Origin of the sequence: Streptomyces sp. KR80, from assembly GCF_052245555.1 — a bacterium.
In the GTDB taxonomy this organism is placed as follows: domain Bacteria; phylum Actinomycetota; class Actinomycetes; order Streptomycetales; family Streptomycetaceae; genus Streptomyces.
The window spans coordinates 402,485-455,847 of sequence record NZ_JBQQCD010000004.1 but is presented as its reverse complement, the minus strand read 5'-3'; the positions used below and the strand labels follow the sequence as shown (position 1 = coordinate 455,847).

The 53,363-nt window shown below is 68.2% G+C and carries 51 protein-coding genes and 2 pseudogenes (1 of these 53 cut by a window edge); 22 read left to right on the top strand and 31 right to left on the bottom strand.

The features are described 5' to 3' along the window. Positions 1–91 precede the first annotated feature (91 nt). The 3 genes from ACTWQI_RS09590 to ACTWQI_RS09580 form a co-directional block, all read right to left on the bottom strand. Positions 92–1,015 carry a WXG100 family type VII secretion target gene (locus ACTWQI_RS09590; RefSeq protein WP_443269326.1) on the bottom strand — a complete coding sequence of 308 codons (924 nt, stop codon included), beginning with the start codon at positions 1,013–1,015 and terminating at the stop codon, positions 92–94. After that, positions 1,012–1,326: a hypothetical protein gene (locus ACTWQI_RS09585; RefSeq protein WP_443269325.1), complete on the bottom strand. Its 315-nt coding sequence runs from the start codon at positions 1,324–1,326 to the stop codon at positions 1,012–1,014. The genes ACTWQI_RS09590 and ACTWQI_RS09585 overlap by 4 nt, the downstream gene beginning before the upstream one ends. Before the next feature lie 460 nt (positions 1,327–1,786). Next, complete coding sequence (locus ACTWQI_RS09580) at positions 1,787–2,143, bottom strand: hypothetical protein (RefSeq protein ID WP_443269324.1); 357 nt, start codon at positions 2,141–2,143, stop codon at positions 1,787–1,789. A gap of 426 nt (positions 2,144–2,569) precedes the next feature. Here ACTWQI_RS09580 and ACTWQI_RS09575 point away from each other — a divergent pair, with 426 nt between their 5' ends. Both ACTWQI_RS09575 and ACTWQI_RS09570 read left to right on the top strand, forming a co-directional pair. Further along, the gene (locus ACTWQI_RS09575) at positions 2,570–2,758 is read left to right on the top strand and encodes a hypothetical protein (protein WP_443269323.1); all 189 of its coding nucleotides are present in this window, start codon (positions 2,570–2,572) and stop codon (positions 2,756–2,758) included. Between the two features lie 7 nt (positions 2,759–2,765). Further along, the gene (locus ACTWQI_RS09570; RefSeq protein ID WP_443269322.1) at positions 2,766–2,942 is read left to right on the top strand and encodes a hypothetical protein; all 177 of its coding nucleotides are present in this window, start codon (positions 2,766–2,768) and stop codon (positions 2,940–2,942) included. 143 nt (positions 2,943–3,085) lie between these two features. On the opposite strand, the gene ACTWQI_RS09565 is transcribed toward ACTWQI_RS09570, so the two are convergent. The 3 genes from ACTWQI_RS09565 to ACTWQI_RS09555 form a co-directional block, all read right to left on the bottom strand. Then, positions 3,086–3,520: a nitroreductase/quinone reductase family protein gene (locus ACTWQI_RS09565; RefSeq protein ID WP_443269321.1), complete on the bottom strand. Its 435-nt coding sequence runs from the start codon at positions 3,518–3,520 to the stop codon at positions 3,086–3,088. Between the two features lie 102 nt (positions 3,521–3,622). Continuing rightward, positions 3,623–3,982 carry a hypothetical protein gene (locus ACTWQI_RS09560; protein ID WP_443269320.1) on the bottom strand — a complete coding sequence of 120 codons (360 nt, stop codon included), beginning with the start codon at positions 3,980–3,982 and terminating at the stop codon, positions 3,623–3,625. 71 nt (positions 3,983–4,053) lie between these two features. After that, on the bottom strand, positions 4,054–4,527 hold the full coding sequence (locus tag ACTWQI_RS09555; RefSeq protein WP_443269319.1) for a hypothetical protein: 474 nt from the start codon (positions 4,525–4,527) through the stop codon (positions 4,054–4,056). Between the two features lie 6 nt (positions 4,528–4,533). Here ACTWQI_RS09555 and ACTWQI_RS09550 point away from each other — a divergent pair, with 6 nt between their 5' ends. Next, positions 4,534–5,598: a WXG100-like domain-containing protein gene (locus tag ACTWQI_RS09550; protein ID WP_443269318.1), complete on the top strand. Its 1,065-nt coding sequence runs from the start codon at positions 4,534–4,536 to the stop codon at positions 5,596–5,598. A gap of 41 nt (positions 5,599–5,639) precedes the next feature. Beyond that, the gene (locus tag ACTWQI_RS09545; RefSeq protein WP_443269317.1) at positions 5,640–6,044 is read left to right on the top strand and encodes a hypothetical protein; all 405 of its coding nucleotides are present in this window, start codon (positions 5,640–5,642) and stop codon (positions 6,042–6,044) included. Positions 6,045–6,119: 75 nt separating this feature from the next. Here ACTWQI_RS09545 and ACTWQI_RS09540 read toward each other — a convergent pair whose 3' ends face one another. The 5 genes from ACTWQI_RS09540 to ACTWQI_RS09520 all read right to left on the bottom strand — a co-directional run bounded on the left by ACTWQI_RS09540 (position 6,120) and on the right by ACTWQI_RS09520 (position 9,021). Continuing rightward, the gene (locus ACTWQI_RS09540; protein WP_443269316.1) at positions 6,120–6,485 is read right to left on the bottom strand and encodes a hypothetical protein; all 366 of its coding nucleotides are present in this window, start codon (positions 6,483–6,485) and stop codon (positions 6,120–6,122) included. Positions 6,486–6,634: 149 nt separating this feature from the next. Next, positions 6,635–6,928: a hypothetical protein gene (locus ACTWQI_RS09535; protein ID WP_443269315.1), complete on the bottom strand. Its 294-nt coding sequence runs from the start codon at positions 6,926–6,928 to the stop codon at positions 6,635–6,637. Further along, complete coding sequence (locus tag ACTWQI_RS09530) at positions 6,925–8,043, bottom strand: hypothetical protein (protein ID WP_443269314.1); 1,119 nt, start codon at positions 8,041–8,043, stop codon at positions 6,925–6,927. The genes ACTWQI_RS09535 and ACTWQI_RS09530 overlap by 4 nt, the downstream gene beginning before the upstream one ends. Positions 8,044–8,189: 146 nt before the next feature. Then, on the bottom strand, positions 8,190–8,609 hold the full coding sequence (locus tag ACTWQI_RS09525) for a hypothetical protein (RefSeq protein WP_443269313.1): 420 nt from the start codon (positions 8,607–8,609) through the stop codon (positions 8,190–8,192). Positions 8,610–8,676: 67 nt separating this feature from the next. Continuing rightward, positions 8,677–9,021 (bottom strand): hypothetical protein, encoded by a 345-nt coding sequence (locus ACTWQI_RS09520; RefSeq protein ID WP_443269312.1) that lies wholly within the window; start codon positions 9,019–9,021, stop codon positions 8,677–8,679. 146 nt (positions 9,022–9,167) lie between these two features. Between ACTWQI_RS09520 and ACTWQI_RS09515 the strand changes: the two genes are divergently transcribed. Further along, positions 9,168–9,737, top strand: coding sequence for a hypothetical protein (locus tag ACTWQI_RS09515; protein ID WP_443269311.1), 570 nt, complete (start codon positions 9,168–9,170; stop codon positions 9,735–9,737). A gap of 90 nt (positions 9,738–9,827) precedes the next feature. Then, a complete protein-coding gene (locus ACTWQI_RS09510) occupies positions 9,828–10,541 on the top strand; it encodes a GNAT family N-acetyltransferase (protein WP_443269310.1) in 714 nt (237 codons plus the stop codon). Positions 10,542–10,797: 256 nt separating this feature from the next. Here the strand turns inward: ACTWQI_RS09510 and ACTWQI_RS09505 are convergent, their stop codons facing one another. Together ACTWQI_RS09505 and ACTWQI_RS09500 are read right to left on the bottom strand one after the other, a co-directional pair. After that, positions 10,798–12,345 (bottom strand): hypothetical protein, encoded by a 1,548-nt coding sequence (locus tag ACTWQI_RS09505; RefSeq protein WP_443269309.1) that lies wholly within the window; start codon positions 12,343–12,345, stop codon positions 10,798–10,800. Between the two features lie 74 nt (positions 12,346–12,419). Then, on the bottom strand, positions 12,420–12,848 hold the full coding sequence (locus tag ACTWQI_RS09500) for a hypothetical protein (RefSeq protein ID WP_443269308.1): 429 nt from the start codon (positions 12,846–12,848) through the stop codon (positions 12,420–12,422). A 484-nt stretch (positions 12,849–13,332) separates the two neighbouring features. Here ACTWQI_RS09500 and ACTWQI_RS09495 point away from each other — a divergent pair, with 484 nt between their 5' ends. The 7 genes and pseudogenes from ACTWQI_RS09495 to ACTWQI_RS09465 all read left to right on the top strand — a co-directional run bounded on the left by ACTWQI_RS09495 (position 13,333) and on the right by ACTWQI_RS09465 (position 18,937). After that, complete coding sequence (locus ACTWQI_RS09495; protein WP_443269307.1) at positions 13,333–13,671, top strand: hypothetical protein; 339 nt, start codon at positions 13,333–13,335, stop codon at positions 13,669–13,671. A 76-nt stretch (positions 13,672–13,747) separates the two neighbouring features. Further along, positions 13,748–15,076, top strand: a complete 1,329-nt coding sequence (locus tag ACTWQI_RS09490; protein ID WP_443269306.1) for a hypothetical protein — start codon at positions 13,748–13,750, stop codon at positions 15,074–15,076. 58 nt (positions 15,077–15,134) lie between these two features. Next, on the top strand, positions 15,135–15,632 hold the full coding sequence (locus ACTWQI_RS09485; RefSeq protein WP_443269305.1) for a hypothetical protein: 498 nt from the start codon (positions 15,135–15,137) through the stop codon (positions 15,630–15,632). A gap of 60 nt (positions 15,633–15,692) precedes the next feature. After that, a complete protein-coding gene (locus tag ACTWQI_RS09480; protein WP_443269304.1) occupies positions 15,693–16,205 on the top strand; it encodes a hypothetical protein in 513 nt (170 codons plus the stop codon). A gap of 220 nt (positions 16,206–16,425) precedes the next feature. Continuing rightward, positions 16,426–16,662 carry a hypothetical protein gene (locus ACTWQI_RS09475; RefSeq protein WP_443269303.1) on the top strand — a complete coding sequence of 79 codons (237 nt, stop codon included), beginning with the start codon at positions 16,426–16,428 and terminating at the stop codon, positions 16,660–16,662. A gap of 401 nt (positions 16,663–17,063) precedes the next feature. Next, positions 17,064–17,861, top strand: coding sequence for a hypothetical protein (locus ACTWQI_RS09470; RefSeq protein WP_443269302.1), 798 nt, complete (start codon positions 17,064–17,066; stop codon positions 17,859–17,861). A 254-nt stretch (positions 17,862–18,115) separates the two neighbouring features. Next, positions 18,116–18,937: pseudogene (locus tag ACTWQI_RS09465) on the top strand (IS5 family transposase). A 136-nt stretch (positions 18,938–19,073) separates the two neighbouring features. Here ACTWQI_RS09465 and ACTWQI_RS09460 read toward each other — a convergent pair. The 4 genes and pseudogenes from ACTWQI_RS09460 to ACTWQI_RS09445 form a co-directional block, all read right to left on the bottom strand. Beyond that, the gene (locus ACTWQI_RS09460; protein WP_443269301.1) at positions 19,074–21,425 is read right to left on the bottom strand and encodes a KAP family P-loop NTPase fold protein; all 2,352 of its coding nucleotides are present in this window, start codon (positions 21,423–21,425) and stop codon (positions 19,074–19,076) included. A 195-nt stretch (positions 21,426–21,620) separates the two neighbouring features. Next, positions 21,621–22,066 (bottom strand): annotated as a pseudogene (locus ACTWQI_RS09455) (transposase); the annotation flags it as partial. Positions 22,067–22,389: 323 nt separating this feature from the next. Then, entirely contained in the window at positions 22,390–22,590 is a 201-nt protein-coding gene (locus ACTWQI_RS09450; protein ID WP_443269300.1) for a DUF397 domain-containing protein, read from the bottom strand. After that, on the bottom strand, positions 22,590–23,420 hold the full coding sequence (locus ACTWQI_RS09445; protein ID WP_443269299.1) for a helix-turn-helix domain-containing protein: 831 nt from the start codon (positions 23,418–23,420) through the stop codon (positions 22,590–22,592). Before ACTWQI_RS09445 ends, ACTWQI_RS09450 begins: the two co-directional genes overlap by 1 nt. A 125-nt stretch (positions 23,421–23,545) precedes the next feature. Between ACTWQI_RS09445 and ACTWQI_RS09440 the strand changes: the two genes are divergently transcribed. Both ACTWQI_RS09440 and ACTWQI_RS09435 read left to right on the top strand, forming a co-directional pair. Continuing rightward, positions 23,546–24,016, top strand: coding sequence for a hypothetical protein (locus tag ACTWQI_RS09440; protein ID WP_443269298.1), 471 nt, complete (start codon positions 23,546–23,548; stop codon positions 24,014–24,016). A 178-nt stretch (positions 24,017–24,194) separates the two neighbouring features. Further along, entirely contained in the window at positions 24,195–25,163 is a 969-nt protein-coding gene (locus ACTWQI_RS09435) for a hypothetical protein (RefSeq protein ID WP_443269297.1), read from the top strand. Here ACTWQI_RS09435 and ACTWQI_RS09430 read toward each other — a convergent pair. Beyond that, the gene (locus tag ACTWQI_RS09430; protein ID WP_443269296.1) at positions 25,160–25,612 is read right to left on the bottom strand and encodes a hypothetical protein; all 453 of its coding nucleotides are present in this window, start codon (positions 25,610–25,612) and stop codon (positions 25,160–25,162) included. The two genes, ACTWQI_RS09435 and ACTWQI_RS09430, sit on opposite strands and share 4 nt — an antisense overlap. A gap of 331 nt (positions 25,613–25,943) precedes the next feature. Here ACTWQI_RS09430 and ACTWQI_RS09425 point away from each other — a divergent pair, with 331 nt between their 5' ends. The 3 genes from ACTWQI_RS09425 (at position 25,944) to ACTWQI_RS09415 (ending at position 28,579) form a co-directional block, all read left to right on the top strand. Then, positions 25,944–26,546: a hypothetical protein gene (locus ACTWQI_RS09425; protein WP_443269295.1), complete on the top strand. Its 603-nt coding sequence runs from the start codon at positions 25,944–25,946 to the stop codon at positions 26,544–26,546. A gap of 16 nt (positions 26,547–26,562) precedes the next feature. Further along, positions 26,563–27,807 (top strand): hypothetical protein, encoded by a 1,245-nt coding sequence (locus tag ACTWQI_RS09420; RefSeq protein ID WP_443269294.1) that lies wholly within the window; start codon positions 26,563–26,565, stop codon positions 27,805–27,807. A 394-nt stretch (positions 27,808–28,201) separates the two neighbouring features. Continuing rightward, on the top strand, positions 28,202–28,579 hold the full coding sequence (locus ACTWQI_RS09415) for a hypothetical protein (protein ID WP_443269293.1): 378 nt from the start codon (positions 28,202–28,204) through the stop codon (positions 28,577–28,579). A 1,726-nt stretch (positions 28,580–30,305) separates the two neighbouring features. On the opposite strand, the gene ACTWQI_RS09410 is transcribed toward ACTWQI_RS09415, so the two are convergent. The 10 genes from ACTWQI_RS09410 to ACTWQI_RS09365 form a co-directional block, all read right to left on the bottom strand. Next, entirely contained in the window at positions 30,306–31,625 is a 1,320-nt protein-coding gene (locus tag ACTWQI_RS09410; RefSeq protein ID WP_443269292.1) for a hypothetical protein, read from the bottom strand. 82 nt (positions 31,626–31,707) lie between these two features. Then, positions 31,708–32,823, bottom strand: a complete 1,116-nt coding sequence (locus ACTWQI_RS09405) for a WXG100 family type VII secretion target (protein WP_443269291.1) — start codon at positions 32,821–32,823, stop codon at positions 31,708–31,710. Then, on the bottom strand, positions 32,820–33,155 hold the full coding sequence (locus ACTWQI_RS09400; protein WP_443269290.1) for a hypothetical protein: 336 nt from the start codon (positions 33,153–33,155) through the stop codon (positions 32,820–32,822). The genes ACTWQI_RS09405 and ACTWQI_RS09400 overlap by 4 nt, the downstream gene beginning before the upstream one ends. Before the next feature lie 207 nt (positions 33,156–33,362). Continuing rightward, positions 33,363–34,637, bottom strand: coding sequence for a type VII secretion-associated serine protease mycosin (mycP, locus tag ACTWQI_RS09395; protein WP_443269289.1), 1,275 nt, complete (start codon positions 34,635–34,637; stop codon positions 33,363–33,365). An 89-nt stretch (positions 34,638–34,726) separates the two neighbouring features. Then, complete coding sequence (locus ACTWQI_RS09390) at positions 34,727–36,151, bottom strand: hypothetical protein (RefSeq protein ID WP_443269288.1); 1,425 nt, start codon at positions 36,149–36,151, stop codon at positions 34,727–34,729. A gap of 39 nt (positions 36,152–36,190) precedes the next feature. After that, a complete protein-coding gene (locus tag ACTWQI_RS09385) occupies positions 36,191–36,517 on the bottom strand; it encodes a hypothetical protein (protein WP_443269287.1) in 327 nt (108 codons plus the stop codon). After that, positions 36,514–37,779 carry a type VII secretion-associated serine protease mycosin gene (gene mycP, locus ACTWQI_RS09380; protein WP_443269286.1) on the bottom strand — a complete coding sequence of 422 codons (1,266 nt, stop codon included), beginning with the start codon at positions 37,777–37,779 and terminating at the stop codon, positions 36,514–36,516. The genes ACTWQI_RS09385 and mycP (ACTWQI_RS09380) overlap by 4 nt, the downstream gene beginning before the upstream one ends. Positions 37,780–37,931: 152 nt before the next feature. Next, positions 37,932–38,225 (bottom strand): WXG100 family type VII secretion target, encoded by a 294-nt coding sequence (locus ACTWQI_RS09375; RefSeq protein ID WP_443269285.1) that lies wholly within the window; start codon positions 38,223–38,225, stop codon positions 37,932–37,934. A gap of 76 nt (positions 38,226–38,301) precedes the next feature. After that, a complete protein-coding gene (locus ACTWQI_RS09370; RefSeq protein ID WP_443269284.1) occupies positions 38,302–38,622 on the bottom strand; it encodes a WXG100 family type VII secretion target in 321 nt (106 codons plus the stop codon). A gap of 220 nt (positions 38,623–38,842) precedes the next feature. After that, the gene (locus ACTWQI_RS09365) at positions 38,843–40,465 is read right to left on the bottom strand and encodes a type VII secretion protein EccB (RefSeq protein WP_443269283.1); all 1,623 of its coding nucleotides are present in this window, start codon (positions 40,463–40,465) and stop codon (positions 38,843–38,845) included. A 340-nt stretch (positions 40,466–40,805) separates the two neighbouring features. Here ACTWQI_RS09365 and eccE point away from each other — a divergent pair, with 340 nt between their 5' ends. The 3 genes from eccE to ACTWQI_RS09350 all read left to right on the top strand — a co-directional run bounded on the left by eccE (position 40,806) and on the right by ACTWQI_RS09350 (position 46,176). After that, on the top strand, positions 40,806–42,017 hold the full coding sequence (gene eccE, locus ACTWQI_RS09360; RefSeq protein ID WP_443269282.1) for a type VII secretion protein EccE: 1,212 nt from the start codon (positions 40,806–40,808) through the stop codon (positions 42,015–42,017). Beyond that, positions 42,017–42,850 carry a hypothetical protein gene (locus tag ACTWQI_RS09355; RefSeq protein ID WP_443269281.1) on the top strand — a complete coding sequence of 278 codons (834 nt, stop codon included), beginning with the start codon at positions 42,017–42,019 and terminating at the stop codon, positions 42,848–42,850. Before eccE ends, ACTWQI_RS09355 begins: the two co-directional genes overlap by 1 nt. Positions 42,851–43,194: 344 nt before the next feature. After that, positions 43,195–46,176: an SCO5717 family growth-regulating ATPase gene (locus ACTWQI_RS09350; protein ID WP_443269280.1), complete on the top strand. Its 2,982-nt coding sequence runs from the start codon at positions 43,195–43,197 to the stop codon at positions 46,174–46,176. Positions 46,177–46,265: 89 nt separating this feature from the next. Here the strand turns inward: ACTWQI_RS09350 and ACTWQI_RS09345 are convergent, their stop codons facing one another. From ACTWQI_RS09345 to ACTWQI_RS09335, 3 genes are all read right to left on the bottom strand, one after another. Next, entirely contained in the window at positions 46,266–47,216 is a 951-nt protein-coding gene (locus ACTWQI_RS09345) for a bifunctional riboflavin kinase/FAD synthetase (protein ID WP_443269279.1), read from the bottom strand. A gap of 54 nt (positions 47,217–47,270) precedes the next feature. Further along, positions 47,271–51,236: a trypsin-like peptidase domain-containing protein gene (locus ACTWQI_RS09340; protein ID WP_443269278.1), complete on the bottom strand. Its 3,966-nt coding sequence runs from the start codon at positions 51,234–51,236 to the stop codon at positions 47,271–47,273. Between the two features lie 402 nt (positions 51,237–51,638). Next, complete coding sequence (locus ACTWQI_RS09335) at positions 51,639–53,003, bottom strand: PP2C family protein-serine/threonine phosphatase (RefSeq protein WP_443269277.1); 1,365 nt, start codon at positions 53,001–53,003, stop codon at positions 51,639–51,641. Positions 53,004–53,248: 245 nt separating this feature from the next. Between ACTWQI_RS09335 and ACTWQI_RS09330 the strand changes: the two genes are divergently transcribed. Further along, positions 53,249–53,363: the 5' end (the start) of a Uma2 family endonuclease gene (locus ACTWQI_RS09330; RefSeq protein ID WP_443269276.1), read on the top strand. It continues 464 nt past the right edge of the window; 115 of the gene's 579 nt are visible here — the first part of the coding sequence; the start codon lies at positions 53,249–53,251; the stop codon falls past the right edge of the window.

The following is a 53,363-nucleotide window of genomic DNA, read 5'->3' as shown; positions in this document are numbered from 1 at the left end:
GAGTGCCACCGCCGCTTCTTGCATATGCGGGGTACGGGAGGCGGGCGACACCGAACGCTCCTGAACGGGAGACGAGCGCGCGGTCCCTGGCTCAGCCGAACGCGCCGCGCCGCTCGGTGTCCTGACCCGTGCTGTCGGCCGGGTTCGCCCCGCTCGCTCCCTCGGCCTTCGCCAAGGACGCGCTCGTCCGTCGCTCGGACGGCGGCCCGCCCTGCTCGGCGCTTTGCGCGGACTGGGCGCCGACGGTTGCGGGTTGCTGCCGCCCGGTCGCCTCTTCCGTACGGTCGGCTCCGCCGCCCCGGCCCGACTGCCGGGGCGGTTCCCCGGCGGCAGTCCGCTCCGGCCGACCGCCGGGTTCCGCGCCTGCGCTTCCCCTCGCCCGCTGGTTGTCCGCCCTCTCCGGCGTCTCTGCAGGCGGGTCGAGAGGTGACGGGTCGGCAGGCTGCCTGCCGGGCGTCCGGATCCCGCGTGCGATGCCGAGTCCGCCGCTGGGCCGCTCCTTGGGCGGCTCCTGCACCTCCGGCGGCCCGAACGGGTCGGCCGTACGCGGCGCCGCGCTCGCCCCGCGCGCCGCCGTACGCGCCAAAGACGTACGGCCACGGCCACCGCTCCTCCCTCCGCCGAATACCGAGCCCAGCGAGGCGCCGAGCTGAGAGAGAGCCATCAGGGCGTAGGCGGCCTGGTACGCGACCGGAGTGGAGGCCTGGTCGGACTCCTGGTCCGCGTCGTGGTGGTCGTCCGCCCCGGCCGGATCGCGGGACTCCGCCATACGGTCGGCGGCGGCGTCCAGGTCGGCGGCAGCCAACTCGAAGACGGGCACGGCCTCGTCGACGGACTTCCGCAGCTGGCTCCAGTCCGCGTCGAACGCCTCGGCGGCCGGGCCCTGCCAGTGCGTGGCACGCGCGTTGGTCACGCCGCGGTCGAGCGTGCGGACGATGTCGTCCAGCTGCTTGCCCATCTCCCGCCATCCGGCGGAGGCCTCCCGCAGCGCCTCTGCGTTGCCGTCACGCGTCACTGGACACCCCGCATCAGCTCGGTGATCTCGGCCTCGGCTGCTTCGGTGTTCAGCGCGCCTTCCCGCATACCGCTCCCGACCTCGTCCAGGCGCTCCTGCAGCCGTCCGATGACCTGTCCCGCCACCTCGGACAGTTCCAAGAGCCGTTCACCCGGCCCCGCTTCCGTGGTCCCGAATCCGTCGCGCAGCACCTCCGCGTCGGTGCGCCGCTTGAACTCGGAGAGATGGCGGCCCAGGTCGTAGGCGTGCAGGGCGAAGGCCGTACCGAGTTTTCGCAGCTCATCGGTGCTGACGTGGACTTCGTCGGACATCTGTATCTCCCCGGGTGAGCTACTCGCAATACGGCCGAACCAGGTCTAGCACACCCGTTCCGTGGCCCGCGGAGCCGTCCGTTCCGAGCGGAGGTGGCTCAGGTGTCGCCCTGGTCCGGGCTTCCTTTCGCTACACGCGTGAGCCGGCTGACGTGGTTGCCGTCCCCACCGGATCTCCTCGTTTAGTCGACGGCCTGTCACGTTGCCCTGGACACGCAGCCGATCGCGGGTCAGCGGCGACACGGCGGCTGTGGTCACAGGCAGTAGGCCAGGCGGGTCTGTCTACCCGGCGGCAGTCACAACCGCCCCTGACCAGCGGGAACGTGATCCCCGGTGCGCGTCCGGCGGCTTCGCCTCGACGAAGCGGTCACGCTACAGACGCCGAAGGCCCAGGCTCAGGACACATGGCTGAGCCTGGGCTTCGGCGTCTACGAGTTCCGACGAGTGCCCGCCGGTAGGTTCAGCACCGGATCGGCTTGAGTTTCGAGGTCTTCTTCGCGACGAGCTTGCCCGAACGGTTGTAGAACCATGCTTTGGTGAAGTACAGGCCCTCGCCTCCGCATTGCTTGGAGACGTGGTACCAACCCGACCCATAGAGGTAACCGCTCATGCACTTCTTGGCGGTCACCGGCCCCTGCGGCCAAGTGGGCGGGTCAGTGAACCAGAGCTGGACGCAGATCTTGCGCCCATTCGAAGTGCCCTTGATGCTGCCCTTCGCGTAGATCCGGCCCTTGGATTTGTACGGCATGTGGGCCTTGTAGGTGGTGGCTTTCGCCGCCGACAGCTCGGTCGAGGTAGACGCAGCGGCGCTGCTCACTGCGCCCCCGGCTAATGACGCCAGTGCAATACCGGCGCATCCAACGGTCAAGATTTGCTTGCGTGTGAACATCAGACTCTTTCCTGTCATGAATGGTCTGCAACCCCAGGCCGAGTGCGGCCGCTCGCTCAGCCCTCACGACCGCCCCGCTGGTTGTTCGTCTCGAATCCTGGGGCGGGTGCGTATCGGCGCGGTATCGGATCGGTATCGCCGGTCCGCCGGCTGGGACGGCCGCACGATGATCGCGGTGAACGGCCGTGACCAGCATGGAGCCAGCGGTCTCCTCCGCTACCGGGCGCACCTCCGGCCCCGGCCTGCCGCACGCCAAGTACCAGGCGATGGCCGAGCTGCAGCGGATGGGTGTGCCCGCGCAGAACGTCGCCGCCGTCCACACGGAAGCCTCCGCCCGCCCCGCATCGCGTCCCGGTGCCCGCGGACGTCCCGTCCGCCGAGCCGCTGCGCGATGTCACCCTCGGCCGCCACCTCACCGAGGTCTTCGGTGCCGACGACGTACGGCGCTACGACGCCGACGACGTGACTGAACCGCCTCGGCGGACAGGTCCGTATCGGTTCGGACGGGGTGGCTGCGATCACGGTGCAGTGCACGGCGACTGAGCACACGATGAGCCCCGTCGGCCAGGTCTGGGCGGTGGCGCCACGCGACGCCATGACCCGTCGCGTCAACGCCTCGGTGGCTGCGTTCGCCCGCCCGCTGGCGCTGCTCGCCGGCACCCGGCAGCGGATGCAGGGCCTGGACCCGGTCGGGGCCGGCGCGGGGGTCGCGGCGTTCCAGGAGTAGCTGGCCGCGATCGACGCGACGGCGCTGGACGACCCGCAGAACTGGTGGTCCGTGATCGTCGAGCAGACGGACTGTTCTGACCCGTTGTACGGCCAACCATGCGGGGCGCCGAAGCCCACCGACGATGATCTGAGCGAACGAAGCTATCCGGTGGCTGCTTCACTGCTGTTGAGATCGATGCGCACGGTGAGCAGCTCGGTTCCCAAAGCCCGTACCGCCGCAGCATTCAGTCGACGGCTCAGGTTGTGGCTCAGCTTGCGCTGGCGTTCCCTCGGGTCATCCTCTGGCATCACATACGCCGTCCCGCTCCGCCATTGGCCCCGGACCTTCACCCGCACGCATGGATTCGCCTCAATGTTGCGGACGTACGCGGCACGGCGGCCATGTTCGGCGATGATCCAGAACGTGTCCCCTTCGAGACCTTCTCCCACCGGTATGCGCCGTGCTTGGCCGGATTTGCGGCCGATCGTCTCCAGAAGTGCGTGGCCGGGCAGGGACACTCCACGCAGCAGAATCCACCTGATCAGCGGGTTTGCAACACGCTTCTGAAACGTACTCACGAGCTGATACTTGTCCACCGCGTGATCATAGGAGCGGCAGCAACATTAGGGCCATACTGGGCATGGCCCCAGGAGCCCGCAGCGCTGCAGTGTCTCCGCGCGGGCGCGGGCGCGGGGTGCTCAGTGCGGCATCGTCTCCGCGAGCCCAAGGCCGATCATGCCGACGACCAGCACCGTGAATCCGAGCCGGGTCCGACCCCGACGGCTGAGTTCGGCCATCGCCCCGCTGACCACGACGGCCGCCGCGAACAGACCGATGTTCAGTGCGCTGCCTCCGGCGGCGATTGCCTTGATCAGCCCGGCAATCGCGGCGGCCATCAAGACCAAGCCCACGAGGACGTAGGCGTTACGGGTGGTCTGCGGGTCAGTCCGGCGCATCTCGCCATGCATCATCGCTCGCCGCTCCCGGGGAGTCGACGTGGCCCACCGGAGGCCGAAGTTGTGTTTGCGCTCGGATTCGTCATTGCCGGAAGCGGTCATGGGGCGACAGCATAACGGCGGCCGTCGTCGCAGCTCCCTGGCCACCAGCCTCCCGGCACCGGTCCGTACGGTCATGCCCGCACGGTCAGCACCAGAACAGCGGCCCAGGCCAGCTCCACGGCGACCACGCCCACCAGCCATCGCGGACTGCGGTTGCGCCGGGCACGCACGGCCAGCACCCCCGCAGCGGCCACGAGCGGCACACCGATACCCGCCACGACGCGGGCCGCGATGCCGTACCTCGACGGGTCGGCGGTGAAGCCGATCGCCAACAGTGCCAGACACGCTCCACCGATCATGACCGTGAGAAGCATCGCCAGCACAAGGGCCTGGCTCCACATGCGATCGGAGAGTTCCGGGTCGGCAAACCTGCCCAGCGGGCCGTTCGCGCGCGGACCGTCAAGATCAAAGCGCCCGTTGTCGTTTCTGTCGTTCCACACGCCCTGTAAGGTACCCACGCCCCGCAAGGCGGCGAAAGGCGTCGCGAACAGGGGGCTGAGTTCGGAACGTCGGGGGTCTTCGTGGCTGACTTTGCAGTAGAACACGCCGATTTGACGAAGTATTCGGCACAAATAGGGCGGGCAGCCGAGGACCTCGAGCAGGCCAAGCGTTACTGCAGCGATCACAGCAACATCGCCCTGTCCAACGAGGGTTTGATCAGCCTCTGCCTCACCACCCACACGGCGACGACCCAACAGGTCACCGCCGCGCTCAAAGCCTCGCAGGAGACGGTCCGCGCCTCGGGCCGCGAGATGGAGAATGCCGGCACGTACTACCGCGAGACCGACAAGGAGACCGCGGCCAAGCTCGACGCCACGTATCCGGCGAGCAAGCGGGGAAGCACCCCGGATTCACCAGGGGCTCCGACCTCTGGCTTTCCGGACAAGGTGGAACCGACCAGTTTCCTCACCCCTCCCAAGCTCCCGGAGGAGTTCTCACAGGGACTTCTGCTGGATACCTTCAACGACGCCAGCGACCTGATGAGTCCGACGTATTGGATCACCGAAGCGTACAACGCGATCTTCGGGTTCAACCCGCTCGACGAGGTGATCCAGTGGTTCGCGGGCGACTGGGAATCCTTCGCCAAGTGCGCCGAGCTGTGGACGAACCTCGGCGAGGCCTGCGAGGGCGTGGCGACCAATCTCACGGCGGGAAACACCACACTCGACGCCACCTGGAACGGTCATGCCGCAGATGCCGCGCAGGTGTACTTCGAGGGGCTGGCCAAACTCCTCAACGAGTCCAAGTCCACCTTCGACTCCCTCAGCACCGAATACGGGCAGCTCGCCCATGCGGCATACTCATCGGCCGAGGCCATCAAGGGAATCATCGGCGGCATCATTGACGGCCTGCTGATCGTCGCCATCGAAATGGCCGCCGGAACTCTGCTGTCGTGGACGGGTGTCGGTGCGGCGGTCGGCTACGGCCTGGCCGCCCTGGAGATCGCCAACATCCTCAGGCTGTGGGGGCAGGCCACCGCCATGTTCGCCAAGGCCCAGGCGATCGTCAACGGCGGTGTGGGCGTCATCGAGGCTCTGGGCACCACGATCTACCACGCGTCGACGACCTTCCCGGCCCCCGGCGGGGGTTACAACCACCCGAACGAGAAGATCTGACCGCGCCCCCCGGCCCACGACGTACGGAAAGAAACGTGCCCATGAGCGACGACGAACGACAGATAGGCGACGCCGACCTCACGAACATCACCGGCGGCGACGAGGTCCGCGCCCGCGCACTGCGCAAGACCCTGCAGAAGCTGGCCGGCAGCGAGCAGGCGGGGCCGGCGCTGCAGGAGATGGCGCGCGAGGTGCTCGCCGGGCGGGTCGGCCTGCGCGAGGCGATGCGGATCAACTCGTACGCGGAGGCGCTCGGCGAGCGCGTCGCGCAGGCGCGGGAGGCGTACGAGCAGCTCTCCCCGGAGGAACTCGAACGGCAAAAGGAGGAAGCCCAGCGCTTCCTGGAGGCACAGCGCGAGGAGATCGAGGAGGAGCAGCGGGAGCAGCGCGGTGGCTCAGGCACTGGGCGCCCGCCGCGCCACAGCGGCCACGACTGGAAGCTGTGACTCCACCGGGCGGCTCGGCGGTGGTGCTGTCCAACGGCCCGCGCACTCGCTCTCGGGCGGGCCGCGTACCCCTTCTTAGTGGGCGGACCGCAGAAGCTGATCAGCGACGGCCACGGCACCGAGCCCGGCCACCAGCAGCCACATGCCCAGTCGGGTCCGGCCACGGCGGCTCAGTTCGATGACGACGCCGCAGAGTATGAGCGCCACCCCGTAGACGCCCACCGTCAGCACCGAGCTCTGCTCGCTCAACCGCACGACGAGGGCGATGGCAGCCGCGGCCATGAAGACCGCGGCCACGGCGATGCGGATACGGCGCGCCTGCCGAGGGCTCAGCGGTCGCTTCCGCTCCTCCACGAGGTCGCGCCGCTCCTCGGGCGTCGCGGTCTGCGACCGCAGCTCCAACTGCTCGCCGTCGAGTTCACCCTTGTCGGTTGAAGTCATATACGGAAGCGTATACGTGCGGTTATCGGACACCCGCCCACGGCCCCGGTGACCGAGATCGCGGCCGCCGCCCTCTGCAGCGGCCGCGACTCCCGGGGGCGCCCCCTGCCGCTCCGGCCGGCGCCCTCAGCTGGCTGTGGCGGTCGCCCTCAGGCCATCAGCCTGATCAGCAGCCCTGTCGCACCGAGCGAAAGCAGCAGGACCACCATCCCGGCGATACTCCTCGCCATCCACGCCTGCCGCCGGCCCTGGACGACCAAGAACGTCGCCGCCGGGCAGCCGACGAGCAGCGGGACGACGGCCCAGCCCGCGTTCCCCTTCGCCAGCCCGATCACCGACATCACCAGGACGATCGCCGATACTCCGGCAGTCGACCAGAGCAGGGTGGTCAGCCCACGGTCGTACGAGCCGCCCACCTCGTAGTCGTCCTGCTGCACGGTCACACCGCCTTGTGGTCGTATCCGCCGCTGACCTCGGGGAAGTCCTTCACGGCGTTGAAGGTCGCCCCCATGATCGCCGAGCCGGCCGTAAGGGCTCCGGTGAGGGCCAGGGCGACCTTGGTGTACTGGGCCGTCAGCTCAGCCCACCTCATCACCGCAAGCAGGGCTTGCGAGGCAGCCAGCGCAGCGCTCGCCGCTCCCGCGAAGGCCCCGACACCCGTGGCGGACGCGGCAATCGCCGCCGCCTGGAAGACCATGGCGGTGATGATGCGGTCGGCGATGAAGGCCAGTCCCGCTTTGAGGACTTCAGCGAGCGAGAAGATGAAGTGGGCGACTTGGTAGTAGTGCCCGTCGAGTGAGGAAAAACCCTCCTCGATCTCGCGCAGCTTGGCCTGGAGCTCGTCGAAGTAGGCCCATGCCGCGTCCGCGGCGTTGCCGTCCCAGCTGCCGGCCAGGGTGTCGTTCCCGGACTTGATGTTGTCCGCGATCGCCCCGCAGGCCTTGCCGAGGTTGGCCCATGCCGTTCCGCAGTCGGTGTACGTGTCCCAGTCGCCGGTGACCCACTTCAAGGCCTCGCCGAACGGATCGATGCCCAAGAAGAGTTTGCAACCCTCATTCACCAGCGCGGACGGGCTGCCGAAATCCAGCATAGTGCCGATGGTCTTGTGCACCGGCGCGAACTGGTACTCCGCCAGGTGCCCTTCCGCGTAGTTCTTGTCCCCGCCGACCGGCTTCAGCTCGGCCCCGGCGTCCTTGGCGTCGTTGAACGAGGCACCGCTGCCCGAACCCGCGCTGTCCGGAGCCGGCTTCTTGGAGCACGGATAGGTGGCATCCACGCGCGCCGCCTCTTCGCGGTCGGTGTCGCGGTAGTAAGTGGCGACCTTGCCCAATTCACCTGATGCGGAGTCGAGAATGCGGCGGACCTTGGTCATCACCTGACTGCCGTCGTCGACGTACTTCTCGTGCTCGCTGGAGCACATCTCCCACAGCTCCGCCGCCAGGCCCTTGTCGACCGTCACTTTCTTGAGGTAGTCGACACAACTACTGACGTCTTCGACAGCGCGCCCGACCAGCTTTCCGAACGACTCGACATCGCCCGACTCCACTCGAAATGACATGACTCGTATTCCTCTCCCCCGCGACCGCGACGGTCCGGTGTCGCCTTCGGTCCTGTTCTCCCGTACATCAGTTGCTGTGCGCAGCGCGTGTCTGCCTGTTGAGCTGCTCAGTACGTCGGCGCAGTACCTCCGCTCAGCACGGCGGCTCAGTACGTCGGCCCACCGCGCTCGCTATGCTTCCCCGGCCGCCCGCCGCCCGCCTCGCGCTTCTCGGCCTCGATCTCCCGCTGCTCCTTCTCGATGAGCTGCTGCCCCTGCTCGGCGAGTTCCTCGCGCTCACGCTCGGACATGGACTCCCACTCCTCACGGAAGGACGCGTTCTTGGAGATCAACTCCTCGCCGTACGCGCTGTGCGAGACCGCGTCGCGCAGCCCCATCCGCCCGGAGAGCACCTCACGGGCCATCTCCTGCAGAGCGTCGCCCGCGCCGCCGTCCGAGAGCTGCTGCAGCGCCTTGCGGAGCAGCCGTGCTTCGGCCTGGCTCTGGGTGATGTCCAGGAACTCCTCGTCCCCGACCTGGCGCTCCGGCGATCCGCTCGTGCCACCGCTGCCGCCCGTACCGTTCATGCGTGCCCCCTATCAGCCGGTCGCGCTCTCGTGAACTGCCGTGCTTCGTCAGCCTCTTCTCGCGACCTCATCGACTCACCGAGTCGCCGAGTCCCGCCACGGCACCACCGACGACGATCACCACGAACGCCAGGCGAAGGGAAGCGCGCCGGGCGAGCAGAACACCCAGAGCGGCGAGGATCGTGCCCGCGGCGTAGAAACCGGTCCAGGGGCCCACGTCATCGCCGCGCGTGAGGCGGAAGATGGTCGCGACCACGCCGAGCACGGTCAGCAACGCACCGAGCGCGGTGTACAGGAGGCGTTTCTGCCGCACCTGGCGCTCGGCATCCGCGGCGAGGCCCGGCTCCCCCTGCTGCTGGAAGCCAGCCCGCATCTGCTCGGTGCGGTCGCCCTCGTTCTCGTATCCCGTCATGCGTCGGAATTCTATGAAGCCCGGTGTGGGTCCTTGGGCTTGGGGTCATAGACTCCCGCACCATGTCCACGCCTACACCACATTCCCCTTCCCCTGGTTCTCCCGACCCCAATGCGACGGTGGTACGCACGGGGCGCCGGGGCCTGATGACCGGCCTGCCCATCTGCCTGATCCTGATCGCGCTGGGCCTGGCCGGACTGGTCGGACTGATCATGTTCGTCACCGGTACAGCCCCCCGTGAGCCCTCCGTACGCGGGGTGATCGGGATCGTGGTGATGCTGGCGCTCGGCGCCATCGGGGTGCTCTTCGGCATTCCGATCTGGTTCGGCAGGCGCGCCGCGGTATCGGTGGACACGGTGGGTGTGTGGCTGGACAACGGCCGGGCGCGACAGGTGATCCCCTGGGCCGTGCTGGCCGGAGTCGGCGTGCAGTGGAGTCGTATGGGGCGCGGGGCGAAGCAGTACTCCATCGAACTGTGCCCGAGCGGCTCGATCGACGACCGTGACCCGGTGCTGTGGGCGCTGGTCCGTGACGAGGAGCCGATCGGCCCCGACCTGCCCCGGCTGCGCTACCGGCTGCCGGTACCGGCGGGTGCCCGCGACAAGCTCACAGCGGCCGTACGTCAGTACGCGCCCTCGCACCTGTGGCTCGGCGAGGCCCAGCGCGAACCCGGCCACCTCGGCGTCCCGGACCGCAGCCGCCGCCCAAGGGGCTGAGCGCGACCATCGCTGCGACGTCCAGCAACTGACTGTGGCCGGGCGTAATGCGGTGGCAGCAGTTCACGATCTGTTGCTTGGATGAGCGGCGTGACATCTGTGGATCTTGAGGAACGCCGTGAACTGCTGGACAGGCTCGAGCAGTACTACGACGCCGTTCCCCGTTCCGGTGCCCGGGTCGAAGAGTTTGGGCCTCTGACGCTGTTCATCCGGGAGGGACAGGGCTGGCCCTTCTACACACGCCCGGCCCTGGGGTGGTCCGGATCGGTGAGTGCCGCCGATGTGACCCGGGTGCGCGTTCGGCAGCGGGAGCTAGGCATCCCGGAGAGTTTCGAGTGGGTTGCCCAGACCACGCCGGCACTGAGGACCGCAGTCGAGCAGACGGGGCTCGTGGTGCGCGAGCACCCCCTGATGGTGCTCGGCCCGGACGTACCGACCCCCTCCGTGCTCAAGCGGCCCGACGGCGTGGAGCTGCGGACAGTCGGACCGGACGATTCCGTGCTGCCGAGCGCACTGGCCGTCCCTGACCTGGCCTTCGCCGACCCCGGAACCCGTGTCGGTGTGGTCGGCGTGGCAGAACTGAACGAGGCCGTGCAGGCCCGCGCCGGTGACGGCTCGGTGGAACGCATGGCGGCACGCATCCTGGCCGGCCTGACCTGCGTTGCTGCCGCAGTGGAGGACGGAACGGCGCTGTGCGCCGGTCAGCACCAGCCGGTAGGAACGGTCAGTGAGATCGTCGGGGTGGGAACCCTGCCGACCGCCCGCGTCGTGGCCTTGCGCTCGCGGTCACCACGGCGCTGGTAGCCGACGCCCGATCGCGAGGTGTCGAGACGATCTTCTTGTCAGCGGGCGATGAGGACGTCGCCCGGATCTACGCCCGGCTCGGCTTCCGCCACGTGGCCACCGCACTGATCGCCGAGCCTCTCGAGTAGCGACGATGGCCCACGCCATGTCCGGATCCACTTCCCCAGCGTCCGACTCAAACTGTGCGGGCACGAGACACGTTCGGCGCTCAGGACGCAGAGGGCGACACCCAAGACCCGCTCGCCTTGAGGCGCTCTCAGCAGCCGGTGCGGGTCTCGCCCTCAGCCCCGCCCTCGGGCCGGACCGGCGGCGGCGTTGGCCGCCTCGTTGGCGGCGGCTTGATGGCCCTGAGGCAGAGCCCGTAGAAGCCCCAGACCATCAGCGTGGCGAAGAACGCGACGAACCATCGCTTCCCGCTGTCGAGGTCCCAGTCGCCGTCCTGGACGAGGAGGAGTGCGAAGAACAGGCCGATGACGGACAGGGTGAGCATGCCCCGGTTCGCACGGGCCGGCCACGCCGCACGCGGATCGAGCGTCCGGACGCGGCGCCCGGCACCCATGAATGCCTCTGCACTGCGGGCATCAACGGCCACCGCCTTCAGCCCGGCGACAGGAAGCCGCCCGTGCAGGCACCACCCGTCGTCTCCCACGAGCACGCCCGAAGCGAAGAGATCCGTGCTGCCGCGCCTATCCCAGTACAGCCACACGTCCGCCCTGCCCAGCGCCTCGGCGAGTTCCGCTCCGGCAGCGGAGTCGACCAGGAACGTCACCCGTCCGGCCTCGGTATCCATGGTGAGGCAGTGGTGGACACCGGACGCTTTCCGCCCCTCGGCCTGACCCTCGTCGGAGGACCACGTCGACCCGCCCACGACCGTCCCGCGCAGCGCGCGACCGCCGGGGTCGATCCGACGTCGCCATGGGCCCGGCCGCGACTCGTACCTCAACACCGCAAGCATGCCGCCCGATACGAGCAACCAGCAGCCGAATACCGTCCAACGTTCGGCTGGGGTGAAGGACTCCCCGGCGAGAGCCTCGCGCAATTCCGCTGCATCGCCGGAGAACACCCCACGGGACGGGGCCTCCATGGAATACAGCACGGAGATCCGGTCACCGACGCCCGGGCGCGCGTCGCTGGTGACGTCGACGTCCGCTTCCTGGTCCCCGTAACGGGTCGGGAGGGAGACGGTGACCCGACCGGTGTAGTAGCCCTCGTCGAAGTCGTGGAACTCCATCTCGCGAACTTCCCGGATCGGTACGGTCCGTACGACCGCGGAGCCGTCCACGTCCATCCACTCGACCTCCGGCTTCACCTCCCGCCCGCCGACGGCCAGCGCCCACCAGCCGACGGCCACCGTCCCCAGACACACGCAGAACGCCGCCCGCCGGCACCGGGAGAACCACCCGCCCGGCAGCCGCTCCGGCAACGGCGGTACGGTCCCGGTCTGCACACCGCCGGCGCCACCGCCGCTCCGGCCCGCACGGCGAACGGCATAGGCGTACGTGTCGCTGAGCCCCACCTTGCCCGCCACCACGCTGCAGAACATGACGAGCGCCGTCAGCGCAGCCAGTACGCCGAGGCAGCGCATGACGATCGCGTACCGGAGATCGAGGTCCGTCAGGAACAGCCAACCGGCCATGAAGCCCACGACCGCCACCGCCCCGCCCACCGCGGCCACCCACCCGACCACGACCGACGGCCCCAACGCCCACCGCCGCACCGGCCTTACGGTCGGCGCCGCAGCCTCCGCGCCCTTGTCGAGCGACACCCGAACGTCGTCCGAGTCCTTCACTGCTTCCCTTTCCATTCCCTGCTCACCGACCGCCGACAACGCACAGCACCCTTGCCCGCCCCCGGCGAGGTCAGTTGGACTTCATGACCTCAGGGAACGGGGTCGGTGTGCCGGAGGCGATACGGGAAGCAGGCGAGGAACGCGTCCAACTCCGGTCCCCGGAGCCAGACTCGGACCCACGATCCGTCCTCAAAGCCGATCTCGTACGTGTCGTGATACACGGCTGTACGATCACGCAGCCAAGCCACCTGCCGGACGTCCGTACTCCAACCCGGCTCTACGACGCCGATGTCGCCCTTCTGGCGCCCGTGCTGCACGTACACCACGTGCAACCGCCTTTCGGTCAACTGCAGCACCTGGAGCACGCCGGTCGTCTTTGCACGAGGATGCAGTGCTATCGCGAGCTGCCCGGCCAGACTGTTCCATCCGCCCTTGAGAGGCTTACCCCTCTTGCGCTCCCATTCGAAGAGCCAATCGAAGCCTCCCAGGTATTCCCAGAAGAAGCCGATGATGAACACCCGCCCGAGCAGCCGCCTCGTCCCGACCCACCGGTCCCCAGGCATCCGCTGCCCGCGAAGGACCAGTGGTCGACGCCACCTGCGTGGTTTCGGCAAGCGCTGCCCTGGCCACGCGAACTGGCTTCCCAGCGGTCGTTCGCCGACTGGCACCGCGTGCGCTGCTTTCGCCTTCGCCTCCGGCAAGCCCCGGAATGCGGCCCGCAGACTTGTCTTACTCACCCGAACGCCTCCCGCGCCGTCGCCACCACCCACCGCGGTCGATGCCGCAGTGGGCCAGACGGACAGGAACCTTCGGCGTCTTCGGCACAGCGCGGCAGCCCTCCAAAATTCGTCAGGCCAGTACCAACAGCACATGCGTTCCCGAGGGCCCTCACTCAACTCCGGTGGGAGCCAGGGCTATACTCACTCACTGCCGACGTGCTCGCGTCAAATATCGGATACCTTCAGCTCCATACGGAACGTAGAATGACATGGGGGATATGGCGTGTCAGCCGGGACGGAAATCGAGGATCCGGTAGCGCTCAATCATGCGGGCATCGGCGCGCGCGAGATCGCGAGGCAGACGCGAACCGTCGGCGCTCATCCGGTGGACGAGACGCGCTCGGCATCCCGGGACTTCGGCACCGGCAACTGGGATGGCGGGCTGGGCGGGGCGCTTACCGGCCTGGCGGAGACCTGGTCAGCTCAGGTCTCCGCACTCGTGGCCGACTGCGACAGCCTCGCCGGCCAGTGCGGCGGTTCGGGAATCCTGTATCAGCGCACCGAAGACGCGAACACGCAGACCATGCGCTCTCTGTCGAGTGAGCCTTCGCCCTTCGGCTGAACCAGGCCCTCCACCCGCCACCGCCACCGCGCCAGCCTGACAAGACTCACGACTCCACGGGGGACTCGCCGAGCTCATGCCGACGTACGAGGAGCTGTACCACCTCAACCTCAGCAACCTCCAAGCGGCCGCCGACCGCTGGGAGGAGACCGCCACCAAGTTCAAGGGCCTGCACACCGCGTACGGCGACCAGGTCGCCCGCCCCTTCCGGCAGGCCGGCTGGACCCAGCCCGTCTTGACGGCGGCCAAGGCCGACAACGACGTACGCGCCGCCCAGCGGCAGTTCGAGAGCGCCCACCAGGAGGCAAAAGGCATCGCCGGTGTCCTCACGTCACTGCACACCGAGCTGAAGAAGGCCAAGGACGACCTCCACCACCTCGCCGACGTCGAGGCCAAGGAGCAGGACCTCCACGTCAGCACCACCGGCACCGTCACCCCGCGCTACGACCTCTCCCAGGACACCGGCGCCCGCCACGACCCCGATGGCCAGGCCGCCATCCGCGAACAGCAGGAAGCCTGCGAGGCATTCGCCCGCCGCATCGAGCGCATCCTGCAGCGTGCCGCCGACGCCGACGAAACCGCCTGCTGGGCCCTGCGCCGCGATCTCGGCGGAAGCCGAAGCGACTTCAACTCCAAGGTCGTCACCTCCCTCGACGACGCCGACGCCACCCGCGCGGCCGAGCTGATGAAGAAAGACACCCGCACGAATACCGACGGGTGGGTCGCCGAAGGCGAGGCCGAAGCCTCCGGCCCCGGCGTTGGGACATCGGCCACGGGACCCGACACCGGGGCTGGCAAGCTGGGCGAGGCCGAGGCGCATGCCGACCTCGGCCGGGCGAGCGCAGAGGGCTCGCTCACCAACGGCCCGATGAAACTCGCCGGGGAGGCCGAAGCCTATGCGGGCGCCAAGGCCTCCGCGGCCGGCGGCATCACCAACGAGGGCATCAAGGGCGAGGCTGGCGCCTTCGCAGGCGGCGAAGCCTCGGCCAAGGGCCGCGCCGACGCTGGCCCCGTCGGCGTGTACGGACGGGCGGAGGCCAAGGCGGGCGCTGAGGCGGGCGTCAACGCCGGGGCAGGCCTCGAGGGGCTGCAGGCGGGCGCGGAAGCGTTCGCCGGCGCGAAGGCCGGCGCCGCGGGGGGCGCGGACATCGGGGGCATCGGGGCGGGTGCGACGGCCGAGGGCTGGGCCGGCGTCGGGGCCGAGGCCGAGGCGACTCTTGGCAAGGGCACAGACGGCAAGTGGCACATCGGCGCGAAGGCGGGCGTCGCCCTGGCGCTCGGCGGCGAGGTGGGCTTCGAGGTCACCGTTGATCCGGGGAAGATCGCCGACACCGCGAGCGATGCGGCCGACGCCGTGGGCGATGCGGCCGGGGCGGTCGGCGATGCGATCGGCAGCGTGTTCTGATGCACCCTTCCACAGACCCACTGTCGTAGGCACACTGCCGTAGTAAGGAGGGCCCGAGATGCCCACGACCCTGCCCGTACCGATCGAGTTCGAACTGCCGGAAGGTTGGCGCGCCGCACCGCCGGATGAAGTCGGCGCACGGGGCGCGGCGTTCGTCGCGCTGCATCCGCAACCGGATGACGGATTCACCGCGAACATCACGATCGATGGCGAGTACCGCCCGGATGAGGCGACGCTGTCCGAGATCGCCCATGAGTCTGTGGAGCGCTTGCGCCAGGCCGCCACGTCGGTCGTGGTCACCGGCCGCCGCGAGATCGGCTCTGCGGATGCGCCCGGTTTCACGCAGACGCTGGCCGTCTCGACCGTCATCGGCGGCGTGCGCCGCGACCTCGTCCAGTCCCAGGTGTACCTTTCCATGCTGGACGTTGCCGATCCGCGCGAGCGGGCGGTGATCCGCCTGGTCCTGACGGCCACTGCGTCCCAACACCCCGCCGTCCTGGACGACTTCCAGGACTTCGTGCGCACAGTTCGCCCGGACACCAGCGCAGCTTCGTAGCGCGTCCCGCGGAAGCGGCAGATCTTGCACCGTCAATCCGACTCCTCATAGGTTGATTTCATGGGACTCTTCGACAGGCTGACCGGAACCAAGCGCCCCGCCGACGGTGTCGCCCCGCGATCCGCCGCTGAGGTCCAGGCGGCTCTACTCGGCCTCAACCGCCCTGACGTCCCATACGTCATCCGGGACGGCCGCGCGGAGGGCGCGGACCTGGTGGCCGAGTGGCGCATCCTGGACCCGGCCTGGCAGACCTTCTTCGTCCGCACCCAGGTGAGCCGAGTGTTCCAGGTCCGTATGCGCCTGGTCCCGGAGAAGCACGAAGTCCGCTCCCTCGACCAGCAATACGAGGTCACGTGGGTTGGCGACACCCCCAGGCTGGCCATCGCGGCCGAGGCCCAACGTGGCCAAGTGCAGACGGTCTCGAAGCGCTGGACGCTCGGCGGGGGCGAAGATGGCGGCCTCGAAGCGACCGAGACATTCAGCTTCGACAGCTCTGACCTGAAGAACCCCCTGCAGGACACCGTCCTGGGCGCGGGGTGGACCTGGCGCGGAGTCATCGCCGGCAAGCTGTGAGATTGGCGGGACCACACCGACTTGCCTGCGTGAGTCTCATTCGTCGAGGGCGGGGAACCTGGAGCTTCGCGGCATGGGGCTGCTTCTATTGATTCGGTCAAGGTGCGCGGGCTTGTTCAGGCAGTCTGGTCGTCCTTCGGCTGGTAGAAGCTGCGGTGTTTGAGAATGGCGTGCAGGACGTCGACGCGGCGGCAGGCCAGAGACAGATCAGGACGGCGTCGTGACGGCCCAACGAGAGGAACTCGTCGTTGCGGAGCGGGTGCTGGTCCGGCTGAACGAGCAGCCCGAGGCCGAGGCTTACGAGGCTCTCGCACCGGCTCCCGGCCAGACGGCGGACCGGGTGGTTCTGCTGGTGCCGCACCGGGAGAGGGCGGAGCTGGGAGTTCCGCAGGGTCATCCGGGGTTCCATGCCGACCCGGCCTCGTTTGCCGGAGTCATGGGCGGCGACCTTTCCTGATGCCGATGGCGCGGCGGATGTCGGATGTCTGAGGTGGTGTGGGTCTTTGCACTGGGCTTGATCCGCTTTGACGGACATCCGAGATCAGGGGTTACGGCCCCGGGAGGATGTCCACCATGGAGAGGATGGGGAAGAAGAAGCCGCGTCGCAGGCGGTCGTTCACGCCAGAGTTCAAGGCCGAGATCGTCGAGCGTGTGCCGGCGCGGAGGCCGCTCGATTGGTCAGGGGGCGAAGGACTTCGACCTGACCGAGACTGCGGTGCGGCTGCGGATCAGCCAGGCGAAGGTCGATGCCGGTGAGGAGCCCGGTCTGAGCTCGGATTTCCGTCAATGCGAATCTGTCCAGCAACTTCAGGCAATGCACTGTGCCGACATGCCACGTCTGTCCATAGAGCGCAGTTGGTGACCGCGTCGTTGGATCTCGCCGAGGACTACCGCGGCGTACTGCTCGGTGTCGCTCGTACGCTCTCGTTCACAGATCCGGACGAGCCCGCCGAAGCACCGGCCAGCCCGGACTGTTCTCAGCTCCGGATTCGTCTCAGAAGAAAGGAGTCGTTTCGGGTGAACACTGGAAAGGGCGAGGAGCGCGCTGTGTCAGAGTCAAGCCAAGCGCCTTACGCGACTGATGGAACGGACTTCCGTGGGGCGTTGAGGCACCACTACATTTTCGCGCTGAAGCGCTTCGCAAAGCGGGGTCCGATCTTCCTGGCTGTGTGGCTTCTGGCGTTCTACTCGGAGATCGATTACCTGTTCCTACCGGGCCTTGTGGGATTCTTCGGGTTCATCGTCACGGTGATCTTCTTGTGGAGCCGGGTGCTCTGGATCTTGAAGTGCTCGCGGGTCTTCCATACCTACCCCCTCGAATTCCGGGGGCCGGTCACCAATGTGAGGAAGGACGGCGAGTTGCTCTCCTTCCGCTTTCATGGCCAGGGTCAGGAAGCCACGATGCGCGCGAAGGATCCTCTGGGGCGTCGCAGGTGGCCGGAGGGCATTTCGGACGGTGTGTGGTTCGCAGGTGATGATCCGTTCGGCGGGGCGGCCATAGTGCCGGGCAGTGGTGAGCTGCTGTTCATGCAGCCGAACGCGTGGAGGCTGTTCGCCGGGGAGCGGAAGAACGCGGGGCCGGAGCGCATCAGGCGGTCATGGCGCGCCTGGATCAGGTGGCGGGTCAGTTTCCGTCTCCGCGTTTACGGGACGTAGGTGTGCGGGGCCCTGTCGAGCCCAGGTCTTTCGGCGTGGTCACAGCACGTCTGGTTTCGCAGTGATGTGTCGGCTTGGAGGTGACCGGATTCCTAATCTGCGCGTTTCACTTGCCACGGTGCCCGGATCTTGAGCGGGAAAGCGAAAGTGCCTTCTGAACTGGGACGATGAGGCTTGTCTAACAACGGCTAACACAATGAGGTGGTCCGGTTCTGGTAGCCGTGCCTGGATGGTGAGTTGGCGTTGTCGTTCGCGTGGGAGCGCCGCCGTGGATCGTGTCGGATGAGCTGTGGGAGCGGATCGAACCGCTGCTTCCAGCAAGGAACGGCGGTTCCGGTATCCGGACCGCAAGCCGTTGCCCGACCGCGAGGTCCTGTGCGGGATCCTGTACGTGCTGCACACCGGTATCCAGTGGGAACACCTGCCGAGGGAACTGGGCTTCGGTTCGGGCTTGACGTGCTGGCGGCGGCTGCGGGATTGGAACGAGGCCAGGGTGTGGGAGCGGCTACACGAAGTGCTGCTGGGTGAACTGAACGCGGCAGCGAAGCTGGACTGGTCCCGCTGTGTAGTCGACTCCTCCCATGTCAGGGCGTTAAAAGGGGGATCCACACGGGCCCGTCGCCGGTCGACCGGGGCCGGGCCGGCTCCAAGCACCACCTCTTCACGGACGGTCGCGGCACTCCGCTCGCGGTCATCCTGACCGGCGGCAACCGTCACGATGTCACCCAGCTCCTGCCGCTACTCGACGCCATCCCGCCCGTCCGGTGCCGCCGTTGGGCGGCCCCCGTCGGAAGCCGGACTCGCTGTTCGCCGACCGCGGCTATGACCACGACGTTTACCGCGAGAAGGTCCATGCCCGAGGAATCGTGCCAGCTATCGCGCGGCGCGGCACCCGGCATGGCACAGGACTGGGTACCTACCGGTGGGTGGTCAAGAGGACCTTTGCCTGGCTGCACGGCTTCCGGCGTCTGCGCGTCCGCTGGGAACGGCGGGCCGACATGCACGAAGCCTTCCTCAAACTCGCCTGCTGTCTGATCAGCCACCGACAACTCAGCTCCTTTTGTTACTCAGGTTGAACTCGCCGTGTCGCAGGCGGGTGGATTCACCGCAGGTGCGGTCCGCGGCCAATATCGAGCGGTCCGTGTGTCATGCGGGCAGTAGCTGGAACCCCCGTCCCAACTTGGCTGACTGCGGCTGCTATTTGTCCGTATGTCAGGGGCTGGGGGATGGCTGCGCCATGGTGGTGGCGCGGTTGAGGTGCTGGAGCTGCCACTGGTGCGGGACCAGGGACGGGGCAGTGTGCAGGAAGTCGTGGAAGTCGCTTGCCGACTGTCCAGGAGCGACCTGGTCCATCAGGGTGATGACAGCGTCGAGGTCGGAGCTCTCCCACCGGGCAAGCTGCTCGGGAGTACGGCGCAGCGTGTCGGCGACCATCGGCCACCGTTCGTTGAGGGCAACCCATTTGGCCAGATGCGCGGCGGTGAGCGGGGAGTTGTCGCTGATCAGGCCGCGGCCGAAGGCGATGATGACCGCGATCCGTAGCTGGGTCATGGTCCGCTTCGCGGCTCGCGGGTTGCTCGGCAGGTACCTCAGTAGCTCCTGCTGGGCCTGCTGCATGGTGGGGTGCTCGAGCATGATGCGGTCGATGCGCCGGCGCATCTGCTCTGGGGATACCCACGGAAAGCGGCTGCGCGCTTCGGCGGCCACGGTGGCGAGCGGTGTGCCGGGGCGGGCAGCGGCCTGCCGGATCGCCTCGTCGAGGTTCTCGCCTTGGCGCCGGGCTCCGTAGCCTGGGCGGATCCGGATACCGGCTGCCACGGTGAACGCGCTGCCGACCGCGGCGACGAGGAAGTCGATGCCGCGGAAGAAGTCGACGTCGTTGATACCGCGATAGCCGGCCCCGTCACAGTTCTCGTTGCCGTTCCCGAGCCAGCTCTTGAGTGTGCAGCCGAGCCAGTAGAGCAGGTCCTCGCCGTGCTTGATGAGAGCGAAGACGGCGATGGCCAGCACCATGAAGCCCACGAATCCGGCGAGGCTCTTCTGTTGTCCGAACAGGTACTTCAATCCGATGACGCCGATGAGGACAGCTGCGATGGGCGCGAAGAAGTCCTTCAGATTCTCGGCGAACTTGTCGCCGTCGAGGTTGTCGTCACCAGCGCCTGCGAAGGCGATGGTCCTGGTGACCGACGTCGCTGGTGCGGCCGCGGAATCAGCCACTTTGATCGACGCGGGGCACGGCTGCCTTATCGAGCGTTCTTGGATTGCAGGGCGCGCGGCAGCGGCCGCGACCGCAGTGTGCGGTGCAGTGGTTGAACGATCAGGTGACCGGGCGAGGGATTCCCCGATGGGGAACAGAAACAGCAGGGTGACACCCACCAGCGGCGCGTAGAGGGCGTACCTCTTCAGGTGTTCCCGGTCCAGATCGCGCAGGGCCTGCCGCAGGCGGCTGGGAAGTTCGCGCAGCCACCGGTGGGTACGCACGGTCCAAGGCGGCGATGTGGCAGGCCGTGGGGGATTGCCCGCGAGGACCATCGCCTGGATCTCGGGAGTATCGAGGGCCGGAAGATCCATCCTGACCTGGATCAGCTTGTCCAGATATGCCCGGCCCTGTTGTAAGTCCATGGGGGTATCGGCCGGTTCAGCGTCTGAGGCAAACTGTGCCGCGGCCGCAGCCCCCAGCGCATCAAGCTCGCCGACGAGCACGGTGACCACGTCGGGATGACTCAGCAGCTTGGCCGCCACCTGGCAGATCTCCAGGGCCCGCTCACCGCTGCAGCGATCCAGATCGTCCACCACGATCACCAGTCGGCGCCTGCGCCGACGGCTCCCCAAGGCTTGGCCGATCAGTTTGCCGAGCTCGCTGTGCACGGCCTCCATGGAGCCCTTGGCGGCCTCTTCCTGCGGACTGCTTAAGAACCGGGAGACCGCCGTCGTCGCGGTGAACAACTTGCTGGCCACCGCCCAGAACAGCAGCGCCACCAGCGCGGTGGCCACCACGAAATCTGGCCGTACGATCCCTTCGAGATCCTTCAGCGCGCCCTTGCCGCCGGCCAGAGCGTCCGCGACGCGGCGGGTCCGCACCCACAACATCATGGCGACCGCGGCCACCACCGCCAGCGCGCCGGCCCACCACTGCCGGTGCCACCGCTGCCTCGGCGAGATCATCGACAAGGCCACTGGTTGGAACATTCGCCGCCACAACGGCCGATGCCGGTCCACCAGGCGCGTGACCGCGGACGCCAGCGCCAACCCGGGACTGGGTGCATCGTCATGCAGCCACGCGTTGAACCGGCAGATCAGGTGCGGCTCGGGCCAGCTGTGCACCACCGTCAGACGCTGCTCCACCAGCCGGGCCATCGAGGTCTTGCCCGATCCCCACGGGCCGGTGATGGCGACCGTCAGGGGCGTCTCCGTCTCCTGATGGTCCATAAGATCGGCCAGCGCGTCCGCGGATACCCCGTAGCCGAGCCGGTCTGCACTGTCCGCCTCGATGGGTCGGTCGGAAAGCAGCTGGAAAAGGCGGCGTCCATCCTCTGGCAGTGCCGCCCCCGACCCAGACCCCACGCGTGTTCCATCCTCCCTGTGTATGCGCTCCGGCAGGACCGTACGGCACCGGAAGCCGCCCCGCCACGACCTTGGCGGCCACCGAGCAACGACTCCGGATGCGGCGGCCCGTCATTCTGCATCTGGGACAACCGCCTCGGCCAACCATGCACGAGGTTGTTACTGAGGTTGAACTGGTGCTGTCGTCCTGGATGCTCAGGGGCTGATGATCAGGCCGGTCTCGGTGAGGCAGCCGTCTATAAGGTCGCTGCGGTACTGGATGTGGCGTAAGCCGCGCCTGATGCGCCGGACGAGGTGCTCGGGGGTGGTGAAGGCGGCGTTGGAGAGCCAGCTGCGCCGCAGCAGGGACCAGATGCCTTCGACGGGGTTGAGGTCGGGTGCGTAGGGCGGCAGGTAGTAGATGGTAAGCCAGTCCCGTGATGTGGCGCACTCCCGCAGTCCCGGCGGCCTTGTGGACGTTGAGGTTGTCCCACACGAGGACGATCGGGCCGCCAGTCGTCGCGACGAGGCCGGTAGATCAGCCGGGACCTGTGTCCGGGTTTGTAGCAGGTCAACGCGGCGATCGAGACCCGTCTGCGGGAGCGGCCGCGGACCCGCTCGACTGGTGTGCGGCCGGGCCATGGAGGGGGACGACGACGCGGTCGCGCGGCGGGCTCACCGCCAGAACCGCACGGATCAAGGACTGTCAGCCCCGCACGACACCGCGAGTTCAACCTCAGCAGCTGCTGTTATCGATGTACATGTCGTCCGACACGGCCCCCCAAGGTCGTTGCTGGCACTGGTGATCAACAGGCGACCCTAACAACGTTCAGAACGACGCCCTGCGCCGGGAGCGGCTCCATCACGCCGTCGTCACAACGCCGTTGTCGCACAGCCGCAACCACAGACGCGGGCGAGCCCCGGCACACAGAGACCGGATCGGGGGGTGCAGGGCCGTCAGGCTGTGCACAACATTAGGCGCAACTCAGGCCTCGTGCGGCTCAACGTGGGCGGACGCGAAGGCCACAAACGCGGACCACTCGGTGGGAGCGAAGGTGAGGGACGGGCCGGAAGGGTTCTTGGAGTCCCGTATGTGAACCGCTTCGCCGGGTTGGATCGCGATCTCGACGCAGTCGCCGCCACCGGAGTCGCTAAAACTGGACTTGAACCACTGCAAGGTGTTCATCACTCCCCAACCAACCGCTTGATGAGCTCGAGAGATTCATCCGGGCCCAGTGCTTGTGCGCGGATCATTGCATACCGTGTCGCGAGAGCGCTGACCTCTTCCGGATCGCTGATGAGCAGGCTCTTGCGCTGGGACTCCAGGTAGACCAGGTGATGGTGCTCTGGAGTCTCGATCAGCTTCATCGGACCGTCGAGGCCAGCGTGTTCACCCCGGGCACCTCTACTGAGCGGAATGACCTGAACAGTCACATTGCGACGGTCGGCGCACTCAGCAAGATGTGCAAGTTGGGCCCTCATCACCTCTTTGGGGCCGACCTGCCGCAGCAGCGCAGACTCTTCGAGGACAAGCTCGATCAGCGGGATCGGCTTGCGATCGAACAGTGCCTTCCGGTCCATCCGCGCCTCGACCAGCTGCTCCACCTCCTCCTCGCTCAACGGCGGGAACCCGCAACGCAGCACAGCACGGGCATACGCCTGGGTCTGGAACAGGCCGTCGATCACCATCGTCTGGTACGAGGAGACATTCCTCGCCGCCGCCTCCAGCACCACGTAGTCCTTGAAGTACGGCGGATAGCGGTCGAGTACGAGGTACTTGCCCGCCATCTGCAGCAGCCCTGTCCCAGCGCCCAGCACCTCCTCCAGCCCCGCGATCATCTTCTCGCTCGGCAGCCCCTTGCAGTTCTCCACGTTGCTGATCGCCGCGCCCGTGTAGTTGATGCGCTTGCCCAACTCGTCCTGCGTCAGCCCTGCCTGCTCACGCAGCGTCCTCACCATCTCGGCAAAGTACTGCCCGGTCGCCGATGCCGTCTCCTTGCGCACTGCCCGCGTCATGCCGGCCACCCCCTCTCACAACCCGCTTCAACCCGACTCAACTCGCGTACGAGCGCAGCCAAACGCTGCCGCCCGTCGACGCTCAGTCACTATCGACAGTAGCCAGCAGCGCCGACAGTGGTCTCATGAACACTGAAAGTCACGAGGTCGGCGTTCCTCTGCCCTGGGTTCCGGAATCCGGGATTCAACTCCGCAAGGCGGGCGTCTACTTCGATGCCGTACGGCTCGCCGGAGCGTTCGGCCGTGAGCTCGCCGACCAGCTCGCCAAGCTGACCGGCGGCGACCCCGGACCCGTGATCCAGCAGGCGAACGGCGATCGCTCGGTCTACTTCCTGGTCCCCGCCGGCAGCACTCGCCACCGCCCCTGGCCGACCGCGGCGCACCGACTCACTAGCGGCGAGCCACATCGCCGGGCCTGCTACGTGGGCATTCCAGCGTTGGAGGGAGCGACGTGGCCGCTGTCCTGGCGCTTCCCGCCCACTCCCGACGGTCGCCTGGTCCACCCCCTCCTTCTGCACCTCACCCTGTGCGTCATGGCCGATTGGGGCGTGAGGGGCGAGAGCAACGTGACCTTGGGGATTCGCGCCAACTATTGAGACCCAACTCCGGTCCTTGCATGGGCACTTTCGTCATACGACGGGTTGGACGCACGAGCGGCGAGATCACGCTAGAGTAGCGATGAGGTTACGCTTCGTGCCCAACGAAGCGGCCCTCAGCGGTGCGCCAACACCGTCTGAGGGCCTTCACCACCGAGTGGAATCGAGGTCCACTGGGATGCTCAGGCATGCTATCGCCCCCGCGCGTTCCTTCTCGCAGACGCCGAACGAGATCATCCGCCATCCGCGCCTCAACGGCACCGCCGTACGCCTCCTCCAATGGGCTCTCTCGTTGCCCGAAGGCTCCCGGGAGACCGTCCAGAGCATCGGAGAGAAGATGCCAGAAGAGCGTATCGCCGTGCGCAACGCCCGCAGGCAGCTCGAAGCAGAGGGGCTCCTGCACACCCGCCGGAAGCGGGACCGGGCGACGGACAAGTGGTGCACCCAAGTGCTCGTCTCCAATGTCGCGTTGACGGCACCTGAGGAGATCGATGCCGCCTTCGAAGAAGCCGCATGCCCGAAGGCCCGGGTCCTGACTGTCGTCGAACCGGCGGTGCAGGCCGTCGGTGCATCTCCAAAAGGAGAGAACACCGAGGAGAACACCACCCACCCCATCCTGCCGCCCAGCACACCTTCCACCAGCGCGACCCCGTCCGCAGGCCTGCCCGAACCGCCGCCATCCGATCACGGCCCCACAGCAGCCGTGCTCTACCGGCTGGGCGAGCGTGAGCCGCGGCTCCGCCTCGGTGCGGCCGAGGCAGCAGCGCTTGCGCCGCTGGCCGCGGAATGGCTGACGCGCGGAGCGTCGGAGCTGGAGCTGCAAGGCGCCCTCACCACCGGCCTGCCGCCCATCGTGCACGCACCCGCGGCATTCGTCGCCGACCGTCTGCGCCGGAAGCTCCCGGCACCGCGCACATCACTCGACCCCGCCGCTCCGGCCGGCCCGCTACCGGAGTGCGCCGAGTGCCGCGACCCACTCCCCCGGGGCCAGGACGTCGGCATCTGCAGCCGGTGCGCCGGAGTCCTCCCGGCCCCCGAAGACGTACGGCCTGCCATCACCGCCCGCGGCATCTCAGCCGTACGAGAAGCCCTCCGCAACCGTCACACCATGCCCAGTGGCCCGACCTCGACTCCAGCCGGAACCTAGACCAGGATCCGCACAACGGTGGCACCGACAAGCACGGCCAGGATCAGCCACACCACTACTGCGATCCGGAGGGTTCTCTGCCTCTGGCGCGCCTCCCAGCGCATGTATGCGCCGTATTGCGGAGATTCGGGGAGGTACGGCGCCGGTTTCGCGTCGGGGCCCCGGAAGACGAAGTGGTACTTCAAGGTCCTGAAGTAACCCACACGGCGCTGCTCGGTTCTGTCCAGCTCATAGCCATGCTGCAGGGCAAGGTGGGTCAGCGGCTCGCTCTTCAGGTTCGCCTCGGTCGAGTCGATCTCGACCGAGGGCCCCGCCTCGACGAAGAACCGCTGCTCGGCCTCCGCGATCCGTTGTTCTTCCGGCCTCGACCGGCGTCGCCATCCTGAGAACCCCCCGACGATCAGGAAGAGCAGTCCCACTGCCACGATGACGACCTGCCACCACTCCACGCCTCCCCCTTTCACGCGCCCGGCCGGCGTCGGCCGGAATCCGTGATCCTAGCGACAACGACCTGACCCACCGGACATGCCATGGCGCGCTCCCGGCATCCGGCCGCTCGCGCGGCACACGGCCGAGACAGCGTCGCTCCGCCCGGGGGCCGGGGAGCGTTGAGGCCCTCACGCACAGTCATCCGCGACTGCCGGTTGACCCACCGATTCCCGTCGGTAGGGTTCCGGAGAATCCGAACACTGCCCGAACACCGTCAGGGCCGCCACATATGCGACAGATATAGGGACCAACGTCGAAAACTCGCTGACTTCGAATACCGGAAAACTCAGGATGGCTTTCTCCACGATCTCACCCGCATGGGGTGATTCCGCCACCCGCCAGGGTTGGCGCACATCGCTGCTTCAAGAGCTGGTGGGCGTCCTCTGCGCCGGCATCACGTTTCCGGCCTGGCTGTTCGCCACGGTCATGACGCCGCGCTGGCTCGTCCCGCTGTGGGTGGGCGTGGGAATGGCGGTTGCACTCCACATCCTCTACCGGGTTGCGCAGCTGTTCAGCTTGGTGCAGATCCGGCGTGTCCTGAAGGTCTATGCGTGGTCATCGGCCGTCGCCCGCACAGCCGACAAGCCCGGATGCCGATTTGAGGGAGTCAATCCGGACAATCCGGCCCAGCACGTTTCCGTTCGCCTGCGGATGGCCTTCGCCGGGAGGCTCACCTATTGGGGCCGCTGGTGTCGTGCGCACGACGGGCAAGAGGTGCATTTCTGCGGCGATCCCCGATTCGTCGGAGTGGTCGCCCACCGCGACGTCCAGAAGGGTCGGTTGAGGCTGGTAGCTCAACGTGAGGCCGTCGACCGACGCATGTCGCCACGCCGTAAGGGCGTGACCCAAGAAGCCCGGGAGCGAGCGCTCGCCGTAGGCGCCCGGGTCGGCTGAACGATTGGAGGACCTCGTGAGCGTTTCATCCACAAACCGCGCCGTCTCGACGTACGCATGCGCTTACGACCACCCGGCCACTCAGCGCGCGATCCGCGTCAGACTCCTTCTGCACTCCGCCGGAGCTCTTGGACTGTTGGCGCTCGGAGTGGCATGTCTTGTCGCCCTGCACAACCTTCCCGATGCGACGGTGAGCTGGGGCTTCCTGTTCCTCTGGATCTTGTCGCTCGTGCTGTTCTCCCTCTGCGCCAGGGCAGTTGCTCAGGCGATCGCGGCACACGGTGAACAGAAGGTTTTGCGTACCTATCCTTGGCAGCGCCTCCACGGTGCGGTTTACGTCGATGCCGCGGGACAGCACAAACTCGTCCTTCCCAACCCTGACGCTCCTTACTTGGATGTCCACCTGCTCGCCAGTGCCCGCCTCTTCCCTTCCCGCGAAGACGGGCCGCCCCCACCCGGTTCGATGGTTCCGGACGAGGTGTGGTTCGCGGGCGACCCGCGCTTCATAACGGTGGTCGCTCTTCCCGGTCCAAGGCGGATGCGCACCGTGATACAGCCCTCCGCGCTCGAGAGCCGGATCGCCGCCTATGACGGTCCGATCAGTGAGGAAGCACGTCGCCGTGCCCTCGCCGTCGGGGCACGCGTGGCCCCTCCCGAAGGGGCCTTGGCCCGCGGGCCGGTCCGGGTGGGGGGCGTCCCGAAGGTGGCCATGCACCACCCGGAAACGGCAGCAGGCTGGCGACGGTCCATGCTGCGCCGCAGCGCCGCACTGTACGGCCAGATCGCCGCCCTCGCGATCTTCTACACGGGCATCAGTCTGGTGAAGGACCCCGGCCCACTACTTCCCGCGGCCGTCACCCTCATGGTCATCGCGCCCTTCACCCTCTCGTTCGCCGCCCTGGCAGTCGGCGGAGCGAGGCGCCTGGGGCGGACCCTGCGCGCCTATCCCTGGCAGGAGTGCATCGGCGAACCCGAGAACGGCCAGAGCGTTGTCATCCTCCGGCCTGCGAAGGGCCTTGAGTTCCGGATCAGGTCACTCCCGCTGCGCACACACTTCAAGAACGCCGACCGTTTCTGGTTCGCCGGAGACATGCGGTATGGCGGAGCCCTGACCGAGGTCGGCGGCAGTCGACCAACACGTGTGGTCAACGTCGACCCCAAGAAGGCTCACGAAAGGCTCCGCGCGACACCACAACTGAACGCACTTGCCGAGGAGTCCGGCCTCACCAAGGACGGCCGCCCCAGGACCTGGGCTTACTAGACTCGCAGCTCTCCCCGGTCTCGCTACCGAGCAGCGCAGTTCTCGGCACCGAGAACCCGGCCCTGTAGCCGTTGCGTTGCGGCATCGAAACCATTGCGAAAGACGTCGCTTGCCGTATCCCACCCTCGACGGCGCCCATCGCCGTGACATTGCGGGATAGTTTGCCCTTCTGAGGCTGTCGCGCATCGCAGGACTGCGTCGGACTTGTTCACGCACTCTCTCATTCAGCCAGAGGTCCGGATCCTGACGAGAACTCGTCGTCCCTTCGTCGCAGTGGAATGCGAAGGGGCGTCACCCTGACGTAGGATCATCTCTACAAACCGTCAAGCCCCAAAGAGATGCTGACGCTTACGCGTGGGGTACGACGTCCCCCCTGAGAGAGAAAGAGTGCTGAATGAAGAAGCGGGCCCACGGCCTCGTTGCAGCAACTGCCCTAATCACCGGCCTGGCTTTGGTGGCGGGCACCGGGACGGCGAACGCTGGCGACTGGCACACGTACCGCTCAGGTAAGGCGAAGTTCAACAAGAAGGGTGACATCCTTACGGTCAAGGACACCCGGCGTGACCACTTTGGCATAAGGGTGTACGTCAATCAGAAGAAGAAGGGAGCCAAGGGGTACTGGGACACCGTGGCTAGGTGCCAGGTCTCGGGGTACGGAAAGAAGAAGGTTTGCAATCTCAACCTGCGCGAAGGCAGGAAATACCAGTTCTCCATCTATGTATACAACCCAGTCGGCGCATCGGAGCTGGGTAACTTCTACTCCCGCGCCTGAGCGGGAACCTGCGGGAAGAATCTCGGGTGTCAACGTCAGTCGTCCGCTTCTACTGGCGGGTCGTCATACGCGGCCCTGTGGCTGAGTTGGAAGCTAAGGGACGTGACGTCAGAGGACCCACACACTGGCGAACTGGCCCGAGGCCGTTGATCAACAGCCCTGCGCATTGCTGGTAATGGGACAACGGTCCGGCGGGGTGTTGCCCGCCGGACCGTCAACTGCTCGCCGACTACGCTGGTCGGCGCCTTCGGCGCCGACCAGCGCGCCGAAGGCGGAGACTACGATGTCGGGGTGTCCCTCGCGCAGGGCTCAACTAGGCAGTGTTCCAGTCCCGCTTGGGCGATCTACCGTCTCGGCCCCGCCCCCCTGTCCGCAATAGGGCCACACCCTCTCGTCAGGTCTCTTCTCACGCGCCCCCGGGACACACCCTTCGGGGCCCATACCTTCGTCAAGACATGAGTGAGAAGAGCCCTGAGCAGAGCAGCAGACACGCCGCCATACTGGCCGCTGCCACGTGCACCTGACGGGTCTGCTCCCTTCGCCAGCCTCGAACCGCAAAGAAGAGTCCTGTATAGATACCGAGCAGATTCAGTACAGGCAGCCAGAGTAGCTCTATATGGCTTCTCGACATGTAGATGAGAAACCACGGCAACAACACGCTAATGACCAGCTACGCACGAGTGTAGTAGCGATACTCAGATGCCAGCAGTCCCCGCAACGGATAGGGATTCCCCACATCAGAGAGCTCTGGGGTATCCATGACTCTCTTCAGTTATTACCCGTCAGCGCTTCACCGAACGAGGTTCAAATTCGCAAGGCAGGTGCAAACACGCCCGGTAGCCGGAAGGAGGGGCAAAGCACAGCAGAAGCGTTAGTCTTCAACGGCAGTTCGCCACAAATAGCCATTCATGTCACTTGAGGAGTGAGAGAATTCCCAGGCAGGCCAAGAGGGACGTTAGCATACCGCCTGCGCCAAGATAGACTAGGCGGCGGCGAGTCCTCCGCCAACCCCGTACCATAACGAAGAGGGCGGTATACATGCCCAAGAGATTGAGCAGTGTTAGCCAGAGGTGCTTCCCTGTCATCATCGATAGAGCGATGAGCACCAAAGGGGCCAGGACACCGAGACCGAACAGCAATGCCGTCCACTGATCACGCTGTCGCGAGGCCAAGTCCTGCGTCGGACTAATGGGTTCAAGTTCTGGAAATTCAGAGTTCATTGAGTCCCTCACAGGATTCCAATGTGCCCTAAGCCATCTGCGGCCCGGGTTCTTTAGCGTCGCAAGAACATGAGCTCAGTACAGACTCCACCCACTCGAATCGTGACGACTCCTTGGTCGCGCCTGTTGAGCCTTCTCGGGTCGCTCCTCATCAATCTCCTCCCGCTGAGACGAGTTCTGTGCCTTCACCTAAGCCCGTGCCTTGGAGATCTCTCGTTGAACCAGCCACGCCTCCCCGCCAGTTCCCGTTCACTCGGTGCTGGCCAACCCTGCCTCATACCACCGTCAAGACATGAGCGAGAAGAGCGCTGAGCAGAGCACCAGACACGTCGCCATACTGAGCGTCGCCAGATGTACGTGACGGGATTGCCCCCTTCGCCAGCCTCGAAACAAGAGACGTCAGCCTTGCGGTGCACTCAGGACGGAACCTCTACCCAAGGGGCGAACCCGGCCCGAAATCGGACAGGCGTAGGGCTGCTGCTGGTCGCCATCGCAAGCCTGCTGTCTCAAGCTGCCGCTTTGGCAGACGAGGGTAGGGAGTCGTGAGCCGTGAAGGCATAGGCGAGCGCAAGGCCGCCAATGACACCGACGATCCCGGTCACCCAGCGCCAGACGCTTGGGATGTCGCATGTGAGGAGCACGCCGCATGCGATGAGCAAGGCGTACAACGTCAGCACCAAGGGCGTCACGAGGAGAGGCCAGGCAGCGCGCGGGTCCCATACGTGGAGGGCGCTTGCCTCTCTTCCTTCGGCGTCGGCCTTTTCCACTGAGACGCCCTCGGCGGCCAGCAGCTTCGCATCGTCGACCTTGAGCATGCCGTGCATTACCCAGCCGTCGTCAGAAATCAGCGCCGCCGGCGTACTACTTGGAGACAAACGCTTGCCTCCGGTTCCGCGGCGGGCGTCCCAACAGAGCCAAAGATGCTGACCGTTCAGAGAGTCAGGGAGATCACGCTCCGTGACGTTGACCAGAAAGTGTGCGGTCCGGGATGACGCGGTCACTATCCTCAGGCAGCGCTCTTTGCTCGAGCCCTGTCGCCAGAAGCCGGGCCCCATGCACCTCGCTCGAATGGCCTTATCAGCGTTGCCCAGTCGGGAGAACGAACGGAACCCATAGCGGACTGATAGGGCAGCCGCGGAGAGGCCCATACCGAAGATCCAGGCACCGATGGCGAGCCAGACACCCGCCATCGACATCGTTTCACCTTGCAGGGCATGACCGAGACTACGCTCGTCTCCCGCAATGGCGCCCAGGTGGGGTTGCGTGGGGGCATAGAGCACAGGGACCCGGTCCCCGGGGCCCAACCGGTCGGGCGAGGTCGGGTGCACAACCGCGGTTGTTCCGCGGGCAAGTTGGACGACAGCGGTCGACGTGTAGAAGTCGCTGCCCCTGCTCGGATCATGGAATTCGACATCGCTGACCTTCTCGACCCGGACGTTCGCGAACTCCGCACCGGCGTCATGAATCCGCTGCATCAGTTCCGGCCGCTGAGGAGATCCTGCTGCGAGGGCGATCAGTCCCACCAACACCGTGCACGCACCGAAGTACCACCCGAGCGAGCGCAACTGCATTCCCCGCCGCGAGGGGAGGACGCGCGGCAGAGCCGCAGACCCCGCCGTGGAAGCCCCGTGCCCTTCGGCGGTTTCCGAGAACTCGGCGACGGCGATCGTGTGGAACAGCCGTCGGCCACCCGCCTTGCGTTGATACAGGGCTATTGCCGCGATGCAGCAGAGAGCGCCCCCTAGGGCGACGAGGATTCCCTTCTGCCGCAGGTCTGGATTTGAGCTGAAGAGCCAGAGAGGGAGTACGGGCACAATGGCCGCCAACGCAAGTGCAGCGAACCATGCTCCGGCTCGGCGGGGTGCTGCGCTCACGCGGCCGTGGGCAGCGGCACTCATCACGGCGTCGTCATCCGAAGACATCGCGGACCTCGTCGGTGGCCGTCCTATTCCTGCCCTGGGTTCCTTGCTTTGCACCCGACTGGCCCTCCTTTGTGCTCTTGTCGACGTCGTCCCAGCCGTCCTTGGCATCGTTCGCTGCGACGCCTCCGGCGATGGGAACGGTGGTGCCCCACGCGGTATCCATGTTGGCGTCATGGTGCTCCGGTGTGTGCGTGCCCTTGAGATCATTCGCGATCTGGGTCATGCCCTTGTCGAAGCCTCGGGCGGCGCCGCCGACTCCGCCAGCCGCGCCGCCAGTGACGGCGGTGACCGCGGTCTGCCGGAAGTCCATGGGCTTACCCTTCCAGGCAGCATCCAGGGCATCGCCGCCGGCTCCGCCGGTCGCACCGCCGACCACGCCGCTGACGAAGTCGCCACCGCCCAACGCCCTTGTCAGCTTGCCCGCCCCGGCGCCGACGGTCGCGCCGGCGACCCCGCCCGCGAGATTGGTCTCCCACTCCGGTCCCTTGCCGCTGAGGAGGCTGGTGGCCACTCCCCCGGCGGTTCCGGTGGTCACGTTCACGGCGAACGCCGACATTGTCTCGGCGATCACCTTCGTAGCGGTATGGATGCCCTTGAACGCCCGATAGGCGTTCGCAATCGCCCTCAGCATCCGCCCCAGCTTGCCAGCCGCGTCGAGGGCTCTCTCGACGAGCATCACGACGCGTGCCGTACCCGCCGCGGCCGAGACGCCCAGAGTGAGGAACGACATCCCGACGGAGATGCCGATGGAAATACCGATCTCCAGATAGATGTCGTGGATCTCTGAATTGACCTCACGAATCGCTTTCGCTGCTTCGTCGAGACCGTCGGCAGCCTCATCAAAATGCTCGGTCGCCTTCTCAACTGACGACTTGCACTTGTTCCAGTGGTCCTGGAAAGCTTCAGCAGCCGGTCCCCGCCACGTATGGCCAACCGTGCTGTTGACCTGCTGGTCCAAGTCGCTGAATATGCGATCAATTTCGGTTTTGAGGCCGCGCCACGCCTTAGCGGCCTGTTCCAGCTCATCCGGACGACCACCCGGATTGATGATCTCGACTCCGAGTTCGACGATCTCCTCGGCGGCAGACTCGTTCCCGCTCACTGCGTATCCCCACTGTTGTCCCCGAAGAGCGCCCCGACGTTCTCATCGTTGGCTTCCGTGTTCTTCGTGACTTCCTTCAACGCGGCGCCGATCGCGTCCAGATGGGTATACACGGCCTTCATGGCACTGGTGACGTCCTCGGCATAGTCAATATATGCCGAGGTTACCTCCTCGGATTCCGTCAGGACGCCGAAGCCGTCGCTGATCGCCTCTTCTCCGGTTTCCGCTGTGAACTTCTTCAGACTTGACTCCAGGTCATAGGAGCACCGTTCAAAGCTCCGCGCCAGCTTCACCAGCTCACCGTGATCAACATATGACTCTTTGTCAGCCACCTGGAATCCTTTCCCCGTTGGGTCCACATTTCTTACGCTCGCTGCCGCTTCTGCCTCACCCTTGGGGGAAAGCGCGACGCCGCCGGGGCGATCGCGCGGTCGTCAGACTTCCCAAGGCTAGAGCTAAGCAAATGATGATCAGCAGGTCGAGCCAATAGAGAAAGGATCGCGCAGCCCAACCATGAAGACGAGCCTCAATGTCTAGTTTTACTGCTGGTTCGACCAGGGGCCAGGCGGGGCTTGGTTTGGCTGGGGCGGAGCGCCGTAATAACCAGGAGCACCCGGGGCACCGTAGCCGCCAGGGCCGCCGGGCGGAGGGCCGTTGCGGCGCTTCTTGCGCTTCACGATCAGGACGATGATCGTGACGATGACCGCGACGATGCACACGAAGCCGACGATGCCCAGGATTGCGCGCGTGTCGGAGTCCGAGCTGTCAGTGGCGCCTGGGGCAGCAGCGTTCGGAGGCTCTGCGCCGGTCGGGCCCGAGGCTGCTTCGGGCGTCTTGAGTGGGCCATTCTTGGAACCTGCAGGGATATCTGCGGTCAGGGCCTCATATGGGCGAATGACTCCATAGCCATAGTGGATATCCGGCTTTCCGTCAGCAGCTTCACCTTCGGGGATTACGGCGGTCTTCGTCAGGCGGTTCGCAATCTGACCTGCGGTCAGGTCGGGGAATTTGGAGCGCAACAAGGCTGCCGCACCCGAGACATATGCGGTGGAATCTGACGTGCCATTGGCGTAGCGGTACGGCTTTGTCGCTGCCGCGGAAGCGATCTCTACGCCAGGAGCAGCGAGGAGAATGTGAGAGCCGTAATTGGAGTCTTCCCAGATTCTCTGATCCTTCCCCACAGCGCCCACGGCGAGAACACCCGGCGAGGCCGACGGGTACTGGCTGTTACCGGATCCACTGTTACCCGAGCCTGCAACCACCAGAACGTCGTGCTGCAAGGCGTAGGCGATCGCTTGTTCCTCGTCTTCACGTCGATCATAGTCTGCAATCGACATGTTGACGACCTTCGCACCCTGGTCAACTGCGTATCGGAGTTCTTCGGCGAAGGTACTAGTTCCATCAGATTGCCCTTCGCTCAAGTAGCGGATTGGCAGGATTTTGGCGTCAGGCGCAAGTCCCTTGATTCCGGCTGTGTTACCAGCCCCGTGCCCATGGCCTGCGATGATCGACGCCATCGCAGTGCCGTGGTCCTCCTCTGTTTGGTCATCCGCATGACCGCCGTCGATGAAGTCTTTGCCGGGCAGCACATTCCCCCGCAAGTCAGGATGACTTCCATTCACCCCATCGTCGATGACAGCAACCGTGATTCCCTTGCCTGTGGACTCCCTCCACGCTTTCTCTGCATCCAAGATGTCCAGGGCCCATTGGCTGTCTCTAGTTTGATCTGCCGAAGCAAGCGGGGCGGTCCCGAGGAGCAGCGCTCCCGCCGCTACCGCGCCACCAACTGCACGCAGTGTCCGCGTGAAGCTCATGCTGTAACACCTCTCCTCATACGAGGGGCCCGCAGCCCGAAGGCTGCGGGCCCCATGTCGTCTCCGCCGCCTAGTTCGCCAGCAGCTGCCTACTCGATGACCCGAGGAGCTACGTTACGCTCCGGCGTCCACGTCTCCTCATCTTCCACCAGGTAGTCGGGACGCTGTCCACGTCCCTTGTCCTCATTCGTGTTGGCACCGTGCGCGCCGGGCGCACCCATCATGCCTGGGCCGCGGCCAGTCCCGGGCTTGCCGGCCTGCGAACCGCCGCGACTCCGGTGCAAACCTGAGCCGCCCTGGCCACCTGCAGCCGACTTGCCCTGGGCAGCACCAACGATGCCGCCTCGCTGACGAGCAAGGCTGCTGCCGCGACCAGCTCCCTTGGCGCCGCCTGCGCCTGCTCCCGCACCGGCGCCGCCACCCATGCCAGGCATGCCGGCGCGCCCACTACGAGCGCCGGTACCGGCCCCGCCACGCGCAGGACCACCTGCCATCGCACCCGGCATGCCAGGCATTCCGACCGGTCCGCTTCCCGTTCCAGCGCCACCAGGGCCTCCGCCGACGGAGCCGCCCCCGAGCCCGCCACGGCCAAGGCCCGCGCCAGTGCCAAGCCCACTGGAGCCTCCCGAAAGGCCGTCGAGACCAGTCCCCACCTGAGGGCCAGTCGGCTTCGGTGATGTGCCGACGCCGCCGGTGATGCCATTCGGGCGCGGCGCAGTGACCGCGTTCGGCGAGGAGTAACCGGGACCTTTGGCAGTGGGCGTCGCGGTTGGAGCCACGGCCTTCGGCTTGCCAACCCCTGTGGGGACGGGAACCACCGGAGGGACGGAGGTGCTGTTGTCCGGCGGTGAAGGGTAAACCTCGTCGTCGATCTTCCCAGGGGGCGTCCCGATCGCCTTCGCGTTCGACCGGTACGACGCCCCCAGGTACTCCATCACCATGGCGCCCTGGAGCTGGCGCTCCTTGCCCTCTGAGAGCTCACCGGCGTTGCCGTTGAGGACGTCCTCCGTGCGCTTGCCCGCTGCGATCTCGGAGTTCGCCTTGCTGTCGTCACGGCCACCCTTGGCGCCGAGTGTGACGATCTTGAGGCCGTAGTTGCCGGCGGCGTCCGCAGCGCTGGCGGCGCCGCTGGGCTTCTCGATCGCGTCGAGCTGCTTCTTGTACTCGCGCAGACCCGCTGCGGCACCCCGCATGGCGTTCTCGACATTCTTCGCGTACGGAGCCGCGTTCGCGATGTTCGTGCTGATGAGCTTGGCGCGCTTGCGGAAGGCTTCGGCCGCGGCACCATTCCAGTGCTCGAGGACTTCCTCGACCGCGTCGTCGAACTCCTTCTTGAGGCCGCCGTCCGAGCCGCCCACCAAGCGCTCGTTGATCCACTTCCAGTTGTCGGCGACTGTTTCAACCTTGCCGGGATCGGCGCCGGCCACCATGGCCTTCAGCGTGTCCAGATCCATCAGGTTGAACTTGGTCGTGTGCGTCTCGCGGTAGCACATCGAAGGCTTAGGCTCAGTCATTTGTCATCCCCCATGTCACGTCGCTTCTCAGGGCCACCATCAATTCCCACCGGGGTTCAGCGCATTGCCAGCGTCGTACTCGCGATCCTCATAGGCACCACGCGTCTTGGAAGTCTTCTGTGCCAGATCGTCGACGAGGTCCTCGAGGTGCTTCAGGATTTCGTCCTCGATAAACGACTTCATGGTGTTGTGCGCCTGGCGCAGCTCGTTCTCCTCGCCGAAGTCCTTACCCAGGGCTCCTTCGGGCAAGTAGGTGCTGTGCGCGGACTTGCCCTTCGTCTCCGTCATGGCCCTGAGTACGCCGTTCAGTTTACGACCGACCGTGTCCAGCGCTTCAAGATCGACGAAGTACTCGTCCTTGCTCATGAATTACCCTCCCCGTGAGTTTCCAATGAAGTTTTGCGACGCCAGTCGCGGATGGCGACGCCGGAGCCCACGATCACGGCGACCGCGAGCAAACCTCCGGTGAGGACATAGAGCCCGTAGCGGGTGCGCCGCTCTGCGGGCGTTTCACCGAGGGTGAGTTTGGCCGGGTGGATGCTGTCGGCGCTCAAGCGTCCGGCCTGGTTCGTGTCCGCCGTGGGCGGGCCGGTGGGCTTGGTGTCCTCGCTCAGCGCTGCGACCGGGTCGACGACGCCCCAGCCGACGTTGTCGTCGCGTTCAAGGTTGACGCGCTCGGCAGTCTGCTGCATGTGCCAGGTGATCTCTTCGGCCGACCAGTCCTGGTGCTTGGCCTTGAGCAGGGCCGCCACGCCCGTGACGTAAGGCGCTGCGAAGCTGGTGCCCTGGTCCACGCAGTGGCCGCCCTTAGGGACGGTGGAGACCATGTCCACACCGGGCGCCGCGAGGTCGACGAAGGAGCCGGGCTGCGAGAAGGGGGCGCGCTCGTTGTTGCGGTCCGAGGCGGCAACGCCGAGGACTCCGTCGAACGCGGCAGGGTAGGTGGATTTCTCTTTGCCGCTCGCCCCGTTGTTTCCTGCCGATGCGACGATCAGGATGCCGGCTTTCTTGGCTCGCTCGACGGCCTGCTCGAGGCTGCTGCCGGGCGGCAGGCTCGCCGTGGCGCCCTGGGAGATATTGATGATGTCGACCTTTTGCGCGACGGCATGGTTGATCGCATCTACCAGGATGGAGACCTTGCCTCCGCCTTCCGCGTCATTCGACCGGATGGGAAGAACGGTCGCTTTGGGAGCGATTCCGACGAAGCCGGTGCCACTGGCCGGACGTGCGGCGATGATGCCGGCGACCTTGGTGCCATGGCCTACGGGGTCGTTGGTGCCGTCTCCCTTCTCGATGAAGTCCTTGCCTCCCTTGGCGACCGCGTCACTGAGCTGCGCGTTCACCTTGTTCACGCCACTGTCGATGACCGCGACCGTCACTCCGGCACCTTGATTGGTGCCTTCCCACATCTGATCCGTCAGCAGACGCTGCAGGGACCAGGGTGTGCCCTTGATCGCCTCCGACGGGAAGTGGCACTGGCCGTTGTTCAGTTGAACGCCGCCGTCGCCGTCGTCGGCGGCGGCCGGCTGGGCGGTGGCGCAGGACAGGCCGACGCAGAGGGCGGCCAGTACGCATGCGGCGTTACGCCGACGGCGTCCGGCTCGGTGTCCTACGACGCGGAATCCCACGGGTTTTTCTGCTCTCCATCGGTATGTGCGCACGCACAGGGATGCGTACGCACATGCATCGGTTCGATACGGAAATAAGGGCGAGCGCACCGTCACAGCGCGCCCGCCCCTCTCCTACTGTGCGAGCCGTGAGGCTGCCAGTGTTTCTGGGGTCACCCGCCCCAGATTCCAGCGTTCTTCGACTCCGTGGACTGGTAGTTCTGGGCGGCCTGGTCCAGGGCCTTGGCGATGGCCTCCAGGGTGGCGTGCAGCGAAGCGGCGCGCTTGTCCCACTCCGCCTGCTTCTGCCGGTAGCCCTCCTGCGCGGAGCCTTCCCAGCTCTGGGCGATCCGCTTGACGCCGGACTCGAGGTCGTCGAGCTGCTGCCTGATGTTGCTGGCGGTCCCGCGCACGTCAGAGGAGGCCTGCGAGATCGTCGCGAAATTGACGAGAATTGGGCCGGACATGGTCGTGTCTCCTCAGGGTTTGATGAGGTCGGATCGAATCAACGGCTCGGCTGCGTCGCGGAGCGACGCGGCCCCGTCATCCGAACGGCGAGGACTGAGCGCCGGCCTGCGACACGATCTGCTGCTGCTCCTCTTCGGAGGCCACGTAGTTCTTCGTGGTCGCGTCGATCGCGTCCTTGATGTCGCTCAGGACCTGGTTCAGCTTGGTCGCGTCCTCGTTCACCTGCGTCTGCATGGTGTTGAAGGCGTTCGCCGCCGCGCCCTTCCAGCCACCGGTGATCGTGTCGACCACGGTCTGCAGGCGCTTGATCTCGCCCTGGATCGAGCTGTTGACGGAGGAGATCTTGCCGCTGAACGCGACCATCTCCTCCTCGGTGGTAGTAAACCGACCAGCCATAAGTCAGCGTCCCCCATGAGACTCGCACGTCGTCCGCGCGGCGCTGGAGATGCGCCCGCACGGTCGGCATCGCCTGTTGATGCCTACTGTCACTTTAGCCATCCAGTCTGACATCCCCACAACGAGGGGAAGTCAGTTGTGACGGGTTCACAACATTCCCACAACTGTCCACCGTGGGACGCGGATTGGTCGCAAGCCCGCACCAATCCGAAGCTTACGGTCAGGAGCCCTGCGGCTGCCGAGCGGCCCCCGTGTTGAGAGACGGGCCTGCCGACAGCAGCTGGGACCACTCCTTCGGCACCAACGGGTAGGAGCTGATCTCCTGGTATCCCAGGCGGATCTGTGCCTGGTTCACGTCATTCTGGGCGTTCCCCGAGCTGTTTGCGCTGTCGTTGTTCGCCTGCACCGAGTAGCGCAGCCCAGTGTCCGTCAGCAGGAACAACGATCCGCTGTCCTTCGCCTCACCCGTCACCTGCCGGTAGAGCAGGCCGCTGCCCGGGGTCACGTATGCGCTGCTGGCGCCGCCCGCGATCGGTGCCGGGTAGTCCTTGCCCACCCACGTCGACATGTCCCGGTACTCGGTCGCAACGCCCGGGGCACCTTCCCTGTTGCCGCCGTGATAGACGCTGCAGACCACCTGGTTGCCCGTGTCCTCAGTGTTCGCCGGTTGAGTCACCTCGGTCGGCCAGGGCACCTTGACTCCTGGGCGCAGCTCCGCCAGGTACGGCTCGTCGTCAGCCACGACGCTGGCCGCGCCGAGCGGGATCACCTCTGGGTTCCGCCCTTGGTAGGCCACCCGGCCGACCGGTCCCTCTAGCAGCAGCTTCGCGACGAAGTCGGATACCTGCGCCACCCGGTCCTCGAGGACCACGTAGTGCGTTCCGTTGGCCTCCAACACCTTGCCGACGATGCGGTGTTCCTTATCCACTCCCGTTGTGGATGACGGGCCGCCCACGCCCTTCATCGGCGGAAGGAAGATCGGGAGCGGACTCTTGATCAGGGTGCCCATCCACTCCTGCGTGACCTTCTGCGGTTTCGCCAGATCTCCGAAGAGGATGGTGCGCAGCAGGCGGTCGTAGTAGGCCTTGTTGGCGCCGGGGATCGTCGCCTGACTCGACCCGCTCGCGGCGGTCGCATCGAGCAGGTGGGCGACGCCACGGTGGTCCACCAGGTACTGCTTGCCGTCAGGGTCCTCGACGTACATCGAGTGGCTGGCGTCCAGCTTCCCCTTCTTGGTGCTCGTCAGCTTCTTGCGGTGCTCGTCCTGGTTGCTCATGACGAAGACGGCCCGCTGTGACTTCGCGTCCTCGCTTTCGCCAGGCCGCTCGCACAGCGCCCAGGTCTTCTTCGTCCGCGCGACCTCCGCGCTGGGCAGCCGGTCAGGGGCGTACGGAATGCCCACCGTCACGCTGTGCTGCGGTGCGTCGGGACCGTCCAGGACCGACTCCTTGACCTTGACGACCTCGAAGTTGCCCGAGTCCTTCAACAGAAGCCTGGCGGAAGCGAGGTTGAGCACGGGGTGGAGCAGCCGCTTGTTCTTCGGGCAGGGCTGGTCGCCCTCGAGCTCTTCGCTGCAGAGAACGACGTAACGGGTCGTGGACTGGTCGCCGACGATCACCTTGACACCCGGCTCGTCCCATCCCTGGGGCGCGCTGGGCTTGAGGATGCCGCAGGCCCCGAACCCGACGAGTATCACCGTGCCCAGCACCACCGTCGGCAGGATCGTCCGCACCGGCCGCGGGGCGCTCTCCGTCGAACCGTTCGGCAGGGGCTTCAGGAACGAAGCCACGGTGCGCTTGCGCGCGAAGCTGTACGCGTTGAGCTCGTCCCGCCGTGTTGCCATTGCTGCCTTGACTCCCCGTCTGTCCGTTTTCTCAGAACCATCAGTGACCGCCCCCGGCGCTCACGCCGACGCACCCCTCTACTATGCCGTGTGATGATCGGGCCGTACCGTACGGGTGCCGAGTCTGGGACACCAACCAAGGCACCACCGGCGCGGCGATCGCCACGCCGAGGCGCCAACCAGTAGAGGAGCACACCGGGGGATGTCCAGCGCCACCAGGACCCGACGCCGCGATCAGCGGCAGCAGCAGCCTGTCCACCCAGGTAGCGGCGGACCAGCGGCAGGAGCACCCCGCGGTGCCCAAGGCGGTGCAGGCGCACCGAGGCGGCCCGTCGCGCCGGTGACGCCCCGTCTGCGGGCACAGAGCGGCAAGATCGCCGGTGTGCGCGTGCAGCAACTCGTGCTCGTCCAAATCGCGGCCGCGCTGGTGCTGGTGGGCCTCGTGACCCACCCGGTGGTGCTCGGTGCCGCCGGTGTCGTCGGCGCACTGCTCCTCATCGCCGCGGTCGGCCGCCGTCGCCGGATCCCGCTGCCGGACTGGATCTCCACCGTACGGGCCATGAAGCGCCGCAAGGCCGAAACGGCTGCCGTGCCGCCGACCATCGAGGCGACCTTCGCGCCGATCGTCGAGTGCGACCCGAGCCTGCGGACGTACGAGTACACGGACCGCGACCAGCGGGCGATCGGGTTCGTCAGCGACGGCACCTTCCTCACGGCGATCGTGCAGGTGGATGCGCAGGACGAGCCGCTGCGCCCGGCGTCCGGCAGTCGGCAGGTGCCGCTGCACCTGCTCCACTCGACGCTGGACATCGAGGACATCCACCTCGAGTCCGTGCAGTTCGTCCAGTACACCCAGCCGGCTCCCGCCCCTCACCTGCCCGAACAGGCCGTCGCCGCGCGTAGTTACGCTCCCCTCCAGGCGCAGACGCAGACCCCGGCGGTGCGGCTGACCTGGATCGCCCTGAAGCTCGATCCCGAGCTGTGCCCGGAGGCGGTCGAGGCGCGCGGGGGCGGAATCGAGGGCGCACAGCGGACCCTGCTGCGCGCCGCTGACCAACTCGTGAGCCGGCTCAACGGATACGGGCTGCGCGCGCATGTGCTCGAGGAGCGCGAGGTCGTCAGCGCACTCGGCGTCGCGGCGTGCGCCAACCCGCGGGCCAATGCCGCGCCTGGACGGGACGGCCGGACCACCAGGCGGACCCAGGAGACCACGCGCGCGTGGCGGTGCGACGACCGCTGGCACTCCTCGTACTGGATCCGCAGCTGGCCCCAGCTCGGGCCGGGCGCGGCCCCGTTGGCGGGCATCGCCCAGCTGCTGACCGGCTCGCGGGCCATGGCGAGCACCTTCGCTCTGACCGCGGTGCGAGGCAGCAGGAATGCGCGGGGAATGACCGGTTACGTACGGCTGTCGTCCCGCAGTGAGAACGAACTGACGGTGTCGCAGCGGGAGCTCGAGCGCCGTGCGGGTTCCGTGAAGGTGGGGCTCGTGCGGCTGGACCGTGAGCAACTGCCCGGTGTTCTGGCCACGCTGCCCCTCGGAGGAACCCGCTGATGTCCGCGCCCACCTATCCGCAGCGCGCCGACTGGAACAACCAGAACAGCTGGGGCGGCAACCGGCTCGGGCGGCCCTCGCATCTGCCGACCCCGGAACCGGAGGCACCGCAGCCGGCCCTTCCCCAGCAGCGTTTCCAACCCGGCTTCGGGCTGCGCGGCCCGCGGCGCAACCGGCACCTGCTGCCTCCGGACGTCCTCGACACTCTGACGCTTCCGGTGGCCGACGACGGGATCGTCATCGGTGTCGACCCGCAGAACCAGCCGGCGGTGCTGGGGCTCCTCCGGCCCAAGCCGCTGGACGTCATCGTGGTCGGCAGCATGTGGATCGCCCAGCTGCTCGCGCTGCGCACGGTCGCGGTGGGTGCGCGGGTCGCGGTGGAGTCCGCACGCCCCTACGCCTGGGCGCAGATGGCGCAGGCCGCGGGCGGCGGGCAGCAGTGCGTGTCGATCCACGAGGTCCGGCAGCTCGCGCCGCAGGGCCCTTCGGTCTCCAGCCCGGTCCTCGTCGTACGGGACGCCGGCGCGCAGCCGCCGCGCAACCAACTCGCGCCCAGCGCCTGGCAGTCGGTCATCACCCTGCTGCCCTTCCTGGGGCCGAAGGCACCCCGGCTGCTGGCCCGAGCGGACCTGCTGGGCCTGCAGCGGCTCTCGCCACAGGAGGCCGAAGTCGTCACGCGCATCATGGGACTGCCACGCCAGGTGGAGGCCGCGCTGCCGACCCTGAGCGACAACGCCATGCTGTGGTGCAACCGCCACCACCAGGAGTTCGTACTGACCCAGCCCACGGACTCCGAAACCGGGCTGCTGGGTGCGCCACGGCGGATGGACTGAGGCCACGGCGCATGGTCTGAGGGCGCGCGCCCCCGTGTGCCGCGACCGCGCGGACCGGGCCGAAAGGCGCAGCGCAGCGCTGTGACCGGCGCCGGGCCGTGAAGCGGTCCGGCGCCGGAGCAGGGCGCCGTGACCGGCGCCGTCAACGTGACAAGACCTCAGCTGCTGAACGGCCGCGTCAGTGATTAGGCTGTCCTATGAGCGGCAGGAGTACACGAGGGCAGCCACCACGGGGAGGGATCGTTGGTGACGCACGAGGTGGTGTACGGCCGCGCCCGCTATGACGAGTTGATCCGCCTGTATCCGGTCCTGCCGTTCAGGTGCGTGTCAGTGCAGGAGGCACAGTGAACAGCGATCGGAACGGTTTCCGTCCGGACAGCTCCCACCCCGACGACGATCAGAGCGAACTCGAGCTCACGGGCGAGTTCAAGCTCGACTTCGCCGCGCCTGACTGGTACGCGCAGAACAGCAACACCACGGGCGGTGGTGGCACAGGCAACACGGCGCCGACCCCTCCGCCACCGATCGGCAGCCCGCTGCCGGTGTCCGGACCGGGGTCGTACGGCGGTCCGGTGGGCGGTGGGCAACCGGCCGGCCCGCCGGTGGGCGGTGGGCAACCGGCCGGCCCGCCGGTGGGCGGTGGGCAACCGGCCGGCCCGCCGGTGGGTACGCCGCCGGAACAGACTGCGCCTTCGGCGGGCGGCCCCGCGACCGCCGGGGCCGGCGGCCCTCCCCCGCCTGCCTTCCCGATGCTCCGGCCGGTCGACAACGACGATGTGCCCGCCGCCGCGCCTGCACCGGCTCCTGCCCCGGTGCAGTCCACGACGCCTGCCCCGACGCCCTCCCCGTCGGCCGACACGGCTGCTGCCTCCGAGTCCGAAGGCTCGGAGTCGACTTCGGACGGCGGGGCTGCTCCCTCCGCGCCCCGGGTGCGCAGCGGCTCCGGGGTCGATCCTTCAGCGTCGCTCTGGGGTGACGACGCGGACTCGGAAGCGGAGTCGGAGCCGAGCACAGAGCCGGAGTCGGAGTCGGAGTCGGGCTCGAACTCCGAAGCGGCTCCGGACGCGACGGCGGCGGACGACGGCCCGGCGACGGACGACTCTCCGCCGGTGACGACCGAGCAGCCGGACGCCACCCCGTCTGCGTGGCCCTCCGGCCAGGCTGCCGGTGACGCGACCGCCGAGCCCGCCCCGGCGAACGCTCCGGCACCCGACGCGAACCAACAGAGCGCCAACCAGCCAGGCGTCAACCAGCAGGGGCCGTACCAGCCGTCGGCGACACCGGCTCCGCCGAGCCATGGCGCGCCGTGGAATGCCGGCGCTCCGCAGGGCGGGCAGCCGCCTGCCGCCGCACACGGTGCGCTTCCGCCGCTTCCGCCGAACTTCCAGCCCGCGGATCCGGCCCAGGTGCAGGCCGCCCAGGCACAGGGGGGTTACGGCTATCCCCAACACGCCGATCCTGCGCAGGCCCAGGCGCAGGCCCAGGCGCAGGCGCAGGCTCAGGCTCAGGCTCAGGCAGCGGCCCAAGGTGGTTACGGCGCACCCCAGCCGGGTGCCCAGGCCCCTCAGCCCGGTTGGCCCGGCGCCCAGGCCCCCGCCCCACAGCAGGAGGGCGCACCCGCCCCGCAAGCCAACCCGTACGCGACGCCGCCGCAGGGGACGCCGCCGCAGGGTCAGCCCCTGCCTCAGGCCGGCCCTCTGCCACCCCAGGCTCCCGGACCCGGCGCACCAGTCCAGCAACAGGGAGCAGGCCCGCAGGCGGCGCCGCAGTCCCCGAACGCGCCCGCGCAGCAAGCGGCGTACGGCTACCCGCAGCCCGGCGCCCCCACGCCGCAGGCAGGGGGTTACGGGTATCCGCAGGCTGGTCCCCAACAGCAGGGAGACCCGGCCCAGGCAGCGGACGCCGGACCCGCCCCCGCACAGCCCGTGACTCCGCGGACGGACGGCTGGTCACCCGGCCCCGGCCCGGGCCCCGGTCCTGGTCCCGGTCAGCAGCAGCGCTCTGCGCCCGGGGCGCCGTTGGGCTACGGCGCCTCCGTCGACCTGACCTCCGACCGGCTGATGCGCAATCAGCCCAAGAAGAAGAAGCCGGGCGCCAACATCGCCCAGCCGTCCCGGTTCAAGATCGGCGGCAAGAAGGAGGAGGCGGAGCGGCAGCGGAAGCTGGAGTTGATCCGTACTCCGGTGCTGTCCTGCTACCGGATCGCGGTGATCAGCCTCAAGGGCGGTGTCGGCAAGACCACGACCACCACTGCTCTCGGCGCGACGCTGGCGACCGAGCGCCAGGACAAGATCCTCGCAATCGACGCCAACCCGGACGCCGGTACGCTCGGCCGCCGGGTCCGCCGCGAGACCGGTGCGACGATCCGCGACCTGGTGCAGGCGATCCCGCGGCTGCACAGCTATATGGACATCCGCCGGTTCACCTCGCAGGCCCCCTCCGGCCTGGAGATCCTCGCCAACGACGTGGACCCGGCCGTGTCCACGACCTTCAACGACGAGGACTACCGGCGCGCCCTGGACGTGCTCGGCCGGCAGTACCCGATCATCCTCACCGACTCGGGCACCGGCCTGCTCTACAGCGCGATGCGCGGTGTGCTGGACCTCGCCCACCAGTTGATCATCATCTCCACGCCCTCCGTGGACGGTGCGAGCAGTGCCAGCACCACCCTCGACTGGCTGTCGGCGCACGGCTACGCCGATCTGGTGCAGCGCAGCATCACCGTCATCTCCGGAGTCCGTGAGACCGGGAAGATGATCAAGGTCGAGGACATCGTGGCCCACTTCGAGACGCGGTGCCGCGGCGTGGTCGTCGTGCCGTTCGACGAACACCTCGCCGCCGGCGCGGAGGTGGACCTCGACATGATGCGGCCGAGGACCCGCGAGGCGTACTTCAACCTCTCGGCCCTGGTCGCCGAGGACTTCATCCGCGTCCAGCAGGCCGAGGGGCTGTGGACCGGCGACGGGAACACCCAGCCGCCGCAGATGGCCCCGCCGCTGCCTGGCCAGCAGCAGGGGTACCCGCCCCAGCAGGGCGGCCACCCGCAACAGCCCGGACAGCCGTACGCCCAGCCGCAGGTCGACCCGCGGACCGGGCAGCCGCTGCCACCCCAGTACCCGCAGCCGGGCGCGCAGTGGCAGACCGGCCAGCCGGGTGCGCAGCCGCAGCAGGGCACGTTCCCACCCGGGTGGACTCAGCAGCCCCAGCAGGGCGAACAGCAGGGCCAGCAGGGCTCGTTCCCACCCGGCCAGGGCTGGCAGCAGCCCCAGCAGGACGAGCAGCCGCAGCAGCCCGGATACGGCTATCCGCCACCACAGCAGCAATAACCGGGCACGGATGCGAACGTCGGTCTTCGCCACCCACAACCAGGTGGTGCAGACCGACGTTTCGTATGTGGCTGCAGGCGCGGCCGCCCTCAGCGCTCGTGGGCCTCGATCAGCTCGCGCGAGCGCTTGACGTCGTCCGCGATCCCTTCCAGCAGTGCCTCGATCGACGCGAACTTCTGCTGGCCCCGCAAGTACGTGAGGAAGTCCACGGCCACGTGCATGCCGTAGAGCTCCAGTCCGACGCGGTCGATCGCGTACGCCTCGACGGTCCGCTCGGTGCCGTCGAACTGAGGGTTCGTGCCGACCGAGATCGCCGCGGGCATGGATTCGCCCTCGACCACCAGCCACCCCGCGTAGACGCCGTCCGCCGGGATCGCGGTGTGCGGCAGCGTCTCCACATTGGCGGTCGGGTAGCCGAGCTCACGGCCGCGCTGCGCGCCCCGCACCACCACGCCCTCGACGCGGTGCGGCCGCCCGAGGATCTCCATGGCGCCGGCCACGTCGCCCTCGGCGATCAGTCGCCGCGTCAGGGTCGAGGAGAACGGCTCGCCGCCGCCCGCCTCGCCGCGCACGAACAGATCGACGACCTCGACCTCGTAGTCGTACGTCCGCCCCAGCTCGGCGAGGAAGTCGACGTCGCCCGCCGCTCGGTGTCCAAAGCGGAAGTTGGGGCCCTCGACGACCGCCTTGGCATGCAACTTGTCCATCAGGACCTTCACCACGAAGTCCGCGGGCGAGAGCTTCGAGAACTCGGCGGTGAAGGGCAGGATCAGCATGGCGTCCACGCCCAGTTCCGCCATCAGCTCCGCGCGGCGGTGGTGGGGGGCGAGCAGCGGCGGGTGGCTGCCAGGGCGCACCACCTCGCTGGGGTGCGGGTCGAAGGTGACGACGACGGAGGGGATGCCCAGTTCACGCGCGCGTGCCACGGCACGGCCGATGATCAGCTGGTGCCCGCGGTGCACCCCGTCGTACGAGCCGATGGTGACGACACTGCGCCCCCACCCCTCGGGGATGTCCTCCAAGCCACGCCAGCGCTGCACTGTGACCGCTCCTCGCCGAACCCGTGTACGTGATGCCCGTCGGATGACGCAGGTCTAAGACTGCCATGCCGGGTGCCTGCCACTCGCATCGGCATCGGAGACTTCGGGGACATCGCAGACATCCGAGTCATCTGGGGCGACGGAGTCCGCCGGGAGTCCGGAAGCCTCGCCCCGCGGGCGGCGAGGTGCCCGCGGGGCGTCGGGTGGTATGTCGAGCATCCGCAGGGCGCTGGGACCGACGATCGCGGCCCACTCCCGGGGCGCGGACTCCAGCCACCTGCGCACCTGCCGCGCGAAGCCCGGCAGCCGGCGCGCGAGCTCCACCAGGCGACGGTCGAAACAGGCCGCGCCCTCCGGCGTGCGCACCAGCAGGAGCCCCGTCCGGTGGACCAGTTCACGGGTGTGCGCTTCGTGGCGCAGGGCCGCCCCGTGGGCGGCCGCCCGGAGCAGGGCCTCGAGTACGGACGGGTCGTCCCTGCCCTGCCGCCCGTACTGCTCGTGCTCCAGCAGCACCTCCAGCAGCTCCTGGCGCAGCGGTCGCGAGATGCGCGTGCCGGGGGCGGCCAGGACGGGTGCGAGGGCCCGGCGCACCTGTGGCGGCTGCTCGCGCAGGAGGCCGGCGACCAGGGGAAAGAGGACGGAGCGGGCGGAGGGCCCGTGCTCCAGCCGCCGGTCCACGTACGCGGCGGCGTGCTGGGCACCGTCCGGGTGCCGCTCCACGTAGTCGCGCACCAGGGCGGCGGCGCGACGGGCCAGAGCCGGGGTGGTCACGTCGGCGAGCGTCCGCAGCACCTCGCCCGCGCCGCCCGTCCCGGTCGGCTTCCCCCGCCCCGGCTCGCCCTCCGGCGCGTGCAGCCGCGCCTGGAATGCGGCGAGCACCGGCTCCGGGTGGGTGGGGAGCGCGACTGCGAGGGCACTGGGCGGCAGGTGGGGGTCCTGAGCGGCGAACCGCGCGACGGCATGCGGCAGGTGCCGGTGCCTGCTCTCGGGGTCGCGTACGAGGAGGGCCAGGGCGGCGCCGTGCAGGGAGCAGTCGGCGGGGCGGTCGAGGAGGGCGAGGGCGGCGTATCGCAGCAGCTCGCGGTCCGCGTCCGTGCGGACGTGCGGCGCGGTCCGCAGGGCGAGGGAGGCGGCGGCGACGTGCCGTTCGGTGCGGCGGTCGTGGGCCCAGCGGTCCACGGCGCGACAGAGGGCGGACGTCTCGTCCTCGGCGAGGTCGACGAGGAGCTCGTCGGCGCGCGGGTGGGCGGCCGCGACGAGCGCCTCGGTGAGGTCGTCCACGGCCCGCTGCCGGTGCGTGTGGAGCAGTGCCTGAGCGGCGGCCGCCACGGTGGGGCGCAGGCCCGGGTCGCCGTCCGGCGCGGTCTGCAGGGGCCGGTCGTCGGTGAACCATCGGCACAGCAGCGGCTGTACGGTCTCGGGTTCGGCACGCAGCAGGTCACCGGCGGCGTCGATGAAGCGCGGGCGGGCGGCGTCTTGTGCGGGCGGGCTGTCGGCCGGCAGCAGCAGCCGCAGCAGGTCGAGCCGGTCGGCCGTATCGAGCGGCAGTCGCATCCAGAACCACGGGAGGAATCCTTCGAGGCCCGCCGGATCGATGCCCCCGGCGCAGACGGAGCGCTCGGCGATCCGCTCGGCGAGGAACCGCAGCACGCCGAGATACGGGCGGATGTCGGGCACCCGGAGCAGGGTCTCGCGGAGCAGTCGGGCCGCCCACCAGGCGGCGTCGCCCGCGTCGGAAGCGGCGGGGATCGCGGTGGCCGAGGAGTCCGCTGCATCGGAGCCCGCCCGCTCGCCCTCCGTGCCGCTCGCGAGCACGTTGTCCCGTCGGCCGTGGGTCGGCGCGTCCTGAAGCCCGCCTTCGGCGCCCCGGCGTGCCGCGAGGGCGTCCACCGCGTGCGCCAGATCCTTGAGCCGGCAGGCCAGCTCCTCAGGGCCCGACCTGCGCTCGAGGAGGAGCAAGGCTTGGAGTACGGGGCCGAGCCGGTAGCGGGGCGCTGAGCCGGAGTCGGAGGGCGTGGGCTCACCCCGCTCACGCCCCTCACCTGGGCCCGGCTTCGATGTCGCCGGCCCCCCGCCGTCACGTCCGCGGGTCCGTCCGCGAGCCGGCGGCTCGGCAGCATCCTGGCCGTCCCCGCGCGAGGCGGGGCCGACCGGCGGGCCGACGGGTGCGTCCGTCTCGGCGGCCTCGTACCAGCGGTGCACCAGCGCATGCAGGGCTGCGTCGAGATCGAGGTGCGCGCCCTGGATCCAGTCGGCGCACTCCTCGTGGGCGAAGCGGTACCCGTCCCCGGACGGGACGATCAGCCCTTCCGTGAGCACCGCGGAGGCCCAGCCCGTACGCCAAGGGAAGAGTTCCTCGAAGGTCTGCCGGTCCAGCTCGCCCTGTCCGGTGCCCAGGCACCGGCGGGCGGCTTCGTGCACCCGGCCCGCGACCCGGGCCGCCAGGCGGCGTACGGCCGTGGCACGCGGCGGCCGGTCCGCGGCCGCAAGCCGTACGGCGATCCGCAGGCACATCAGGTCCAGATGCGCGGCGAAGATCTCGGCTCTGCCGGGACGCCCGCCGGCCTCGGGGCCTTCCGGCATCGCGGCGTGCACCTCCGCGAGCAGGCGCAGGGCCAGCGGGTGTGCGGCGTCCTGCTCCTCGAGCGCGCCGTCGGGGATCTCGTACCGCGCGCGGGCGCGTTCCGCCTCGCCCGGGGTCAGGTCGCCCAGCCGTACGCAGTCCTCCTCCCCCGCCGGGTCGGGCCGGTGCCGCATCGAGGCCGGGAACATCCCTGCGACCCGCTCCCAGTGCTCGGGGCGGCAGGCCACGATGAGCCGGGCTCCGGCGTCTTCGAGCCAGTCCGTCGTCTCCGCCGTCCACGCCGGGAGCCGCTCCGCGAGCGCCTGGGGCATCTCCTCGGCCGCGTCGAGGAGGACCAGCAGCGGACGTCCGGCGTCCCGCGCGAGACCGGCGATCCGATCCGGGGTGACGATGTCCCCGTCCTCGCCCGGCAGGGCTCCCACGAACCCCGTCCCCTCGGCCGACGCGGCCACGACGCGGGCCGCCGCCTGCAGCACCCGCTCCACGGCGTCCGCGACGCCGCAGTCGCCGGGCTTCAGATCGGCGCCGCACAGCCACACCGTCGGGGCCGGCTCGGCGCCCCGCGCGCGACGGGCCGCGAGCGCTCGCAGTTCGGTCGTGCGCCCCACGCCCGGTTCGCCGACCAGCGCCAGCACGCGCGCGTGCACCGGATCGGACGAGCGCAGGAACGCGTCGAACTCGGCGGCTGTCGCGGGCCGTTCGACCGGCTCGGGAGACGTACGGGGACCGTCGGCCCGTCCCACGGAGGTGGCCGTCAGCTGGAGCGCACCGGCGAGGTTGAGCGCCCGCCCGTACGCGGGCACGGTCGCGGCGTTCCGGGCCAGCAGCTCGGCGAGCGGACCGCCGGGCTCCGCGGCCGCGGCCGCACCGGGCGGGACCGCGAAGGCGGCCGCACGGTGGTCGGCGTGCAGGGCGGTCCCGATGACGGCGAGTACGGCCCCGGTCTCGGCGTCCAGCACGGGGCCACCGGTGGCGCGCCCACCGAGCCGCAGGGCCTCGCCGTCGGCTCTGTCGGCCACGTCGATCGCCAACTCCAGGGCTTCGCCCAGCAGATGGAAGCGATCGGTCGCGGTGTACGTGACGGCGTCCGCGACCGCGGAGACCCGTGCGTCGAGCCAGCCACGGGCCCGCAGCCGGACGCGGGTGCCGGGGGCTGCCGCGTCCGCGGGGGCGACGGCCAGCGGCGGCACGCCGAGGTCCTCGGTCCGTACCAGCGCCAGGTCGGACTCGGGCAGGGCGGTGATGGCGTCGGCCTCGACGAGACAGACCCGCCCACCGGGCGCGTGCAGGACGAGACGTGCCAGACCGTCGACGGCTTCGTGGCTGGTGAGCAAGGTGCCGAGATCGTCGGCGAGGAAGCCGGTGCCGCGGGGGCGGCCCGCGAGATCGCAGATGCGGACCAGTGCCGCTGCCGCGTCGGCCGTACGAACCGCCATGCGCCGAACCTCCCCGCCCGGGCTCGAATTCAGCAGCCCTGCTCATCGACGGTAGGCACGCAATGATCAGCAGAAAAGATCGCCCCGCGAACGCGCCCCCTTCTACTCCCGCGGATCACTCCGCGCGCCTGCCTGATGGGGTGAATCGGCGGGTGGGAGTGGATAAACAGGGGGTGAGGGGGATCGTGGAGCGTGGAACGCGGGACATGTCCGTTCCTCGCTCCACGATGAGGCCCGCCAGCCCCGGGCGCCCGCTGCCGGGCGCCCGGGGCCCCGGCCGGCTCCAACTGAGAGGGAACCCCGGCCTTCGGGCCGGGGTTCCGTCCTCACCCACCCCGGCAGGGAGCAGCGCCGCCTGGGTGCGCTACTGAGCTTGGCCGAGCCCACCGGACCCGGGACACCTCAAGGCGGGACGCTGAGGGCGAGCAGGGCGACGTCGTCGCTCGGGCCGAAGGGGAAGGCGGACAGCAGGGAGACGAGGTTGTCCATGAGCGCGGGGGCCCGAACCGCCGCATCGGAGGCATGGCTGCGCGCGAGGTGAGCGGTCAGCGCGTCGTCCCCGAATCGGGTGCCGTCGCGGGCACGGGCTTCGGTGAGCCCGTCGGTGTACAGCAGCAGCGCCTCGCCGGGGGCGAGGCGGAACCTCGCGGTGGTGAGGGCGACCTCGGGTATGACGCCGATGACCGTCCCCCCAGCCGGAGGGACCGGCTTCGCGTGCTCCAGGGTGCCGAACCCGTCCGGCTGCAGGTGGTAGGCCGGGGGGTGACCGCCGGTGGCCACGGTGACCGTGAAGCCGCCTGCCGGATCCGGGTCCAGCGTGCCGAAGACGACCGTGCAGAAGCGGCTTCCGTCATCTGGTTCCAGCAGGAGAGCCGCGTTGAGCATCTCCAAGGCGGCTTGTGGGTCGGGGTTGTGCCATGCGGCGGCCCGCAGGGTGTAGCGGACCAGGGAGGTCAGCGCTGCGGCATGCGCCCCCTTGCCACACACGTCGCCGAGAAAGAAGGCCCACCGATCGCCGCCGAGGGAGAACACGTCGTAGAAGTCGCCGCCGACGTCACGGGCCGAGGCGGGGGAATAGTGACAGGCCAGTTCCAGCCCCGGCACGGGCGGCAGCGCGGGCGGGAGCAGCTTTCGCTGCAGCGTGGACGCGAAGTCGGCGAGCTCCGCGCGATTCCGCTCGGCCTGCTGCCGGGCGGCGCGCTCGACGGCGAGCAGTTCCCGCTCGGCGCGCAGCGCGCGCATCGCCGACAGCCGGAGTTCCAGCTCGTTGAGCACGATCGCGGCCAGGTCGGTGAGGGTCGCGATGTCGGCCGCTGTGAGCTGCCTCGGCTTGCAGTCCAGGATGTTGACGGTGCCGAGGCGGTGGCCCTCGGCGGTGGTGATGGGCGCACCGGCGTAGAAGCGGATCTGCGTCGGACCCGTCACGAGCGGGTGCGCGTGCGCGACGGGATCGGTGAGGGTGTCGGGGACGACCAGAGCCTCGTCGGCGAGGATCGCCGTGGCGCACATGCCCGGCTCCCGGCTGACCTGGGTCATCCCGTTCAGGCCGTGGCCGGCCTTGAACCAGATCCGGTCGGTGTCCACGATCGTCACGGTCGCCACGGGCACGTCGAACAGGCGGGCCGCCAACGCCGCAATCCTGTCGAACGCCCGGTCCGGCGGGGTGTCCAGGATGTCGTAGTGGCGGACCGCCTCCATCCGCGCGGCCTCGGCCGCCGGGCTCAGCGGCTCCCGGCGGGGCGCAGCATCGCGTTCTCCTGCTGCCATGGGTCTATGCCTCCTGACCCTCAGGGACCACCCTCGGCATCGGCCGAAGGCGGCGGCCTCCCTGCAGCCTACGTCGCCGTCGCAGGCGTGCGAGCGGATCATTCGCTCGGACTCGCGGCCCGGGGCTCGTGGCCCGAGCGGGCCACATCACGCCTCACAGGCGATCAGAGCTGCTGAGGACGGCTCCGCATAGCGGACAACGGGCGCCGGACCGGGTCACACTGAGGGAAACAGCCCGGAAGGAGGTGACCGTAACCGTGAGTGTCGCCTACGAGCACCACGCCGGGCCGTGGACGTTGGATGAGGTTCTCGCACTGCCCGAGGCCAAACGCACCCGGATCGAGCTGGTGGGGGGCGCAC

Bases quoted from the DNA above. Each gene is read 5' to 3' on its own strand.
- ACTWQI_RS09570 (WP_443269322.1), top strand. From the start codon at position 2,766: ATGAGCCCCGTCGGCCAGGTCTGGGCGGTGGCGCCACGCGACGCCATG.
- mycP (WP_443269289.1), bottom strand. From the start codon at position 34,637: ATGAGCTTCACGCGGACACTGCGTGCAGTTGGTGGCGCGGTAGCGGCG.
- ACTWQI_RS09515 (WP_443269311.1), top strand. From the start codon at position 9,168: ATGACCGGCCTGCCCATCTGCCTGATCCTGATCGCGCTGGGCCTGGCC.
- ACTWQI_RS09415 (WP_443269293.1), top strand. From the start codon at position 28,202: ATGAAGAAGCGGGCCCACGGCCTCGTTGCAGCAACTGCCCTAATCACC.
- ACTWQI_RS09340 (WP_443269278.1), bottom strand. From the start codon at position 51,236: ATGGCGGTTCGTACGGCCGACGCGGCAGCGGCACTGGTCCGCATCTGC.
- ACTWQI_RS09530 (WP_443269314.1), bottom strand. From the start codon at position 8,043: ATGTCATTTCGAGTGGAGTCGGGCGATGTCGAGTCGTTCGGAAAGCTG.
- ACTWQI_RS09545 (WP_443269317.1), top strand. From the start codon at position 5,640: ATGAGCGACGACGAACGACAGATAGGCGACGCCGACCTCACGAACATC.
- ACTWQI_RS09335 (WP_443269277.1), bottom strand. From the start codon at position 53,003: ATGGCAGCAGGAGAACGCGATGCTGCGCCCCGCCGGGAGCCGCTGAGC.
- ACTWQI_RS09355 (WP_443269281.1), top strand. From the start codon at position 42,017: ATGTCCGCGCCCACCTATCCGCAGCGCGCCGACTGGAACAACCAGAAC.
- ACTWQI_RS09435 (WP_443269297.1), top strand. From the start codon at position 24,195: ATGCTCAGGCATGCTATCGCCCCCGCGCGTTCCTTCTCGCAGACGCCG.
- ACTWQI_RS09485 (WP_443269305.1), top strand. From the start codon at position 15,135: ATGCCCACGACCCTGCCCGTACCGATCGAGTTCGAACTGCCGGAAGGT.
- ACTWQI_RS09505 (WP_443269309.1), bottom strand. From the start codon at position 12,345: ATGGAAAGGGAAGCAGTGAAGGACTCGGACGACGTTCGGGTGTCGCTC.
- ACTWQI_RS09480 (WP_443269304.1), top strand. From the start codon at position 15,693: ATGGGACTCTTCGACAGGCTGACCGGAACCAAGCGCCCCGCCGACGGT.
- ACTWQI_RS09390 (WP_443269288.1), bottom strand. From the start codon at position 36,151: ATGACTGAGCCTAAGCCTTCGATGTGCTACCGCGAGACGCACACGACC.
- ACTWQI_RS09370 (WP_443269284.1), bottom strand. From the start codon at position 38,622: ATGGCTGGTCGGTTTACTACCACCGAGGAGGAGATGGTCGCGTTCAGC.
- ACTWQI_RS09365 (WP_443269283.1), bottom strand. From the start codon at position 40,465: ATGGCAACACGGCGGGACGAGCTCAACGCGTACAGCTTCGCGCGCAAG.
- ACTWQI_RS09540 (WP_443269316.1), bottom strand. From the start codon at position 6,485: ATGACTTCAACCGACAAGGGTGAACTCGACGGCGAGCAGTTGGAGCTG.
- ACTWQI_RS09385 (WP_443269287.1), bottom strand. From the start codon at position 36,517: ATGAGCAAGGACGAGTACTTCGTCGATCTTGAAGCGCTGGACACGGTC.
- ACTWQI_RS09560 (WP_443269320.1), bottom strand. From the start codon at position 3,982: ATGACCGCTTCCGGCAATGACGAATCCGAGCGCAAACACAACTTCGGC.
- ACTWQI_RS09440 (WP_443269298.1), top strand. From the start codon at position 23,546: ATGAACACTGAAAGTCACGAGGTCGGCGTTCCTCTGCCCTGGGTTCCG.
- ACTWQI_RS09425 (WP_443269295.1), top strand. From the start codon at position 25,944: ATGGCTTTCTCCACGATCTCACCCGCATGGGGTGATTCCGCCACCCGC.
- ACTWQI_RS09490 (WP_443269306.1), top strand. From the start codon at position 13,748: ATGCCGACGTACGAGGAGCTGTACCACCTCAACCTCAGCAACCTCCAA.
- ACTWQI_RS09375 (WP_443269285.1), bottom strand. From the start codon at position 38,225: ATGTCCGGCCCAATTCTCGTCAATTTCGCGACGATCTCGCAGGCCTCC.
- ACTWQI_RS09520 (WP_443269312.1), bottom strand. From the start codon at position 9,021: ATGACGGGATACGAGAACGAGGGCGACCGCACCGAGCAGATGCGGGCT.
- ACTWQI_RS09450 (WP_443269300.1), bottom strand. From the start codon at position 22,590: ATGAACACCTTGCAGTGGTTCAAGTCCAGTTTTAGCGACTCCGGTGGC.
- ACTWQI_RS09585 (WP_443269325.1), bottom strand. From the start codon at position 1,326: ATGTCCGACGAAGTCCACGTCAGCACCGATGAGCTGCGAAAACTCGGT.
- ACTWQI_RS09525 (WP_443269313.1), bottom strand. From the start codon at position 8,609: ATGAACGGTACGGGCGGCAGCGGTGGCACGAGCGGATCGCCGGAGCGC.
- ACTWQI_RS09445 (WP_443269299.1), bottom strand. From the start codon at position 23,420: ATGACGCGGGCAGTGCGCAAGGAGACGGCATCGGCGACCGGGCAGTAC.